General features: G+C 71.2%; 52 protein-coding genes (2 of these 52 running past the window's edge). 31 read left to right on the top strand and 21 right to left on the bottom strand.

The window, feature by feature from the left end; translation table 11 throughout:
• Positions 1-2,168: the 5' portion of an AfsR/SARP family transcriptional regulator gene (locus tag ACFSKW_RS15885; protein WP_379572995.1), read on the bottom strand. 973 nt of this gene lie to the left of the window's left edge; only the first 2,168 of its 3,141 coding nucleotides appear in the window; the start codon lies at positions 2,166-2,168; its stop codon lies beyond the left edge, outside the window.
• 72 nt (positions 2,169-2,240) lie between these two features.
• Positions 2,241-3,224, bottom strand: a complete 984-nt coding sequence (locus ACFSKW_RS15880) for a BtrH N-terminal domain-containing protein (RefSeq protein ID WP_379572994.1) — start codon at positions 3,222-3,224, stop codon at positions 2,241-2,243.
• Positions 3,225-3,988: 764 nt separating this feature from the next.
• Between ACFSKW_RS15880 and ACFSKW_RS15875 the strand changes: the two genes are divergently transcribed.
• From ACFSKW_RS15875 to ACFSKW_RS15865, 3 genes are all read left to right on the top strand, one after another.
• The gene (locus ACFSKW_RS15875) at positions 3,989-4,414 is read left to right on the top strand and encodes a hypothetical protein (protein ID WP_379572993.1); all 426 of its coding nucleotides are present in this window, start codon (positions 3,989-3,991) and stop codon (positions 4,412-4,414) included.
• A gap of 95 nt (positions 4,415-4,509) precedes the next feature.
• The gene (locus ACFSKW_RS15870) at positions 4,510-4,899 is read left to right on the top strand and encodes a hypothetical protein (protein ID WP_379572992.1); all 390 of its coding nucleotides are present in this window, start codon (positions 4,510-4,512) and stop codon (positions 4,897-4,899) included.
• A 157-nt stretch (positions 4,900-5,056) separates the two neighbouring features.
• Positions 5,057-5,296 (top strand): hypothetical protein, encoded by a 240-nt coding sequence (locus ACFSKW_RS15865; protein WP_379572991.1) that lies wholly within the window; start codon positions 5,057-5,059, stop codon positions 5,294-5,296.
• 74 nt (positions 5,297-5,370) lie between these two features.
• On the opposite strand, the gene ACFSKW_RS15860 is transcribed toward ACFSKW_RS15865, so the two are convergent.
• The 3 genes from ACFSKW_RS15860 to ACFSKW_RS15850 form a co-directional block, all read right to left on the bottom strand.
• The gene (locus tag ACFSKW_RS15860; protein WP_379572990.1) at positions 5,371-5,919 is read right to left on the bottom strand and encodes a Pycsar system effector family protein; all 549 of its coding nucleotides are present in this window, start codon (positions 5,917-5,919) and stop codon (positions 5,371-5,373) included.
• Positions 5,920-6,141: 222 nt separating this feature from the next.
• The gene (locus ACFSKW_RS15855; RefSeq protein ID WP_379572989.1) at positions 6,142-7,041 is read right to left on the bottom strand and encodes a zinc-binding dehydrogenase; all 900 of its coding nucleotides are present in this window, start codon (positions 7,039-7,041) and stop codon (positions 6,142-6,144) included.
• A 127-nt stretch (positions 7,042-7,168) separates the two neighbouring features.
• Positions 7,169-7,522 (bottom strand): hypothetical protein, encoded by a 354-nt coding sequence (locus tag ACFSKW_RS15850; protein ID WP_379572988.1) that lies wholly within the window; start codon positions 7,520-7,522, stop codon positions 7,169-7,171.
• 342 nt (positions 7,523-7,864) lie between these two features.
• Between ACFSKW_RS15850 and ACFSKW_RS15845 the strand changes: the two genes are divergently transcribed.
• The 5 genes from ACFSKW_RS15845 to ACFSKW_RS15825 all read left to right on the top strand — a co-directional run bounded on the left by ACFSKW_RS15845 (position 7,865) and on the right by ACFSKW_RS15825 (position 11,845).
• Positions 7,865-7,990: a hypothetical protein gene (locus tag ACFSKW_RS15845; RefSeq protein WP_379572987.1), complete on the top strand. Its 126-nt coding sequence runs from the start codon at positions 7,865-7,867 to the stop codon at positions 7,988-7,990.
• 32 nt (positions 7,991-8,022) lie between these two features.
• Positions 8,023-8,742, top strand: a complete 720-nt coding sequence (locus ACFSKW_RS15840) for a polysaccharide deacetylase family protein (RefSeq protein ID WP_379572986.1) — start codon at positions 8,023-8,025, stop codon at positions 8,740-8,742.
• A 152-nt stretch (positions 8,743-8,894) separates the two neighbouring features.
• Positions 8,895-10,274, top strand: a complete 1,380-nt coding sequence (locus tag ACFSKW_RS15835; protein ID WP_379572985.1) for a glycosyltransferase family 4 protein — start codon at positions 8,895-8,897, stop codon at positions 10,272-10,274.
• Between the two features lie 90 nt (positions 10,275-10,364).
• A complete protein-coding gene (locus ACFSKW_RS15830; protein ID WP_379572984.1) occupies positions 10,365-11,336 on the top strand; it encodes a DUF4331 family protein in 972 nt (323 codons plus the stop codon).
• The gene (locus tag ACFSKW_RS15825; RefSeq protein ID WP_379572983.1) at positions 11,333-11,845 is read left to right on the top strand and encodes a potassium channel family protein; all 513 of its coding nucleotides are present in this window, start codon (positions 11,333-11,335) and stop codon (positions 11,843-11,845) included. Before ACFSKW_RS15830 ends, ACFSKW_RS15825 begins: the two co-directional genes overlap by 4 nt.
• 18 nt (positions 11,846-11,863) lie before the next feature.
• Here ACFSKW_RS15825 and ACFSKW_RS15820 read toward each other — a convergent pair whose 3' ends face one another.
• Positions 11,864-12,154, bottom strand: a complete 291-nt coding sequence (locus tag ACFSKW_RS15820; RefSeq protein WP_379572982.1) for a hypothetical protein — start codon at positions 12,152-12,154, stop codon at positions 11,864-11,866.
• 60 nt (positions 12,155-12,214) lie between these two features.
• On the opposite strand from ACFSKW_RS15820, the gene ACFSKW_RS15815 reads away from it, so the two are divergent.
• On the top strand, positions 12,215-12,847 hold the full coding sequence (locus ACFSKW_RS15815; protein WP_379572981.1) for a TetR/AcrR family transcriptional regulator: 633 nt from the start codon (positions 12,215-12,217) through the stop codon (positions 12,845-12,847).
• Positions 12,848-12,942: 95 nt separating this feature from the next.
• Here ACFSKW_RS15815 and ACFSKW_RS15810 read toward each other — a convergent pair whose 3' ends face one another.
• Both ACFSKW_RS15810 and ACFSKW_RS15805 read right to left on the bottom strand, forming a co-directional pair.
• Positions 12,943-15,123, bottom strand: a complete 2,181-nt coding sequence (locus ACFSKW_RS15810) for a polysaccharide lyase 8 family protein (protein WP_379572980.1) — start codon at positions 15,121-15,123, stop codon at positions 12,943-12,945.
• Positions 15,124-15,150: 27 nt separating this feature from the next.
• A complete protein-coding gene (locus ACFSKW_RS15805) occupies positions 15,151-15,963 on the bottom strand; it encodes an alpha/beta fold hydrolase (protein ID WP_379572979.1) in 813 nt (270 codons plus the stop codon).
• A gap of 93 nt (positions 15,964-16,056) precedes the next feature.
• Between ACFSKW_RS15805 and ACFSKW_RS15800 the strand changes: the two genes are divergently transcribed.
• Positions 16,057-16,686 (top strand): TetR/AcrR family transcriptional regulator, encoded by a 630-nt coding sequence (locus ACFSKW_RS15800; RefSeq protein ID WP_379572978.1) that lies wholly within the window; start codon positions 16,057-16,059, stop codon positions 16,684-16,686.
• Here the strand turns inward: ACFSKW_RS15800 and ACFSKW_RS15795 are convergent.
• Entirely contained in the window at positions 16,642-17,781 is a 1,140-nt protein-coding gene (locus ACFSKW_RS15795; RefSeq protein ID WP_379572977.1) for an acyltransferase family protein, read from the bottom strand. The two genes, ACFSKW_RS15800 and ACFSKW_RS15795, sit on opposite strands and share 45 nt — an antisense overlap.
• An 18-nt stretch (positions 17,782-17,799) precedes the next feature.
• On the bottom strand, positions 17,800-20,301 hold the full coding sequence (locus ACFSKW_RS15790) for an AAA family ATPase (protein WP_379572976.1): 2,502 nt from the start codon (positions 20,299-20,301) through the stop codon (positions 17,800-17,802).
• A gap of 64 nt (positions 20,302-20,365) precedes the next feature.
• Between ACFSKW_RS15790 and ACFSKW_RS15785 the strand changes: the two genes are divergently transcribed.
• The 3 genes from ACFSKW_RS15785 to ACFSKW_RS15775 are packed head-to-tail and all read left to right on the top strand — an operon-like array spanning position 20,366 to position 23,544.
• Positions 20,366-21,082 carry a hypothetical protein gene (locus tag ACFSKW_RS15785; protein ID WP_379572975.1) on the top strand — a complete coding sequence of 239 codons (717 nt, stop codon included), beginning with the start codon at positions 20,366-20,368 and terminating at the stop codon, positions 21,080-21,082.
• 27 nt (positions 21,083-21,109) lie between these two features.
• A complete protein-coding gene (locus tag ACFSKW_RS15780) occupies positions 21,110-21,994 on the top strand; it encodes an ABC transporter ATP-binding protein (protein ID WP_379572974.1) in 885 nt (294 codons plus the stop codon).
• Positions 21,991-23,544 (top strand): ABC transporter permease, encoded by a 1,554-nt coding sequence (locus tag ACFSKW_RS15775; RefSeq protein WP_379572973.1) that lies wholly within the window; start codon positions 21,991-21,993, stop codon positions 23,542-23,544. Before ACFSKW_RS15780 ends, ACFSKW_RS15775 begins: the two co-directional genes overlap by 4 nt.
• A gap of 88 nt (positions 23,545-23,632) precedes the next feature.
• Here ACFSKW_RS15775 and ACFSKW_RS15770 read toward each other — a convergent pair whose 3' ends face one another.
• On the bottom strand, positions 23,633-24,556 hold the full coding sequence (locus ACFSKW_RS15770) for a DUF5996 family protein (protein ID WP_379572972.1): 924 nt from the start codon (positions 24,554-24,556) through the stop codon (positions 23,633-23,635).
• 186 nt (positions 24,557-24,742) lie between these two features.
• Here ACFSKW_RS15770 and ACFSKW_RS15765 point away from each other — a divergent pair, with 186 nt between their 5' ends.
• Positions 24,743-25,666 carry a DoxX family protein gene (locus ACFSKW_RS15765; protein ID WP_379572971.1) on the top strand — a complete coding sequence of 308 codons (924 nt, stop codon included), beginning with the start codon at positions 24,743-24,745 and terminating at the stop codon, positions 25,664-25,666.
• Between the two features lie 25 nt (positions 25,667-25,691).
• Here the strand turns inward: ACFSKW_RS15765 and ACFSKW_RS15760 are convergent, their stop codons facing one another.
• Complete coding sequence (locus tag ACFSKW_RS15760; RefSeq protein WP_379572970.1) at positions 25,692-26,261, bottom strand: TIGR03086 family metal-binding protein; 570 nt, start codon at positions 26,259-26,261, stop codon at positions 25,692-25,694.
• An 81-nt stretch (positions 26,262-26,342) separates the two neighbouring features.
• Here ACFSKW_RS15760 and ACFSKW_RS15755 point away from each other — a divergent pair, with 81 nt between their 5' ends.
• From ACFSKW_RS15755 to ACFSKW_RS15745, 3 genes are read left to right on the top strand one after another with little or no spacing between them, the layout of a single operon-like run.
• A complete protein-coding gene (locus tag ACFSKW_RS15755) occupies positions 26,343-28,979 on the top strand; it encodes an ATP-binding protein (protein ID WP_379572969.1) in 2,637 nt (878 codons plus the stop codon).
• 2 nt (positions 28,980-28,981) lie between these two features.
• Positions 28,982-29,869, top strand: coding sequence for an alpha/beta fold hydrolase (locus tag ACFSKW_RS15750; protein WP_379572968.1), 888 nt, complete (start codon positions 28,982-28,984; stop codon positions 29,867-29,869).
• Positions 29,866-31,281: an MFS transporter gene (locus tag ACFSKW_RS15745; protein ID WP_379572967.1), complete on the top strand. Its 1,416-nt coding sequence runs from the start codon at positions 29,866-29,868 to the stop codon at positions 31,279-31,281. Before ACFSKW_RS15750 ends, ACFSKW_RS15745 begins: the two co-directional genes overlap by 4 nt.
• Here ACFSKW_RS15745 and ACFSKW_RS15740 read toward each other — a convergent pair.
• Complete coding sequence (locus tag ACFSKW_RS15740; RefSeq protein ID WP_379572966.1) at positions 31,263-32,417, bottom strand: MFS transporter; 1,155 nt, start codon at positions 32,415-32,417, stop codon at positions 31,263-31,265. The two genes, ACFSKW_RS15745 and ACFSKW_RS15740, sit on opposite strands and share 19 nt — an antisense overlap.
• 45 nt (positions 32,418-32,462) lie before the next feature.
• A complete protein-coding gene (locus ACFSKW_RS15735; protein WP_379572965.1) occupies positions 32,463-32,633 on the bottom strand; it encodes a DUF3073 domain-containing protein in 171 nt (56 codons plus the stop codon).
• A 76-nt stretch (positions 32,634-32,709) separates the two neighbouring features.
• On the opposite strand from ACFSKW_RS15735, the gene ACFSKW_RS15730 reads away from it, so the two are divergent.
• Entirely contained in the window at positions 32,710-33,051 is a 342-nt protein-coding gene (locus ACFSKW_RS15730; RefSeq protein WP_379572964.1) for an ArsR/SmtB family transcription factor, read from the top strand.
• On the opposite strand, the gene ACFSKW_RS15725 is transcribed toward ACFSKW_RS15730, so the two are convergent.
• Positions 33,052-33,477, bottom strand: coding sequence for a carotenoid oxygenase family protein (locus ACFSKW_RS15725; RefSeq protein ID WP_379572963.1), 426 nt, complete (start codon positions 33,475-33,477; stop codon positions 33,052-33,054).
• Here ACFSKW_RS15725 and ACFSKW_RS15720 point away from each other — a divergent pair.
• From ACFSKW_RS15720 to ACFSKW_RS15705, 4 genes are read left to right on the top strand one after another with little or no spacing between them, the layout of a single operon-like run.
• Positions 33,445-33,690 carry a hypothetical protein gene (locus ACFSKW_RS15720; RefSeq protein WP_379572962.1) on the top strand — a complete coding sequence of 82 codons (246 nt, stop codon included), beginning with the start codon at positions 33,445-33,447 and terminating at the stop codon, positions 33,688-33,690. The genes ACFSKW_RS15725 and ACFSKW_RS15720 overlap by 33 nt on opposite strands.
• Before the next feature lie 11 nt (positions 33,691-33,701).
• Entirely contained in the window at positions 33,702-34,580 is an 879-nt protein-coding gene (locus tag ACFSKW_RS15715) for a 1,4-dihydroxy-2-naphthoyl-CoA synthase (RefSeq protein WP_379572961.1), read from the top strand.
• The gene (locus ACFSKW_RS15710; protein ID WP_379572960.1) at positions 34,580-35,497 is read left to right on the top strand and encodes an aminoglycoside phosphotransferase family protein; all 918 of its coding nucleotides are present in this window, start codon (positions 34,580-34,582) and stop codon (positions 35,495-35,497) included. Before ACFSKW_RS15715 ends, ACFSKW_RS15710 begins: the two co-directional genes overlap by 1 nt.
• Positions 35,498-35,537: 40 nt before the next feature.
• Positions 35,538-36,053, top strand: coding sequence for a CGNR zinc finger domain-containing protein (locus ACFSKW_RS15705; protein WP_379572959.1), 516 nt, complete (start codon positions 35,538-35,540; stop codon positions 36,051-36,053).
• An 83-nt stretch (positions 36,054-36,136) separates the two neighbouring features.
• Here the strand turns inward: ACFSKW_RS15705 and ACFSKW_RS15700 are convergent, their stop codons facing one another.
• Both ACFSKW_RS15700 and ACFSKW_RS15695 read right to left on the bottom strand, forming a co-directional pair.
• Positions 36,137-36,595: a rhodanese-like domain-containing protein gene (locus tag ACFSKW_RS15700; RefSeq protein ID WP_379572958.1), complete on the bottom strand. Its 459-nt coding sequence runs from the start codon at positions 36,593-36,595 to the stop codon at positions 36,137-36,139.
• Positions 36,596-36,910: 315 nt separating this feature from the next.
• Positions 36,911-37,825 (bottom strand): NADP-dependent oxidoreductase, encoded by a 915-nt coding sequence (locus ACFSKW_RS15695; RefSeq protein WP_379572957.1) that lies wholly within the window; start codon positions 37,823-37,825, stop codon positions 36,911-36,913.
• Between the two features lie 172 nt (positions 37,826-37,997).
• On the opposite strand from ACFSKW_RS15695, the gene ACFSKW_RS15690 reads away from it, so the two are divergent.
• The 5 genes from ACFSKW_RS15690 (at position 37,998) to ACFSKW_RS15670 (ending at position 47,473) form a co-directional block, all read left to right on the top strand.
• Positions 37,998-39,176, top strand: a complete 1,179-nt coding sequence (locus ACFSKW_RS15690) for a sensor histidine kinase (RefSeq protein ID WP_379573042.1) — start codon at positions 37,998-38,000, stop codon at positions 39,174-39,176.
• Positions 39,173-39,823, top strand: a complete 651-nt coding sequence (locus tag ACFSKW_RS15685) for a response regulator (protein WP_379572956.1) — start codon at positions 39,173-39,175, stop codon at positions 39,821-39,823. Before ACFSKW_RS15690 ends, ACFSKW_RS15685 begins: the two co-directional genes overlap by 4 nt.
• 75 nt (positions 39,824-39,898) lie before the next feature.
• Entirely contained in the window at positions 39,899-40,444 is a 546-nt protein-coding gene (locus ACFSKW_RS15680) for a hypothetical protein (protein WP_379572955.1), read from the top strand.
• A complete protein-coding gene (locus ACFSKW_RS15675) occupies positions 40,441-42,525 on the top strand; it encodes an SPFH domain-containing protein (protein ID WP_379572954.1) in 2,085 nt (694 codons plus the stop codon). The genes ACFSKW_RS15680 and ACFSKW_RS15675 overlap by 4 nt, the downstream gene beginning before the upstream one ends.
• A gap of 154 nt (positions 42,526-42,679) precedes the next feature.
• Complete coding sequence (locus ACFSKW_RS15670; protein WP_379573041.1) at positions 42,680-47,473, top strand: DNA repair ATPase; 4,794 nt, start codon at positions 42,680-42,682, stop codon at positions 47,471-47,473.
• A 612-nt stretch (positions 47,474-48,085) separates the two neighbouring features.
• Here the strand turns inward: ACFSKW_RS15670 and ACFSKW_RS15665 are convergent.
• The gene (locus ACFSKW_RS15665; protein WP_379572953.1) at positions 48,086-48,496 is read right to left on the bottom strand and encodes a winged helix-turn-helix transcriptional regulator; all 411 of its coding nucleotides are present in this window, start codon (positions 48,494-48,496) and stop codon (positions 48,086-48,088) included.
• 77 nt (positions 48,497-48,573) lie between these two features.
• Here ACFSKW_RS15665 and ACFSKW_RS15660 point away from each other — a divergent pair, with 77 nt between their 5' ends.
• Positions 48,574-49,383 (top strand): NAD(P)H-binding protein, encoded by an 810-nt coding sequence (locus ACFSKW_RS15660; RefSeq protein ID WP_379572952.1) that lies wholly within the window; start codon positions 48,574-48,576, stop codon positions 49,381-49,383.
• Positions 49,384-50,051: 668 nt separating this feature from the next.
• Here ACFSKW_RS15660 and ACFSKW_RS15655 read toward each other — a convergent pair.
• The 3 genes from ACFSKW_RS15655 to ACFSKW_RS15645 form a co-directional block, all read right to left on the bottom strand.
• Positions 50,052-52,292: an ATP-binding cassette domain-containing protein gene (locus ACFSKW_RS15655; RefSeq protein WP_379572951.1), complete on the bottom strand. Its 2,241-nt coding sequence runs from the start codon at positions 52,290-52,292 to the stop codon at positions 50,052-50,054.
• A gap of 112 nt (positions 52,293-52,404) precedes the next feature.
• Positions 52,405-52,848 carry a MarR family winged helix-turn-helix transcriptional regulator gene (locus ACFSKW_RS15650; protein WP_379572950.1) on the bottom strand — a complete coding sequence of 148 codons (444 nt, stop codon included), beginning with the start codon at positions 52,846-52,848 and terminating at the stop codon, positions 52,405-52,407.
• Positions 52,845-53,654, bottom strand: coding sequence for a dihydrodipicolinate synthase family protein (locus ACFSKW_RS15645; RefSeq protein ID WP_379572949.1), 810 nt, complete (start codon positions 53,652-53,654; stop codon positions 52,845-52,847). Before ACFSKW_RS15645 ends, ACFSKW_RS15650 begins: the two co-directional genes overlap by 4 nt.
• A gap of 72 nt (positions 53,655-53,726) precedes the next feature.
• Here ACFSKW_RS15645 and ACFSKW_RS15640 point away from each other — a divergent pair, with 72 nt between their 5' ends.
• From ACFSKW_RS15640 to ACFSKW_RS15630, 3 genes are all read left to right on the top strand, one after another.
• Entirely contained in the window at positions 53,727-54,611 is an 885-nt protein-coding gene (locus tag ACFSKW_RS15640) for a LysR family transcriptional regulator (RefSeq protein WP_379572948.1), read from the top strand.
• Entirely contained in the window at positions 54,604-55,566 is a 963-nt protein-coding gene (locus ACFSKW_RS15635; RefSeq protein ID WP_379572947.1) for a polyprenyl synthetase family protein, read from the top strand. The genes ACFSKW_RS15640 and ACFSKW_RS15635 overlap by 8 nt, the downstream gene beginning before the upstream one ends.
• Before the next feature lie 67 nt (positions 55,567-55,633).
• Positions 55,634-55,943, top strand: the 5' portion of a protein-coding gene (locus ACFSKW_RS15630; protein ID WP_379572946.1) for a hypothetical protein. 344 nt of this gene lie beyond the right edge of the window; 310 of the gene's 654 nt are visible here — the first part of the coding sequence; its start codon is at positions 55,634-55,636; the stop codon falls past the right edge of the window.

Here is a 55,943-nt window from a genome sequence, read left to right as displayed (position 1 = left end):
TGCGCCTGCAGGATCCACTCCCGCGCCTGGTACTGATCGCGCCCGGGCCCGGAGGTCACGAACATCGTCACGATGGCGCACGCCATCGCCCGCACCTCGTCGGTCACCTCACCGGGCAGCGAGGCCGCCGCGATGCTCAACTCGGTGCCCTCGGTCCTGTGCCCGCTGAGGAAGTAGTACCAGCCCACGGCCCCGGCCAGCCGCATCGCCTCCTGCGCCCATCCCTCGGTGATCGCCCCGCGCAGTGCCGCGCTGATGTTGTCGTGCTCGGCCTCGAGCGTGGCCAGCCATTCCAGCTGCTCGGCCCGACGCAGGTACGGCTCGGCCGTCTCGGCCAGCTCGGTGAAGTAGGCGAGGTGCGCCCGGCGCGCCGACTCGGTCTCCCCTGCCTCGGCGAGCCGGTGCGCGGCGTATTCCCTGATGGTGTTGAGCATCCGGTAGCGCGTGCCCTCGCCGTCGGCAAGCAGCAGCGACTTCTCGATCAACGCGGTCAGCAGGTCGAGTACCTGCTCCCCGGCGAACGCCTCATCTCCGCACACCCGTTCGGCCGCTTCCAGGCTCGCCCCGCCGGAGAACACCGAAAGCCGCCGCAGCACGCCACGTTCGGCCTCGCTCAACAGATCCCAGCTCCAGTCCACGACCGCGCGCAGCGTCTTGTGCCGGGAAAGCGCCGTACGGCTGCCGCCGGTCAACAGCCGGAATCGGTCGTCGAGCCGGCGGGCCAGCTGATCGATGGACATGGTGCGCAGCCGTGCCGCGGCCAGTTCGATCGCCAGCGGCATCCCGTCGAGCGCCCGGCAGATCCGCGCCATGGCCGACAAGGTGTGCGCGTCGGAGCCGATGTCCTTACGCACCAGATCCGCACGGTCCCGCAGCAGCCGCACCGCGGGCGAGGACCCGACCTCTGCGGGGTCCGCGCCCTTCGCGGGCAGCGCGAATGGCTCGACCTGCCACAGCACCTCCCCGGTGATACCGAGCGGTTCCCTGCTCGTGGCCAGAATCCGCAGCCTCCGGCACTCCCCCAGCAGCCGATCCGCGAAAGCCGCGGCCTCCTCGATCATGTGCTCGCAGTTGTCCAGGATGAGCAACATCGCGCGCTCCCGGACCGCGGCGATGAGCCGATCCATCGGGTCCCCTGCCCGCGCATCGCCGAGCAGCGCCTGGTCACGCAGGCCGATCGCGGTAAGGGCGGCCTGCGCCAGCTCACCGCCTGCCTGCACCGAGGCCAACTCGACCAGCCACGCCCCGTCCGGCAGCTCGGCGAGCATCGTCCGCGCGGTCTCCGTGGCCAGTCTTGTCTTGCCGGCGCCACCCGCGCCCGTCAAGGTGACCAGCCGGTGCCCTATGGCCACAACGGCGATCGCGGAGATGTCATCGTCCTTGCCGACGAAACTCGTCAGCTCGGCGCGCAGGTTCGTCCTGCGGTTCTCCGCCCGCTCGCCCAGTTCGCCGCGCAGCAACGCGGTGTGCAGCGCGGAGAGCTCAGCCGATGGATCGGCGCCCAACTCCTCAGCGAGCCGTTCGCGCGTCCGCTGGAACACGGTCAACGCCTCATTCGCACGCCCCGCCTCGGCGAGCGCTCGCATCAAGGCCGCCACGAACCCTTCCCGCAGCGGATACCTGGCAACCAGCTCGGTCAGCTCGGAGAGCAACTCCGAGCCACGGCCGAGGCGAATATCCGCATCCACCCGATCCCCGAGCGCGGCGACATAGAGATCGTCCAGACGCGCTACCGCGGCGTCGAACGCGTCGCTCTCTTGCAGCGCGATGTCGGCCATGGCCGTGCCGCGCCACAATGCCAAGGCCGAGCGCAGCAGATCCGCCCGCGCCGCAGGCTCGGCGGCACGGGCCTGGACGACCAGGTGCTCGAACCTGCACACGTCCACGGCATCAGGAGCCACGGCCAGCCGGTACCCGCCGGAATCCGCCTCGACCACACCGTCCGGCAACACCTTGCGCAGCCTGGACACCAACGCCTGCACGGCATTCACTTCGTCCGCGGGCGGCCGTTCCCCCCAGATCCAGTCCACCAGCCTCGCACGCGTGACGATCCGGCCAGGTTCGAGGGCGAGCACTGCCAGCAGTGCGCGCAGCCGAACCCCAGGGACCTCCACCACGGCCCCGTCACGGTTCCTGACCTCGAACGGTCCCAGCAATCCGACTCTCACATCGGCAATTGTGCCGAATTGTGACGACGACCGGCTACGCCGCCACCTGATCGGCCGAGGTATGACCTTGAGCTACACCTGACGCAGCATCTGCATGGCATTCCTCTCGATGCACGAAAGATCGCGGAGAATGACGCGGGCCTGCTCGAGATGCTCCACGTCGCCGCTCTCGCCGGCCTTCGTGATCAAGCCGGCCACGTCCGTCCACAGGGTGGCGGCCTCGGCGTACAACCTATGACCTGCGCGGAGGTTGCCGTCGTCGATCAGCTGGATGCACTCGCCGAGGAAGTCACGATAGAGGGCGCGAAACAAGGCACCGCCGGTGCCGCCCTTCTCCATGAGGAGGGCGGCCTGCGGTAGGTCCTGCTGCGGGTTGCCGGTGCGCAGCAGCCATGTGGGCACCTTTTCGGCGGCTTTCTCGATGCCGCGGTGGCCCAGGTTCGCGATGGGAGCGGCGAGGAAGGCGTCGGCGCAGTCCCTGATGGCGGGGATGATCTGGTCCTGCCAGCAAGGCGAGTGCTCCGGCAGGGTGATGGTGAATGATCGGTTCCTGGCGGTCATCGGGCCGCGTTCGGTCCGCGCCATGGCCAGGCTGCCCCTGCTGGTGCGCACCGCTCCTCCTTGCTGGTCGGTGTCCACGAGGTGGACGTCGTGCTCGTCGTAGCCGTACATGGCGACGACGTGGCCGCCGAAGTGCACCTTGGACCGGAAGTACTCCAGGTGATAGCAGTCGAGCTGGAGGCCGACCGGCTGACCTGCGTCGATGGGGGCGGCCACGTTCTCCCACGCCTTGCGCGGCGAGGTGGTCTCCTCGACCAGCAAGGTCAGCCCGAGCCTGGCGGTCAGGTTCCTGGTGAGCTCGAAGGGCTTGACGCGGCCTCCGAGAAAGGGGAACGCCATGCCCTTGCTGTCCCAATAGACGAAGGACAGGCCCGAGCCCAGTCCGAACAGCATGGGCTCGGACAGATCGAGTCCTTCATGCCGCAGCAGCACCCCCAGCGCCGTCGTCTCGCAGTGGTGCATGCCGCGGGCCTCGATGTCCTTCACGATGGTCATACGTCGCTCTCCTCAACAACTGGGCGATCAGCGTGCACGTGGCCACTGTCCGTGCCGACGCGCGCCGGCTCGCCGAGTTCCGGCTCCGGTCGCCCCGCTACTTCCTTGACCGGCTACCAGGATCGTCAGGAGTAGCATGCGGCCTCCCACAGGGGGAGAGTCCAGCCGAGATCAACGCACGCGGGATCACAGTCGGCGATCCGCCGCCGCGCCGCCACTGCCGCAAGGTCCTCTCGCAGGTGGTCGCCGAAGCGGATGGCGTACGCGGGTCGGGCGTGCCACTCGGGCCGCATGAAAGAAGGCAGCGGCGCCTCCAGCGAGGATCACTGCGGCGAGCGTTGCGTGAGCCACCATTCATCGAAAATGGTCGTCGAACCACAAGACATGCGAATGACATATTCACCACCGCGCACCCAATGAATTTCGTCGATGAGAATTCAATTGCGCGTATGCGAAGGCGGAAGAATTCCGCGGCCATCGAGCCCCTTCCAGCCTGTCGTCGCGGCCGGGGACGGATGAGCGGTCGAGCGCCGCCCGTCGATCGGCCGCGATGATCGAGCCGGATCCTCCCTGAGGCCGGAGCCGGCCGAGGTCGATCATGCTCGCGGACAAGCAAGAAGCAGATCGAACAGGTCTATTTAGATATTCGACCAGTTTTTCTTGGGTATTTCTTTATGAATATATATCGAAGGCGTCGGGTATCGGGACGATGTATCCCCATCACGAACCTGGTGTGCTTATCCCAGCGCTTGAAAGGACATGCCATGACCGCCACCGCAGAGGCCGCCGAGCGTACCGAGACCGCCGAGCGCGAGGGTGAAGGGCGATCCCTGGAAGCCCTCCTGCTTGCCGCGCTTGCGGCTCGCCGCGGCGAAGGTGAGGAGACCGGCATCGAGCACCCGCTCCTCATGGCCGCGCTGATGCGCCGCCGCAGGGGAGGCGAGGAAAGCGGCATCGACCACCCGCTCCTGCTCGCCATGCTCATGCGCCGCCGCGGAGAAGGCGGAGAGGAGAGCGGCATCGAGCACCCGCTGCTGCTCGCCGCGCTGATGCGCCGCCGCAGGGGAGGCGAGGAAAGCGGCATCGACCACCCGCTCCTGCTCAGCATGCTCATGCGCCGCCGCGGAGAAGGCGGAGAGGAGAGCGGCATCGAGCACCCGCTGCTGCTCGCCGCGCTCGCGAACCGGTAGTGGCGCTACTCCCGATCGCAGGCAGAAAGGAAGTCCCACAGCCGGCCTGAATCGGCAGCCAGGGACAGGACACATCGACCGCAGAGGAGCAACTCATGGCGTCAGAGGAAGCCGCCGAACCAACCGAGCATGACCCGGTGGATTCGCTGATCGACGACGTCATTCGCGACATCCTCAATGAGGCCAGCCAGTCCACCAAAGTTCTTGCCCGCGGTGGGGACTCCATGGCCGCCCTGATCGAAACAGCCCTCACAGCAGCGCCGCGCGCGATGCTGAAGGCATCGACAATCGAAAGGCTCCTGCTCGCACAGGTTCTGGCCGACGCCCTGGCCGAGGCTCTCGCGCCCGCGCTGGCAGAGGCTCTGACTCCCGAGATCATGAAGGTCCTGGAGCAGTACACCACCCCCACTACCAAGGTGGCCGGTGGCGCGAAGCCTACGAGGACCACCAGCACAACCAGGGGAACCACCAGAAAGAAGACGTGAGACCATCGGAGGCGCCTAGCCAGGCAGGTGACGGAACCGAGCCGCAGACCGTGCTGATCTGATCGTCAGCACTGTTGTCGTGGCCATGAGTCGGCTCCTTGCCTGCCAGCGCCCGAACGGAGCAGCCTGAGTCATGGGCGCCGGTCATCCGGCGCCCATGACGCGTGTCGCTTCGAGCGTTCGTGGCAGCGGCCAGGTCCTCTTCCTGTCCGGCCGGCGCCGGGCGCCGCGCGCGTCGGTGCGCAACGTGGGACCTCCGCTGGCCGCCCTCGGGATCGCCTTCGGCGACGAACAGGCCGTTCTGGGGGCGCTTGCCGCGGTGCTGGTCAGCGGTCTGGCGGCGGCCCTGCCGATCGCCGCTGTACTCGGCCGTGATCGAGACGGCGGCACCGGCTGAGATGCGCGGTGCCGCCGAGGTGACGACCGCGACGAGGCGAGCCGTTCGAGACGAGCAACCAATCCTGGACCGTGTCAGAGCAGGCGCTCCAGGAAGACCATGACCGTCATGACCGAGATGCCGGTGACGATCAGATTGACGGCCCAGCGCAGATTGCGGTGTTTGGTGCGCGCGATCCGCGCGATCCGCAGGGCGTCGGTGGCCAGGAACAGCTCGTAGTTCCTTGTGTCGGCGTTCATCCGCTCGATCAGGGCTTGGGGCGTGGGCTCCTCGGCGTAGACGAGGATTCTCTGCCCGCCCTGTTTGGGCGACGGAGGGCGGATGGTGATCAGGATCAGCAGGACCGCCGCGGACAGCAGGACCAGCGCCAGGATGACGCCGAAGCGCCCGACTCCCGGGAAGCGGGCCGGGCCGGTGAGGATGAGGGTGACCATCACGCCGTAGGCGACGCCCGCCCAGGACAGCAGGAGGCCGGCTCTCTTCTCGCTGGCGCTGATCAGCTCGGCACGGGCCGCGGCGGTGGCGGCATCGAGCCGATCCCTGAGGAACGGGGACATGGACGCGTGCTGCGTGCCGCCGTCTTCTCCGGAGTGGCCGCCGGATATAGCTGGATCGTGGTTCATGGTGGCGGGTCCTTTCCGTCGGGATCGTGGGCCGATGGAGCCGGTCGGCGGCGCGGTGGATGTGGAGGCAACCGACGCTTGAGACGTGCGTTCGATCACCTTCGACTGTAGGCGCGCAGCCAGGACAGGACCCTCCAGGACCAGCGTGCGCCGGCCTCGACCGGAGTCGCGGGCGGATCCACCCGGCCGGCCGGGAAGACGCGCCCGGTGACGCGCCGCGCGTCACAGGTCGAGGACCGCCTTTCCGTGGACGCGGCGGGCGAGCAGGGCGTCGGCCGCCTCCATCGCCTTGTCCCACGGCCCGCGCCACCCGACCTGCGCGTCCAGCTCGCCCTCCGCCAGCAGTCCGACGAGGTGGGCGAGGTCGTCGCCGAACGGCGTGCTCACGTTGAAGTTCTCGATCCGGCCCCGCGCCGAACGCGTGCCCGCCAGCTCGAAGTCGATGACCGTGGCCTCGCGGGCCGCCCGCCCGATGGCCATGACCACGCCGTCGTCCTCCAGCCGGTAGAACGCGTCGGCGAGTTGCCTCCCGCCCACGTTGTCCAGCACGCCGTACACCCGGCCCCGCAGGTTCTCGGGGCCGATGACGATCTCGGCGGCGCCCAGCTCGCGCAGGCCCTCCGCGCGGGTGAGGCCTCCGACGGAGGCGACGACGTGCGCGCCGGCGCGCGCGGCGAGCTGTACGGCGTAGCGGCCGACACCGCCGGACGCCCCGGTGACCAGGACCCGGCGGCCGGTCAGCGGGCCGAGCCGCCGTACCGCCTGCAGCGCGGCCACGCCGGCGACCGGGAGCGCACCGGCCAACCCCAGGTCGACGCTGTCGGGCACGACGGCCAGTTCGGCGGTGTCCACGGCGCGCAGCTCCGCCCATGCCCCCGACCAGCCGAAGGTGACCACGCGGGTGCCCACGGCGGGGCCGGAGCCGTCGGCGGCGGCCTGGACGACCACTCCGGCGGCGTCCCATCCGGGGACGTACCCGGGCCTGACGTCCGCGCTTCTGTAGGCGATCTCGCCGAAGTTGAGCGAGACGGCGGCCACCTCGACCAGCGCCTGGGAGGGTGCGGGCACCGGGTCGGGCACGACGCCGAAAGTGAGGTCGGAGTTGAAGATCAGGGCTCGCATCGTTACTCCTCGATGAGTGGTGACGAGGACGACCCTGACGGACCGCGCGCACGATCGGCTGACGGTCAACGCACGCTGCTCCAGGGTGATCGGCTGGATCGGTGCGGGCACAGCCACCTCCGCCGGGTCAGGCGGGTCGTTCACCGTCCGGGGCGGCGTGGCCGACGCGGCGGGGGTTGCTCGTACCGCAGGCCAGGCACACCACCCAGTCGCGCAGCTCACCGTCCTGCTCCCAGACGTCGGAGGCGACGTTGGTCTGCTCTTCGCCGCAGAAGAAGCAGTCCGCCTCGTCGCCCTCCATGCGCCGCATCGGTCTGGGGCGCTCGCCCTCACGGTTCTGGCAGCCCAGCCAGCCGCATCGTGTGCACGTCCACCACCGTTCGGGCCTCGGCCTTGGTCCCCGCCCGGCCCAGCCGTGCCGGCGCAGCATGACCTCGAAGGCTTTCAGCTCTCCCTGGCACTGTGGGCATGCGGGGGTCATGGGTCCTCCCTCGGCCGGCGGGCTTGGCGGGCACCTCACGGTAGACCCTGGAGAGCCGGTGGGGCGCGGGCCCTGGTCAGAGGTCGGACGCGATGTTCGAGAGGTTCACGCCCCGCTGATCGGGCGCGATCGCGTCGGCGGGCTCGGCCAGGCCTCTGACCGGCGAGAAGACGACCCAGAGCGGGGCGAGGGGCGAAGGCGGCCCGCCACTACCGCCGGAGCAGGCCGCGCGGCGAGGGATGACGCGACACCGGGCCGGGCTGGCATCCCTTGGGATTTCACGGACGCGGGGTTGACTCCGGGCTGCCCGCGCGCTGCCGATGCCTTCCTAGGCTGTGCCGCATGCGACTGGCCTGGGTGATGAGCATGCTGGGTGCGGCGGCCATGGCCGCGGTTTCTCGCGGCGCGCCGCCGGAGGTGACCGCCCGCGGGCGCTACTCCCTCGGGCGCACGGGGGCTTCCCGTTGATCGACCGCCGCGGCTTTCTGACGATCGGCGGGGTGGCCGCACTCTCCGCCTGCTCACCGTCCGCCGCCCTCCCGAAGGAGGACGGATGGGACATCGCGGGGCCGCAGACGGCCTCCGGAGCGTGGGACAGGACCGCTCTCTCACCGCTCCTGCCCGGCGAGGTGACGAACGGTCCACGGGACCGCCCGCTGGTCGCGCTCACCTTCCACGGGGCGGGGACACCCGCGCTCGCCGAGAAGGTCCTGGCGGCGATCGAGCGGGAGCACGCCCGTGCCACCGTCCTCGCCGTCGGCACCTGGCTGGACAGGGCGATCGCCGACCGGATCGTCGGCGCGGGCCACGACCTCGGCAACCACACCATGCACCACCTGGACATCTCCGCGCTCTCCGAGGACCAGGCCCGCAGGGAGATCGAGGAGTGCGCGGAACGGCTGCACGACCTGACCGGGTCCGTCGGCTCGTGGTTCCGCCAGTCCGCCACGCAGCACGCCACCCCTGTGATCCAGGACCTGGCCCGCCGAACCGGCTACCGGACATGCCTGTCCTACGACGTGGACGCGGGCGACAACCTGAACCCCGGCCGGGGGGCGATCACGAGCAACGTTTTGGACGCGGTGCGGCCCGGCAGCATCGTCAGCATGCATCTGGGCCATCCGCAGACGCTCGCCGCGCTCCCCCGCATCCTCGACGGGCTGCACCAACGCGACCTGCGGGCCGTCACCGTCACCGAACTGCTCGCCCGCGGCGGCTGAGCGGGAGGCCGCGCAGAGACCTTTGAGCCTTCGGCGCGTGCCCGGCCATGCGGCGGGCGTCTGCTTTCACGCGGGCGCGACCCGCTCGAAGGCAAACGCTCGCTTACCATTCGCTCAGCGGGCGCTGACCTGCCCTTTCCTACCGTGGAAGGGTGAGGCTACGGCCCGCCCCCGCGGCGATCGTGCGGTCGAGCCGGTCCGCCTGGGCCGGTGGCGCCCGCTCGATCATCACCACCTGCCTGAAGCCGGCCCTGCGACGCGTGCGGCCGCTGGGCCTGCTCGCGCTGCGGGCGGCCAACCGCCGCAGGGCGCGCAGGGCAGGCCCGCCCGACGCCCGGCAGGTGAAGATCCTCCTGCTGCACGCCTACGGCATGGGCGGCACCATCCGCACCGTCCTCGGCCTCGCGGGCCGGCTGGCCGCCGATCACGACGTCGAGATCGTGAGCGTCGTGAGGACCAGGCAGGAGCCGTTCTTCCCCGTGCCGCCGGGCGTTCGCGTCACCTTCCTGGACGACCGCGTGGGCCGCCGTCCTGCCCGCTTCCCCTCGCTCGCGCGGCTGCGCCGCAGCCGGCTCATCCCCTGTCAGGAGGCGGCCTACGCGACCTTCGACCTGCGCACCGACCTGCGGCTGGCGTGCTTCCTTCGCTCCCTGCGCACCGGCGTGCTGATCACCACCAGGCCCGGGCTCAACCTGGCCGCCGCCCTCCTGGCGCCACCCGGCGTGATCACCATCGGTCAGGAGCACGTCGGCCTGGGCACGCACAAGCCGGCCCTCCGAAAACTGATCATCCGCAGGTACGGCAGGCTCGGCGCGCTGGTCACCCTGACCGAGGCCGACCTGCGCGCCTACCGCGAGGCTCTGGGCGAGCGCGCCCCCCGCCACCTGCTGCGGATCCCCAACGCCGTCTCGCCCGTGCCCGGCGGCCCGTCCCCGCTGAACGCGAAGACCGTCCTCGCGATGGGCCGCCTCACCAGGGTCAAGGGCTTCGACCTGCTCCTGCGGTCGTGGGAGCAGGTCATCGCCGCCCACCCCGGCTGGACGCTGCGCATCGTCGGATCGGGACCGGAACGCGCCCGCCTCCTCGCCGCCGTGAAGGAGCGCGGCCTGACCGGTTCGGTCGACCTGCCGGGCGCCGCTCGCGACATCGGCGCCCAGTTCGACCAGGCCTCCGTCTTCGTGCTCAGCTCCCGCCACGAGGGGTTCCCCATGACCGTCCTGGAGGCGCTCGCCAAGGGGGTGCCGGTGGTCGCCTTCGACTGCCCCCACGGCCCGCGGGAGATGCTCACCCATGGGGGCGACGGGTTCCTCGTACCGCCCGGCGACACCGAAGCGCTGGCCGCGGCGATCGGCCGCCTCATCCGGGATGACGCGACGCGCCGGCGGATGGGCGCCCGCGCGCTGCGGACGGCCCTGCGCTACGACGGCGCGACGATCGCGGCCCGGTGGGCGAGGCTGCTGTCCGACCTGGCCGCGCCGGGTACAGAGGGCGCGATGTCCGGACACACCGAGGGGGTGCGCGCGCACTCTTAGCCCGTGCCGGGTTAGCCTCGACCTTGGGCATCCGGCGTCTCCCCCGGTCAGGTGGCCCTGACAGCGGAAACACCTCGATCGGAGACGGCCATGTCCCACCATCTCAGCGGCCCGAACCTGCGCCCGCCGTCCGGCGACGCGCGCCTCGACCTCACCGACGTGTTCGCCTTCGAGTCGCCGACCACCCCGCAGAGCACCGTGCTCATCATGAACGTGAACTCGTTCGCGTTCGACCCCACCCACGGCCCGCATCCGCATCCCGAAGCGGTGTACCGGCTCAACATCGACAACGACGGCGACGCGCGCGCCGACGTCGCGTTCAGCTTCGTCTTCTCCGCGCCCAGGGACGGCCGCCAGACGGTCACCGTCTTCCACGGCACCGACGACGAGGCCAGGTCGTGGGAGGCCGCGGGCGAGGAGGTCCTCACCGACGTCCCCGTGAGTTTCGGGCCCGAGCCCGAGATCGCCGAGACGGGCTGGCTCAGGTTCTCCGCGGGCCTGCGCAGCGACCCGTTCTTCGCCGATCTGGACGGCATCGGCAAGGGCTTCGAGTGGACCGGGATCGACACCATGGCGGACAAGAACGTCATCGGCATCGTCCTCGAGGTGCCCGACTGGGTTCTGGGCTCCGCGCCGCGGATCGGCGTGTGGGCCAGGGTCTGCCTGCGCGAGGGGGACGGGCTCGTCTCGGTGGATCGCGGCGCCCACCCGTCGCTGACGGCCTACTTCAACGCCGAGGACGCCAAGGACGCCTACAACCGCGGCGAACCGGCCGACGACGTGGCCACCTACCTGGACTCGTGGGTCGCGGCGCTGCGGCACTCGGGCGACTACGACGCCGAGGCCGCCAGGGACCGGCTGGCCGCCGTCCTGCCGGACATCCTGCGCTTCGACCGGTCCGAGCCCGCCGCCTACCCCAACGGCCGCAGGCTCGACGACGACGTCACCGACGTCCGCATCGGGATGGTCACCAACGGCAGGGTCCCGGACGACGGCATCGGCCCCCACGCCGACCTGCTGCCCTCCTTCCCCTATCTGGGCTCCCCGCATCCCACGACGTGAGACCGACATACGCGTGGGCGACGGCGAGGAACGCCGCCCTCATCGTGGGGCTCTACTACCTCCTGCCGGTGGAGGAGACCAGGGACGGCCGGCTCGCCTTGGTACGGCTGGGCGGGTTCGTCCTGGGTACCGCGCTGCTGGTCTGGGGCGTGGCGAGGGAGGCGAGGCGGCAGGCGGAGGCCGACCGGGGGACCCTTCCGCTGAGCGGCCTGATCCTGCTCACGATCTCGGGCGTGACGTTGTTCGCGCTGGCGGACTTCGCCGTCGCCACGTGGACGACGGGGCAGTTCGCCGACCTCAGGACCAAGACCGACGCCCTGTACTTCGCGGTGGCCACGCTCGCCACCGTCGGCTACGGCGACATCCATGCCGAGGGCCAGCTGGCCAGAGGACTGCTCATCGTCCAGATGGCGTTCAACCTGGTCGTGCTCGCCTCGGCCGCCTCGCTCATGTCCCTGCGCATCAAGGACAGGGTCATCAGGTCGAGGCACGAGAAGCCTGACGAGTGACGCGGCCGCACGAGAGGGTCATCGCTCGTCGACGATCTCCGCGTTGTCGGCGGTCGCGTCCACGGTGAGCGCGAACGCCGGTCCCGCCTCCGGCAGCGTCGGCGCGGCGGCGAGCGCCGTCCGCATGTTCTCGGCGCTGTCCCATCGCCATGCGTCGACGAAGGTACCGTCCTCCAGCCGGGCCAGCCTGGTCTCGGTGAGGCCCTGGTATCCGGCCCTCACCGCGGAGATGAGGGTGGCGCGCCTGGTGAGCAGCTCCTCGACGTTGGCCGGGTCGACCTGGAAGCGGGTGGTACGGACGACTGCCATGGCTAAACCTTCTCTCTAGAGTTGACGTCTAGTAACTGAATATAGAGATAGACTCTAGCCATGGGAGTTGTCAAGCCGGTGTCCAAGCGGGCGGCGAAAGCTCGGGAGACGCGCCGGCGCATCGTGGCCGCCGCCTACGACCTGTTCGTCGAGAACGGTTACGGGGCGACCAACCTGCAGGAGATCGCCGACCAGGCGGGCGTGGCCGTCCAGACCATCTATTTCGTCTTCGGCAACAAGCGCACCCTGCTGAAGGAGCTGGTCGACCTCACGATCGCGGGCGACGACGAGCCCGTGGCGACCATGGACAGGGCCTGGTTCCGCGACGCCATGGCCGCACCGACGGCGGGCGAGCACCTGCGCGCGCACGTCGAGGGGGTCCGGGCGATCCTGGAGCGGGTCGCGCCCATCACCAGGGTCATCGACACGGCCACGGCGATGGACCCCGAGGTCGCCGCCCTGTGGCCGCAGGGGCTCGACCCGCGCTACACCGTCCAGCTCACCGCCGCCAAGGCGCTGGTCGGCAAGGCGGGCGCGCGCGCGGACGTCACCGACGAGCAGGCCGCCGACCTGCTGTACGGCATGCTCAGCCCCGAGCTCTACCTGCTGATGGTCCGCGATCGCGGCTGGTCGCCCGAGCGCTGGCAACGGTGGGCCCTCGACACCCTGCACTCCCAGCTCTGCACGCCCTGAAAGTCCGCCGCACGAGAAGTCACGCACGGCTCGCACCCGGCCGCACGAGAAGTCACGCACGGCTCGCACCCGGCCGCACGAGAAACCACGCGCGATCAGCGGCCGAGCCGTACGGTCACCGTCTGCGAGCCGCCGCCCGCGCCTGCCAGCCGCCCCCAGACGAGCGTGAGCCTCGGGCCCGTGGTGGCGGCCGACAGCAGCGGGTGTCCGGCGAGCACCTCGGTCACCGGCCTGTCCCAGGTGACGGTCAGCTCGTCCAGATCCCTGCGCGGGTCCGCCACCGTCACCGTGGCGGTGCCGTCGCCCCTCTCCTTGACGAGGACCGCGCAGGGAGCGGAGGCGGACAGGGCGCCCGCGGCCCCCGCGTTCCAGAAGTTGACGGCGGTGATCCCCAGCGAGGGGACGTGGACGCCCTGCTGTCTGGAGGTGTTGGCCAGCACGCGCGCCCATGCGGGGTCGGCGGCGCGCGCCATGGTCGCGTCCGCGCCGGCTCCGGGCATGAGCAGGTAGAGGTACCCGGCCGAGCCGGGGTCGACGCCGTGGTCGATCCAGAGCGTCACGTAACCTCGCGTCGCCGCGCCGCCGGTGCGCCGCTCGCGCGAGGTGCGCAGCCGGGCGCAGGGCAGGACGTAGCCGCCATGCCCTTCCAGGTGCGCCCAGCCGGCCACGCGGTCGACGGTGAGGCGCGCGTCGGTCCTGCGGTTGTCCACGACGGTCTCGACGGGGACGCCGTCTCCGCCGCTGATGCCCGCGCCCATGCAGACCACCGCGTCGTCGAGGAAGACCCATGACTTGAAGGCCTCCATCGTGCTCTCGAGGCCGTTGAGGTGCTGGCCGACGATGGCGTACATGCTGTCGGTGGCGCCGCCGACCCAGCGGCCCTGCGGGCACGTGTCACCCCATGCGCCGCCCGCCCCGTCGGGCAGCCGCAGGGTGGAGACCGTCGTGCCGGGCAGGCGGTAGGGGTCGACGGTCTGCCAGAAGGAGTCGGAGTACTGCTCGCCGTGGCCGTCAGCCCACCAGTAGAGCAGACCGGAGCCGGTGTGCCAGCCGCGCAGGTTCTCGCCGTTGCCGTGCTCGTAGTGGCCGATCGTGGAGGAGGCCATGCTGAGCGCCGCGCACCAGCCGGGCCTGCGGTGGACGGCGCGGGCGCTCATCGCCTGCAGCCGGTGCCCGGCGGGTTCGGCGAGCGCGGGGATCGCGTCGTCGTCCATGATCGCGGACAGTCGGGCGCGCTCGGCCGGGTCGAGCGGGGGCCGGTGGGCGGCGCGCCGTACCCATCCCTTGACCATCCCCTGCCAGCGGGCGCGCTCGGCGGCGGAGGCCGACTCGCCTAACAGCAGGATCGCGGCGGCGAGCTCGTGTCCTCGCCGGTGGTCGCCGTACGGTCGCCTGCCGATCCCCCTGCCGCTGACGAGGTCCATGCAGAAGCCGTCGTGGACGAACGGCGCGAACGACCGCTCGACCGCGTCGAAGACGTTCTGGTCGGTGACCTCCCACGGCGTTCCGCGCAGCACCGCGAACAGCGTCGCCAGGCCCGACAGCAGCACCACTCCGTATCCGCCCTGGTAGGGCACCGTCGTGTGCTGGATGAAGGACCCGTCCCTGTAGATCCCGTCGCCTTCGTCGACGTAGGGGAAGACGGGCGCGAGCGCGGAGGCGGCCAGCGCGGCCTTGTCGCGGTCGGCGCCGAGGACGGCGCGCAGCAGCATGACCGTGCACTGGTCCACCCTGTTGGCGCCCGTGCTGGTGCCGCTGTAGTCACCGAGAACGCATGCCGGCAGGAAGTGGTCGACGGAGTCGCGCAGCGGAGCGCTCCGCCGTTCCGTGAGGTGCGGGCCGATCAGGACGGCCGCGTCGAGGAGCCGCCTGGGAGTGCCGATCCGCCAGTTCCACCAGTTGCCCGCCGGGGCCGCGCCCGCGGCGTACACGTGGCGCCGGTAGTGGTCGATGCCCGTCGCGACCGCCTCGGCCAGGCTCGCGTCGCCCTCCGCCGCGTAGGCGCGGGCCATGGCCTGCAGCCGCGCGGGCGTCTCGGTGAAGGAGGGGAACGCCAGATCCGGCCAGAGCGACCCGTCGCGCGGGGCCATGGTGTCGCGGTACCGGGCCGCCGTCGCAGCCCGTTCGGTCCTGTACGGCCCGCCCGCGCCTGGCTCGGGCCCCACGGTCACCTCGCGCCATCGGCGGCGCAGCAGGTCGAACGGGTCCTCTCCCTGGTAGGGGATCGCGGCCACCGCGCCGAGCCGCAGGAATGATCGCCGGGAGAGACCGCGCACGCCTCGATTATCGGGTCCGCCCGAACGCTAGGCGAAGAATCGACCGAGCGGGGGCGCGATCGCGGCGGCGGCGACCTGGTGGTCCTGGCCTTCGAGGGAGTCGAGGCGCGCGCCGGGGACGACCTCGGCCAGCGCCCGGGCGGCCGAAGCGATCCACGGCTCGGTGTTGCCGCCGTAGAGCACGAGCGTGGGCACCTGGACGGCGGCGAACCGCTCGAGCTCCTTCACCTCGCCCGACATGGTGGACCCCATCACGGCCGCGTCGTAGGCGAGGGTGTGGGCGATCTCCTCCATGGCCGCCCAGTGCGGGCCCTGGCGCATGCCGTCCACGTACTCGGAGGGGATGCCGACCGCGCGCGCGAGGAACATCGCGGCCGCGTCGCCGCGGCGTCCCTCCGCGAGAGCGGCCTGGAGCTGCGGGCGGTAGTCGGCGGGCAGCGGGGCTCGGTCGTCGGTCACGACGAACGGCGGCTCGTAGAGCGCGAGGTGCGAGATCGACGAGCCGGCGAGCGCCGCCTCCAGGGCGAGCACCGAGCCGGAGGAGAAACCGCACAGGGCGGCGCTGCCGCCGGCTTCGGCGATCAGCGCGTCGATGTCGGCGATCTCGGCGGCGACGGCGAGGGCCGCGGTGACGTCGGCGGCGGCGTCACCGCTCTGCCCGCGGCCTCTGCGGTCGTAGGTGTAGACGGTGAACGAGGGCGACAGCAGCGCGGCGAGCTCGCCCGCCGTGGGGTTGACGGCGCGATGGGCGGTGGCGCCGTCGACGAGGATCACCGCGGGGCCCGAGCCGACCCGGTCGTAGGAGATCGCGGTGCCGTCGGCGGAGTGAACGGTGGCCATGGGAGTGCCTGCTTTCTTCGAGAAGCGCTGCGGTACTAGACGGTACAGTACTCACTCAGTACGGTACTGTCTAGTACTGGGAGGAGAACTGAATTGACCGACTTGACCCCGCGGTCCGCCGCGAAACGTCAGCAGATCATGGATGCCGCCCTGACCGTGTTCCTGGAGAACGGATACGTGGGCGCGAGCATGGACCAGGTGGCCGCGATCGCCGCGGTCTCGAAGCAGACGGTCTACAAGCAGTTCAAGGACAAGGAGCATCTGTTTCGGTCGATCATCGAGGACATCGGCGACCGGGTGGGCGATCCCTTCGTCGAGATCTCGGAGCGGGTCGCGGAGACCGACGACGTGGAGCGGGCGATCCACACGCTCGCGGGCACGTTCGTCACGACGATCATGGATCCGCGCGTGCAGCAGACCAGGCGGCTGGTCATCGGCGAGGCGGCCCGCTTCCCCGCCCTCGGCACGGCCTACTGGGAAGGCGGCTTCGGCCGCGCCCTGACGACCGTCGCCGGGTGCTTCGCCCGGCTCCACGAGCGCGGGCTGCTGAAGGTCGAGGACCCGGCGACGGCCGCCAACCACTTCGCAGGGCTGCTGCTGTGGATCCCCAGCAACCGGGTGATGTTCCACGGCAGGACGGACGCCGTCTCGGCCGAGGAGCTCGCGGCCTTCGCCGCGTCAGGGGCGCGCGCCTTCCTCGCCGCGTACGGCACGCACCCCTGAGCCGGCCAGGGCCAGCCGCTTGGTCAGGCGCTGCGCGGGCAGCTCGACGAACCGCTGCGTCACGTACGCCGACGGCAGCAGCACGAGGACGTACAGCCACACGGACGGCAGCGCCCGCAGCAGCAGCGGATGCAGCAGGTAGGTCGAGTAGCTGATCACCCCGAGATGGGTCAGCCACCGAGGAAAGGACAGACGCCGCAGCGCGAAGAACGCCGCGAAGCAGGCCCCCGCCGCCAGGATCGCGGGGGCCCAGCCCGGGTCGTCCTTGGCGAAGAGCGCGCACACCGGCACGACCGTCAGCGCCGCCACCGCCGTGCTCCGGCGGATCTGGCCGCGCTCGGCCCTGTACACGGCCGTGCCCGCGAACATCACCGCGAGGATGATCAGGCCCTGCCATGCCCCGATCCTGCTGCCGAGGGCCACCAGCGTCAGCGCCAGCACGCCGCCCGCCACGGCCGCCGCGGTACGCGTCCTGCCTGTCCCCCACACGGTCAGGGCGATGGCCGCGAGCACCGGCAGCCCGAGGAGCGCGAGCCACCCGCCGATCACCGGTCCCGGCAGCACCAGCCCCGCCGGTACGGCGAGCAGCGCCAGACCGGCGGCGACAGGGGCGGATCTGTGGGCGTGGCCCGTGCGGAAGAGCGCGACGGCGATGAGGTAGAACGCCATCTCGTACGAGAGCGTCCACATCACGCCGATGACGGCGGGCACACCGAGCAGTTCCTGCAACATCGTCCCGTTCCCCAGGACGACGAGGAACAGGGGTTTGGCGGCCAGGCCCTGGTGGAGCTCGTAGACACCGCCATACGCGAGCAGCAGGGCGAGCGCGACGGCCACCAGCAGCAGCGGCAGCAGCCTCAGTCCCCTGCCGATCCAGAAGGACCGCACGTCGCCGTGGCGTTCCAGAGAGGCGGGGATGATGTAGCCGCTGACCAGGAAGAACACGAAGACGCCCCAGGTGCCGACGTCGATCCTGCGATCCACCTCCGCCCACAGGTCAGGGAAATAGGTCCAGCCCGCGTGATGCAGGACCACGGCCAGCGCGGCAGGCCCTCTGAGGGCGTCGAGCCAACCCAAACGGGAGGGGGAGGACATTCGCCCGACTATATGGGCTTATGTGAGATGCAGGCTGGCCAGTTCCGTCCTGTTGGAGACACCGAGCTTGGGGAAGGCCCGGTAGAGGTGGTGGCCGACGGTCTTCGGGCTGAGGAAGAGCTGGGCGCCGATCTCCTTGTTCGTCGCCCCAGTGGCCGCGAGCCTGACGATCTGGAGCTCCTGCGGGGTGAGCTCGGACAGCGAGCCGTCCGCCGGGCGCGCGACGACGGCCTCGCCGGCCGCCCTGAGCTCGGCCCTGCAGTGGTCGGCCCACAGGACGGCCCCCGCCTGTTCGAAGGCCTCCATGGCCGCCCTGAGCTGGATCCTCGCCTCGCTCTTCCGCCGGGACCTGCGCAGCCACTCGCCGTAGTGCAGTCTGCTCCTGGCCTGCTGGAGAGGGAGGTCGGGGCACGAGACGGCCTGCTCGTAGTGCTCCTCGGGCTCGTCGGCGAGCATGGCGAGACAGCGCTGCCGCACGGCCAGCGCCCACGGCAGGCCGGACGCCAGCGCCCAGCTCTCGTACCTGCCAAGCGCCCCTTCGGCAGGACGGCCCGCGCGGACGGCCGCCTCGACCTGGTCGGCGGCGAAGCACACGCCGTGCGGCCGATGGGCCAGGCGGCCGAGCCGGTCGAGCGCGGACTCCCACCTACCGGAGAGCAGGTCGTAGACGGCGCGGGCCCGCTCGGCCCAGTCGCCGTCCAGCTCGCCGCCCGGCTGTTCGCCGCGCAGCGCTGCGGCGTGGGCCAGCAGCCCGCGGGCAACGACCGCGTGCCTGCGCTGTCCGGTGTCCTCGGCGATGCGCACGGCCTCGCCCGCCGTCGCCTCGGCCGCCCTGGTGAAGCCCAGCAGCGTCTCGGTCTCCGCCAGGACGGCGAGCACGCCGGGCAGCCAGCCGATCGCGCCGCGGAAGCGCAGGTCGGCGGCCAGCGCCCGCAGGTGGTCGCGGGCGGTGGCGAAGTCGCCGGACAGCAGGGCGAAGGAGGTGGGGTTGAGGTCCAGGCCGTCCCTGCGTTCAGGCGCCTCGCCGAGGTGCCGCCTGATCAGGTCGAGGCCCGTTCCCGGGTCGGCCCCGAGCAGTTCCACGGCCCCGCCGACCAGGCCCGCACGGCCCTCGCCCATGCGGTCCCTGACGGCGCGCAGCCCCTCGACGTCGCCGACCGACCAGGCCACGCGGGCCGCCTCGACGAGCAGATCCTGTCCCGCGTCGAGGAGGAGCCGCCAGGCGGACTCGGGTGAGCCGTGCTCGAACTCGATGCGGGCGCGCAGCCGTACGAGTTCCTGCGAGGACCCCGCGAGGTGGGCCGACTGGTCGAGCAGGACGCGGGCCCGCTCGCCCTGCCCCGAGTCGGCGGCGAGCGCGGCGGCGGCGGTGAGCCTGCGGGCCCGCTCGCCGGTGTCGGGGGTGAGACGGGCGGCGCGTTCGAGCGCGGCGGCGGCCTCGCCGTAACCGGAGACCTCGCGGGCCGTCGCGGCCGCGGCCTCCAGCGCGGCGGCCACCTCCTCGTCCGGGCCGGTGGCAGCGGCGGCCAGGTGCCTGGCGCGGCGCTCGTCCGACGTGACGTCGGCCAGGGCGCGATGGACGGCGACGCGTTCGCCGAACGAGGCGCTCTGGTAGGCGGCGGCGCGCACGAGCGGATGCCGGAAGTCCGCGCCCGCGACCAGGCCCGCCGACTCGGCGGGGGCCAGCGCGGCGATGGACAGTCCCGTCGCCTGGAGCGCGGCGGAGAGCTCGCCCTCGGCCGCCAGAGCGAGCAGCAACGTGCGGGTGTCGGGCGGCAGGGCGGCGACGCGGTCCTGGTAGGCCTCCTGGAGGCGGTGCGGGATCGGCAGCGGCCCCGCGGCCAGCGAGTCGACGTCCATGCGGGGCAGCTCGATCAGGGCGAGCGGATTGCCGCCCGACTCGGCGACGACACGGTCCCTCGTGGCCGGCGGCAGCCCGGGGGCCCGCTCGGCCAGTACCTCCAGCGCGGCGGCCCGCTCCAGACCCTCCAGGCGCAGCTCAGGCAGCCCTGCCGTGGTGAAGAGGTCGCGCTCCACGCACCTGGTCGCGAAGACCAGCACGACACCATCGGCCTCCAGCCGCCTGGCGGCGAACAGCAGCGCGTCCAGCGAGGCGCGGTCGATCCAGTGGGCGTCGTCCAGCAGGCACAGCAGCGGGCCATGCTCGGCCAGCAGCGTCAGCGTGGCCAGTCCCGTCAGGAACCTGTCATGACCCCCGGGGCCCGCGGCCAGCCCCAGCACCCCGCGCAGCGCGTCGGCCTGCGGCTCCGGCAGCGCGTCGAGCCCCCCGAGCAGCGGGCGCAGGATGAGGTGGAGCGCCGCGAACGGCAGCTCCGCCTCCGTCTCCACTCCCTCCACGCGCAGCACGCGGATGCCCGCGTCGTGCGCGGCGGCGCCGAGCAGAGCGGTCTTACCCGTTCCCGGTTCGGCACGGATCACGAGGGCGGCGCTGTGCCCCTGCCTCGCGTCGGCGACGAGCCCGCGGAGACGGTCCAGCTCCTTCTGACGGCCATGCAACATGGCAGGCAACATATCGGGCGAATGCCTGATACCTGGATTCTCATCCGGTTCCTACCGTCGGCCCATGTTCTCCCTTGACGAGCGGGACCGCCGCTGGGCCCTCATGCGCGACCTCATGGACGGCGAGAACGTCGAGGCGGTGCTCGCCTACGACGGCTCCTACCTGACCGACGCCGCGGACACCACCGCGATCGTGCCCAGGCACGGCGCCCCCGTCTGCCTGGGAGCGCGCTCCCCGTGGATGGGCGGGGCGCGCGCCGCCAGGCACGCCTACGGCATCGCCGAGGCCGCGAAGGACCTGGGGCTCGACTACGCGCGGGTCGGGGTGGTGGGGCTGGACGGCGTGCCGTACCCGGTGTGGGACAGCGTGCTCCGCCAGCTCCCGCAGGTCACGTTCCTGTCGGTGTGGCCAGGCTTCCTCCGGCGCACGATGCCGCAGTCGGACGAGGAGCTCGCGGTGATCACGAAGGGCGCGGCCATGAGCGCGGCCATGGCCGCGGCCTCCGGCGCCGAGGTCTCCCTCCTGTACGGCTTCCGCGAGACCGTCCACCGGCCAGGTCCCGTCGAGTACCCCACGCTCCGGCCTGGGACGCTGTTCGGCGAGGTGAAGCTGGGTGAGGACCAGTCGCTGCACGGCCTCAACCCGCGCGGTGCGCTCCACACGGCGAGCGGCGAGATCGTCGGCTACGACCTGGAGCTCGTCGAGGGGATGACGTTCGCGCTGCGCACGCCCGGCGGGATCCGCACGCTCATCATTGGGCACCTGCCCGATACCGGCTGATCTCAGGATTTTCTAGGTTTTCGAGCCATGAACACCGCGATCTCCGTCCGCGAGCTCCGCAAGAGCTTCGGCAAGGCCCACGCGCTCGACGGCCTGAACCTTGAGGTGAACACGGGCGAGGTGCACGGCTTCCTCGGCCCGAACGGCGCAGGCAAGTCCACCACGATCCGCGTCCTGCTCGGCCTCATGCGAGCCGACTCAGGCACCGCCGTCCTGCTCGGCGGCGACCCGTGGAAGGACGCCACGGAGCTGCACAGGCGGCTCGCCTACGTGCCCGGCGACGTGAACCTGTGGCCTTCACTGACCGGCGGCGAGGTGATCGACCTGCTCGGCAGGCTGCGCGGCGGTCTCAACGCCGCCCGGCGCGCCGAGCTGATGGACCGCTTCGAGCTCGACCCGCGCAAGAGGGCCAAGACCTACTCCAAGGGCAACAGGCAGAAGGTCGCGCTGGTCGCGGCGTTCGCCTCCGAGGCGGACCTGCTCATCCTCGACGAGCCGACGTCGGGGCTCGACCCACTCATGGAGGCCGTCTTCCAGCAGTGCGTGCTGGAGGAGCGGCGGCGCGGCAGGACGGTGCTGCTGTCGAGCCACATCCTGTCGGAGGTCGAGACGCTCTGCGACCGGGTGAGCATCATCCGCGCCGGTCGCACTGTCGAGTCGGGCACCCTGGCCGAGCTGCGGCACCTCACCATGACGAGCATCACCGCCACGCTGTCGGGGCCGGTCCCCGACCTGCCGTGGGCGCGCGGCCTGGCGGTCGAGGGCGGGCGGATCACCTTCCAGGTGGACGACGAGGACCTCGACAAGGTGATGCGCCGGCTGGCCGAGGCGGGGATCACCGGCCTCGTCAGCCGGCCGCCGTCGCTCGAGGACCTGTTCATGCGGCACTACTCGGAGAAGAGCGACCGATGAAGACTCTCGTCAAGCTGATCCTGCGCCGCGAACGGCTGATCGCGCCGGCGTGGATGGCGCTGCCTGCCGTCCTGGCGGCGGGACAGGCCAACAGGTACGCGACCTCCATCCCCTCGATCGGCGACTTCGCCAGGGAGATGGCCGCCAACAAGGCGCTGACGGCGTTCGCGGGCGAGGTCCACTCGTCCACCGTGGCCGGGATGGCGGTGTGGAAGAACGCCGACGCGATCTACACGATCATCGCCCTGCTCGCGGTGCTCATGGTGGTCAGGCACACCCGCGCCGAGGAGGAGTCGGGCAGGGCCGAGCTGGTGGGCGCGGGCGTGGTCGGCAGGCTCGCGCCGCTCACCGCGGCGCTGACGGTGACCGCCGCCGCGACGACACTGTCGGGCCTGCTGGCCGGCCTGTCGATGGCCGCGATGGGCTACGACCTGGGGGGCTCACTGGCCTTCGGCGCCGCGATCGCCGCGGTCGGGCTCGTCTTCACCGGTGTCGGCGCGCTGGCCGCGCAGCTGACCGAGGGGGCGCGCACCGCGATCGGGCTCGCCGCCCTCGGGATCGGCGTCAGCTACCTGCTGCGATTCATCGCCGACGGCAGCGGCCTGACCGCGCTCAAGTGGCTGTCACCGCAGGGATGGAGCCATCTGGTCAGGCCGTACGGTGACGACAACTGGGCGGCCCTGCTCCCCAGCGTCGCGCTGACCGCGCTGACCGTGGCCGTCGCCTACCGGCTGGCGGCGCGCCGCGACGTCGGCCACGGCGTCATCCCGCAGCGGCCCGGCCCTGCCGGTTCCGCCTCGCTGCGGGGCCCGCTGGCCCTGGCATGGCGGCTGCAGCGGGGCCTGCTGGCCGGTTGGACCATCGGGTACACGATCGCGGGCCTGGTTCTGGGCGCGCTGGCGCTGTCGATTCCCGAGGTCTCCAGGCAGGGCGCCGCGGTCGAGGAGTTCCTGCGCCGCTACACCGCGGGCGAAGGGGTCGGCATGACGGACGCCTACCTGTGGCTGATCGCGCTCAGCCTCGGCTACGTCGCCGCGCTCTACCCGCTGCTCGCCCTGCTCCGCCTGCGCAACGAGGAGGTCGCGGGACGCGCCGAACTGGTCCTGGCCACCCCCGTCGGCCGTCTGCGCTGGGCGTGGAGCCATCTGGTGTTCGCCCTCGGCGGCAGCGTGGTGATCCTGGTGGCGTCCGGACTCGCGATGGGGCTGGCCGTCGGCGACCCGCTGGGCGTCCTTCCCGGCACGCTGGTCCAGGTGCCCGCCGTGTGGGTGCTGTCGGGGGTCGGCGTGCTCGCCTTCGGCCTGCTGCCCAAGGCCGCGGCGGGCATCAGCTGGGCGGCCTTCCTGTTCGTCAACCTCTTCGGCGAGGTGCTCGGCCCGATCATGGGCATCGACTACTGGATCGCCAAGTACGTCGTGCCCTTCCCCAACCTGCCGATGGTGCTCTCCGGCGAGGAGTTCGCCCTCGCGCCCGTGGCCGTCATGGGAGCGCTGACGCTGGCGCTCACCGCCGCGGGCCTGGCCGCGCTGAGGCGCAGGGCGCTCCTCTGAGCCCCCGGGATCGCCGGTCCCGCCGTGCTCGCAGCACTGCCGGCCCCGCCGTGTTCACGGCGGGGCCGGTCGTGTGCTCATCGCCTGGTCAGGTCGATTCCAGGTAGGGATCGGTGACGCCGTCCACGCTGGCCAGCCTGGCCGCGTCGCAGCCGGTCAGCTTGGCGCCCGCCTGGTAGGCGCTGGCCAGGAAGCCGAGCACGGTGGTGACCGGGTCGTCGCTCTGCCTGGCGTCGTCGTACTTCAGCACCGCCAGATGACTGCCTCTCGACGGGATCCAGGCCGCCCAGTCGGGCCACAGCGGCTGCTCGTGCAGGCCGTTCGGCTCGGGCGCGGTGTAGGAGTAGAAGGCGGGCCACGGCCGTTCCTCGTCGCCGAACCAGAAGCCCGCGCTGATCACCTCCCAGCTGTAGGCCTCCCTGGCCACGGCGTCGCTTCCGGGCGCCGCGCCGACGACCCTGCCGGTGAACCGGGTGACGGCGATGTCGAAGGTGTGCCAGAAGTGGTGCACGGGACTGGTCTTGCCGCAGAAGTCGGCGGCGAAGCGCTCGAGGACCTGGGCGACCTGCGACAGGACCGTCCAGTAGCGGTTGACGAGCACGGGATCGTAGGCCGCGTGCCTGGTGTCCTGGGCGAACGGGGTCCCGTCCGCCATGTCGTACGGCACCGCCTGGATCTCCACGTCGATCCCGAAGTCGTCGAGGATCTCGAAGAGCCTGGCGTAGAACCCGGCGACCGACTGGCCGACCAGCGAGAACTCCGCGCTGCGCCCGTCCACCCTGTCGACGATCAGGCGGTGGCCGACCAGGTCGAAGTCGATGCTGAACGGGTTGGGCAGGCCCATCGGCCTGGTGGTGAGGCCGCGGCCGGTCAGGTGGAAGGGCACGTTCCACCAGTGGTTGCGACGTGGGCTCGCGGCCAGCCGCACCTTCCCGACGATCTGCGCGAACCTGTGGAAGGTGTCCTTGGTCTCGAGCCATTCCTCGTACGGCATCGCGGGAAAGAGCTCCATCGACACATGCTGCCCGGCAGATAAGCCGACAGAACACCCATTCAGGCGATTTTCCGGTCACTCCTCGTTAATCGCCTCGCATGGGATCCCTGACATGCATAGCGCAGGTCAAACCTCTCCTCACAAATTCCGACATACAACGCTTTCGTCGTACAGGAGGGAAGAAAGGGAACTGGGGGGATCTTCATGACAAAGAGAATCGGCAGCGACCTCGCACTGCTCGTCGCCCGTGTGATGGTCGGCATCATCTTCATCGCCCACGGCCTGCAGAAGTGGCACGCGGGGATGGACAGCACCACCGCTGACTTCACCCAGCTCGGAGTGCCGAGCCCACAGCTCGCCGCCCTGTTCGCGACCGGTGCCGAGATCATCGGCGGGGCGATGCTCGTCGCCGGCCTCGGGGTGCGGATCGCGGCGTTCGCGCTGCTGATCGACATGGCCGGAGCGGGGATCTTCGTCGAGGCGCGCAACGGCATCTTCAACGGCGCACCGCGCTGGGAGCTCGTGGTGGCGCTCGCGGCCGCCTGCCTGATGCTGCTGACGCTCGGCGGAGGCCGTCTCGGTGTCGACGGCGTGCTCAGCCGGTGGACCGCCACGCGGGACGAACGCATCGACAACGAGGAGGCGCCCGTCTCGCCCCCGGTTCCGACAGGGGCGGTCATCCTCTCCAGGGCGTCCGAGGATCCTTCCACCGCCCGCGCCTTCATGATGGAGAGACCCCTTTCCCGGTACTCCCCCGCGGGCGCCACCCGCTCCCGCCCCACCCCTGGCCCCGACCCCGCCCACGACCTCCCCTCTGGCCCGGTCGCGCCGCCGCGTCCGGTCGCACCCTCCGGTCCCGCCACGCCCTCGGGTCCGGCCGTCGCCCCGGGGTCTGCCGCGCCTTCGGGCCCCGTCGCCGCCTCGGGTCCCGCAGCGCACGGGACCGCCAGCGGTCCCGCGGCCGCCCAGGACGCGGGCAGGCACGCGGTACCCCGGCAGGCGGGCGCGAGCGAGCCCCAGGGCGAGACGGAGAACACCGATCTGCACGACCTGCGCTCGGAGGTCGACAGGCTCAAGGGCGAGCTGGCCGCGGTCAGGCGCAGGCTCGGCGTCGGCGGGCAGGGGTGAGCGGCCCGCCGTTCCGAGGCGGGACTCAGGCGGTCCAGTGGGGATCGCGGCCGAGGTAGCGCAGCAGGACGGCCACGTCGTCGTCGCCCTCCGCGCGGTCGAGGACGGCGGCGTAGACGCCGTACGTCCTGAGCGGCTCGATGTGCTGCTCGGCGATCGAAAGCAGCTCGCGGGCCATGGCCGGGGTGAGCGGCGAGGGCTGACCCGTCGCCTTCGCGATGTCCCAGGCGTGGACGGCGGCGTCGAGCGCGCACGCCCCGATGCCGAGCGTGTAGGTCATCGTGTTCGGCGGCACGGGGACCGGGACCTCCTGGGCGTCGGGTGACACGGTCGCCCACGCGTCGGCCGAGGCCTTCATCGCCCGCTCCGCCACCTCTTCGGGTGCGTCGGCCAGCTTGCCCGAGGGGGCGAAGGGGTTCTCCTCGGGCATCGGCCCGCCGGTGATGAACGCGGCGTAGCCGATCTGGTCGCCGGCGGCGTGCTGGAGCACCTGGGTGACGTTCCACTCGGCGCAGGGGGTGGGCAGGTCCCAGCCGTCGGCGGGAACGTTGCGGATGACGGTGCGGAGGGCTTCGTGCGCCTCGGTGAGGATCATGTCTCCACTATAGCAGAACGGAACACTCCATTCCAATACCCTGTGCACGATTGACGGGCGGCGGCTCGTAGGCTCAAGCGGGTGCGTGAGAAAGACGTTCTGTACGGCAGAGCCGCCGAGCAAGCCGCCATCACCGCCGTCCTGGCCGCCGCGGACAAGGGCCACGGCCAGGCCCTCGTCGTCCGCGGCGACGCCGGGATCGGCAAGTCGGCCCTCGTCGAACACGCGGCCGGGCAGGCCGGCCCGCTGAGGGTGCTCAGGGCCACGGGCACCGAGAGCGAGGCGGGGCTGGCGTTCGCGGCGCTCCACCAGCTCCTCCGCCCCGTCACGGCCGAGCTCGACGCCCTCCCCGAGCCGCAGCGTGACGCGGTGGCCGGGGCGCTCGGCCTGGCCGCCGCCCGCAGCGACGACCGGTTCCTCGTCGCCGCGGGCGTCCTGTCCCTCCTGATCGAAGCCGCCGAGCCCGGGGGCCTGCTGGTCGTGGTCGACGACTTCCAGTGGATCGACCAGGCGTCGGCGGACGCTCTGCTGTTCGCGGCCAGGCGGCTGGGCAGCGAGCGGATCGCGATGCTGCTGGCCGTCCGCGGGGAGGCGCGCACGCCGGGGTTGCCCGAGTTGCCGCTCAGGGGGCTCGACCAGGACAGCGCCGTCACCCTCCTCGCCGAGCGGGCCGAACCCGCGCGAGAGGTAGTCGCGCGCCTGGTCGAGCTGACCGGGGGGAACCCGCTGGCCCTGCACGAGACGGTGGAGCTGCTGACCCCGGCGCAGCTGGCCGGCACGGCACCGCTGCCCGAGCCGCTGCCGGTGGGCGCGGGGATCTTCGGCGAGCAGGTGCGGCGCCTGCCCGAGGACACCCGGCACCTGCTCCTGGTGGCCGCGCTCGAAGGCAGGGGCGACCTCGACGTGGTGCTGAAGGCCGCGGACACAGCCGAGCCCGCGCTCAGGCCCGCGGAGTCGGCCGGCCTGATCAGCGTCGACTCGGCGATCAGGTTCAGGCACCCGCTGGTCAGGTCGGCCGTCTGCGCCGAGTCCAGCGCCATGCGACGGCGTGAGGTGCACCGGGCGCTCGCCGTACAGGTGGCAGACCCCGACCGGCGGGCGTGGCACAGGGCGGCGGCGACGGTGGGCCAGGACGAGGAGGTCGCGGCCGAGCTGGGCGCGTCCGCCGAGCGGGCGAAGGCGCGCGGCGGCTACGCCGACGCGGCCACCGCGCTCGTGCGGGCGGCGGAGCTGACGCCTGACAGGGAGCGGCGCGCGGTACGGCTGGCCGCGGCGGCCACCTCGGCCTGGCTCGGAGGGCGCCCGGGGCAGGCGGAGAGCTGCCTGGCCGAGGCCAGGTCGCTCGCCGACCGGCCGGAGTTCGCGCAGCTCAGAGGCAGGTTCGAGCTCAACTCCGGTGACGCGGCTGAGGCACTGCGCATCCTGTCCTCGGGCGACACGCTGGAGATGCTGGCCGACGCCTCGGAAGCGGCGTCCTACGTGGGCGACGTCGAGGCGCTCGTGGCGATCGGCCGCCGTGCCGAGGCCTTTCCCCCGAGCTTCCTGCGCGACGCGGTGGCGGGCATCGGGGCGATGCTCGGCGGCGAGCGGGACAAGGGAGCGCTGCTGCTGCGCGGGGCGCTGGGCCGTACCGGCGAGCTCCATGACGCCGCCCAGTTCCTGTGGGCCTCGGCCGCGGCCAGCTACCTGGGCGAGGCCGACGTCTCCGTCGAGCTGGTCGCCAGGGCGGGCCGCGCGGCCAGGGTCTCCGGCATGGTGGGGCAGCTACCCGTGGTGCTGGAGTTCGTGGCGACGGCCGAGCGGATCGAGGGAAGATTCGCCCACAGCGCGGCGATCGCCGAGGAGGGGCTCGAGCTGGCCCGCGAGGCCGGCTACACCAACTCGGTCGCCGCGCACCTGGCCAATCTGGCAGCGGTCGCGGCGCTCCAGGGGCGCGAGGACGACTGCGCCCGCTTCGCCAACGAGGCGCTGGCGATCGCGATCCCGCACCGTGTCGGACTGCGCGCCAGCACGGCACGCTACGCGCTGGGCCTGCTCGACCTGGGGATGGGACGCCACGCGGCGGCCCACGACCGGTTCACGGCGCTGGCCGCGACAGGGCATCCCACCGCCGTGTGGCGCTCGACGCCCGACCGGGTGGAGGCCGCGGTGCGCTGCGGCGAGCTGGACGCGGCCCGCGCCGCCTTCGCCGCCTACGAGCGCTGGTCGGCCGACGCCCGCACGCAGGAGGCGAGGGCGCTGCTGGCCAGGTGCAGGGCGCTGACCGGCGATGACGCCGCTTTCGACGAGGCCATGAACCTGCATCCCGAGGGCTTCGAGCGGGCCAGGACCGCCCTCCTGTACGGCGAGCGCCTGCGCAGGCTGCACCGTCCAGGCGACGCCCGCCCGCACCTGCGCTACGCGATGGAGACGTTCGAGCGGGCGGGCGCGGGCCCATGGGCGCGCAGGGCCGGCGACGAGCTGCGCGCGGCGGGAGAGGCGCGGGCCAGGCCGGAGCGTGACGTGCTCGGCGCGCTCACCCCGCAGGAGCTGCGCATCGCCAAGCTGGTGGCGGCGGGCGCGTCCAGCAAGGAGGTGGCCGCCCAGCTGTTCCTCAGCCCGCGCACGGTGGAGTACCACCTCTACAAGATCTATCCGAAACTCGGCGTCGGCTCCCGTACCGAACTGGCACTAGTAGTCCTACAGATGGCAGGCGACTCTCATCACGAGATGCTCTAGTCATGCAAAACACGATCTTCACCGAAGAGTTCGGCGACACCGCCCACCCGCCCGTCCTGCTCATCGCAGGCTCCATGTCACAGGGCCCCGCGAGCTGGCCCGACGCCTTCGTCGGCCGCCTCGCGGCGAGAGGACGCAGGGTGATCCGCTACGACCACCGCGACACCGGCCGTTCCAAGACGATCGACTTCGCGGCCGACCCGTACACCTGGCACGACATCAAGAACGACGCGCTGGCCGTGCTCGACGCCCACGGGATCGAGTCGGCGCACCTGGTCGGCCACTCGGCCGGCGGCGTGCTCGCCCAGTGGATCGCGGTCGAGCACCCCGAGCGGGTGTCGACGCTGACGGCCATCGGCTCCTCGCCCCTGGGCCGCCAGGAGGGGATGACCGTCATGCGCGCGCTCATGGGCGAGGAGCAGCCTGAGGGCAGCCTGCCCCCTCCCACGCCCGCGTTCGTGGACTTCTACCGCAAGATGATCACCTCTCCCCCGCCCGTGACCAGGCGGGAGCAGATCGACTTCCAGCTCGCCGAAGCGAGGGTGCTGGCAGGCGGCGGGTTCCCGTTCGACGAGGACGAGGAGCGCCGCCAGGCCGAGCGGCTGCACGAGCGGGCCCTCGACCTGTCCGCGTCGGCCAACCACCGGCTCGCGGCGGCGGCCGACATGGCGTTCGAACCCGTGGGCGTGCTGCACACGGTGAAGGCGCCCACGCTCGTCATCGAGGGCACGCACGAGCCCGCCAAGCCGGGGCACGGCGCGCTCATCGCCGAGGCCATCCCCGGGGCGGAGCTGCTGATGGTGGAGGGCATGGGCCACATGCTCGCGCCGCAGGTGCACGAGACCCTGGCCGCGGCCATCCTGAGGCACACGGTTACCGTACAAAGGTGACCTATCGCCGCAGGATACTGGTGCTGGCGATCTGCTGCATGAGCCTGCTGATCGTCAGCCTCGACAGTACGGTCCTCAACGTGGCGTTGCCGTCCATGCAACGGGAGTTCGACGCTCCCGTCTCCGCCCTGCAGTGGACGATCGACGCCTACACCCTCGTGCTGGCCTCACTGCTCATGCTGTCGGGCTCCACCGCCGACAGGTACGGCCGGCGCAGGGTGTTCCAGCTCGGGCTGCTGCTCTTCACACTCGGCTCGCTGCTGTGCAGCCTCGCTCCCGGCATGGGCTGGCTGGTCGTCTTCCGGATGATCCAGGCGGTGGGCGGGTCGATGCTCAACCCCGTCGCCATGTCGATCATCACCAACGTCTTCACCGACCCGCGCGAGAGGGCCAGGGCCATCGGCGTCTGGGGCGGCGTGGTGGGCATCAGCATGGCGGCGGGACCGCTGGCGGGCGGCCTGCTGGTGGACACGCTGGGCTGGCGCTCGATCTTCTGGCTCAACCTGCCGCTCGGCGTCGCCGCGCTGGTCCTGACCGCGCTGTTCGTGCCGGAGTCCAAGGCCCCGAGAGCGCGCAGGTTCGACCCCGTGGGACAGCTGCTGGTGATCACGCTGCTGGGCTCGCTGACGTTCGGCATCATCGAGGCGCCTGCGAAGGGCTGGTCCTCGCCGCTCATCCTCGGCTGCTTCGCCCTGGCGGCGCTCTCGCTGGCAGGGCTGCTGATCTACGAGCCGCGCAGGCCCGAACCGCTCATCGACATGCGCTTCTTCCGCAGCGTGCCGTTCAGCGGGGCGACCGCGCTGGCGGTCAGCGCGTTCGCGGCGCTGGGCGGCTTCCTGTTCATCAACACGCTGTACCTGCAGCAGGTGCGCGGCCTCGACGCGCTCCACGCGGGTCTCTACATGCTCCCCATGGCCTCGATGACGCTGCTCTTCGCGCCGCTGTCGGGGCGGATCGTCGGCGCCCGCGGTCCCAGGCTGCCGACGCTGCTGGCGGGCCTGGCCATGGCGGCCAGCGGCGTGCTGTTCGCCGCGTTCGGCGCCTGGCGGTCGGACGCGCTCATGTTCACCGCCTACGTCCTGTTCGGCGTCGGCTTCGGGATGGTCAACGCGCCGATCACGAACACCGCGGTGTCCGGCATGCCCCGCGAGCAGGCAGGGGTCGCCGCGAGCATCGCCTCCACCAGCCGCCAGATCGGCATCTCCCTCGGAGTCGCGGTCATCGGCTCGGTGATCGCCGCCACCGGACCCGCCTCACCCGCGGGCACTACCGCGTGGTGGATCATCGCGGGTTGCGGAGCCGCGGTACTGGCCGTCGGCGGCCTCACGACCGGCGCGTGGGCTGCGGCGACCGCCGACCGTACGGCGGAGCTCATGGCGGGCGAGAACCGGATTCACGCCGCCCGCTCGTAGCCGACCAGGCACGACGCGGCGGCCAGGCAGGCCGCGCACACTCCCGCCATCACCGCGGGATACCCGATGACCTGCGCGCCGGCGGCGGCCGCCAGCGGGGCCACCGCCTTCGAGACGGTGATGGGCAGGGCGAGCGCGCCGCTGAGCGTGGCGTAGACGGCCGTGTCGTAACGGTCGGCCAGCAGCGCGGGGCGGGCCAGGGTGCCGACGCCGAAGCCGAGGCCGAACAGGGTGACGGCGCCGATCGCGCCCGCCACCGTGTGACCGACCAGGGGAAGCAGCGCCGCGGCGAGACCCTGCAGCGCGAACACCGCGGCGGCGACGAGCGCGGTCGGCCGGCGGGCCTGCAGCCCCGTCGTGACCAGGCGGCCCGTGACCGACAGCACCCCGAGCAGTCCCGCGACGGTGGCGGCGAACAGCGGGGCATGTCCGAGCGCGATCAGGTACGTCACCAGCAGCACGCCGATGACCGCGACCGCGCCGGTCTGGCTCAGGAACGCGGCGGCCAGCAGCCAGAAGGGCCGTTCCCGCAGGGCGCTCCTGACGTAGCCGGGCTCCGGCGCGACCGAGGTCCTGTCACGCAAGGTCAGCCAGTGCAGGGGGACGGCGACCAGGCCGTAGCCGACGCCGAGCGCCACCAGGGCGGAGCGCCAGCCGTACCGGTCGACGAGCAGGCCCGTGAGCGGCATGAAGACGCTGGAGGCGAACCCCGCCACGATCGTGACCGCGAGCAGCGCCCGCGCCCTGCGGGCCGCGTCGTACCAGGCCACGACCACGGCGAAAGCGGCCTCGTAGAGGACCATCGCCGACGACAGGCCGACGGCCGCGAGCACCAGATAGAGCTGGGCCAGCGACCCGACCCGCGACCACGCCAGCAGTGCGAGCGCGCCCAGCAACGAGCCTGCCGTCATCAGGGTCCTGCCGCCCCTGGCGTCGAGCACCCGCCCGACCAGCGGCGCGACCAGGCCCGACACCAGGACGGCGAGCGTCAGCGCGCCCGCCACCTGGGTGATGCTCGCCCGCAGCTCCACCCGCATCGGCTGGAGAAAGACCGAGAAGGCGTAGTACAGCACGCCGTAGCCTGCGGTCTGGGTGACGGCCAGCGCGGCGACCATCTGCCCGTTTCGGGCGATCACGCCAGGTCAATGCCCAGCTGATCGCCCGTCATGCCGTGATAAAGGTCACCCGGAGGACGTCGCGGAGTCGCGCGACTGCTCCGTGGTCCCCGTGTCGTCCCTCGACGAGTCGGCGCCGAGCTCTTCGCGCAGGCGCTCGTAGTCGATGTGGTGGTTGGTGTACTTCAGCTCGCGAGCGACCTTCGTCTGCTTCGCCTTGGCTCTGCCTCGCCCCATGGCTCCACTCCCTCGATGCCCGCCATCATCCTATCAAGTTGAAGAATTGTGCAACTCGCTATATTACGATAGTTGCATGCCCGTTCCGCTGTACCAGGCCAAGGCAGATTTCTTCCGCACGCTCGGGCATCCCGTGCGCATCCAGGTGCTAGAACTCCTCAGGCAGGGTCCCAGACCGGTCCGCGATCTCCTCACCGAGATCGACGTCGAGGCCTCGAGCCTCTCCCAGCAGCTCGCGGTCCTTCGCAGAGCGGGAATCGTGAGCGCCACCCGTGACGGGGCGACCGTCGTCTACGAACTCTCCAGTCCAGACGTGGCCCATCTGCTCATCGACGCGCGGCGGATCCTGACGGACATGCTCGCCGACCAGGGCGAACTGCTCGCGGAGCTGAGGGCCGAAGGCCGCGCGGTGGGCTAGCTAGTCGGCGATCCAGCTGCCGTGGAATCCGGCGGGGACGCGGCGCGGCAGCCGTACGGAGGCGACCTCCCGCAGGTCGGTGGCCTCGTGCACGAGGAGCCTGTCGTCCACGATGGACATCAGCCGGCCCTCGTCCTCCGCGCCGGCGCCGGCCTTCGGCACGAAGACCGCCTCGCCCGCGTGCCCGTCGACCGGCGTCACCGTGCTGGTTCCGCGTTCGGTGTCGTACTTGACGACCTCGCCGCCGGTGACCGCGTAGAGGTAGCGGCCGGCGCGGCCGAGGCGGTCCTCGTTGAACGTGGGGAACTCCACGCCCCGGTCGTCCAGCTGCTCCTCCTTTACCGTGCCGAGGGAGAGGTCGAGTGTCCAGCGGTGCAGGACGGCCGCGCCCGCGTGCGGCGTCGGGTCGCTCGTGCCGCCGATCACCTTCCACGTCCTGTCGAAGAAGTCGCGCGAGGCCTGCGCGACCAGGCCACCGTCGCCGCCTCCCGGCACGAGGCGCTGGAGGGGATCAGGGCGGCGGTCGAGGAGGGCGACGACAACCTGTCGGTCTACGGCAGGATCGTGCTGGAATGGGGCCTGCGCTTCACCACGGCCCAGCGGGAATGGGCCGAATGGGCCGAGGAGCAGATCCGTTAGGCTCTTGAACCATGGTCTCCGAGCTGTTCGATCCCAAGGCCTGGCAGGTCGTCGAGGGTTTCGACTTCACCGACATCACCTACCACCGCGCCGTCGACCAGGGCACGGTCCGCATCGCCTTCAACCGGCCCGAGGTGCGCAACGCCTTCAGGCCGCAGACGGTCGACGAGCTCTACCGCGCGTTCGATCACGCCAGGCAGGCCACCGACGTCGGCTGCGTGCTGCTCACCGGCAACGGCCCCTCACCCAAGGACGGCGGCTGGGCCTTCTGCTCGGGCGGCGATCAGCGGATCAGGGGCAAGGACGGCTACCAGTACGCCGACGGCACCCCCTCGACCGGCCGCCTGCACATCCTTGAGGTGCAGCGGCTCATCCGCTTCATGCCGAAGATCGTCATCTGCGTGGTCCCCGGCTGGGCGGCCGGTGGCGGCCACAGCCTCCACGTCGTGTCCGACCTGACGCTCGCCAGCGCCGAGCACGCGCGCTTCAAGCAGACCGACGCCGACGTGGCCAGCTTCGACGGCGGCTTCGGCTCGGCCTACCTGGCCCGCCAGGTAGGCCAGAAGTTCGCCCGCGAGATCTTCTTCCTCGGCGACACCTACACCGCGGCCGACGCCCACAGGATGGGCATGGTCAACGCCGTCGTCCCGCACGAGGAGCTGGAGTCCACCGCGCTCGAATGGGCTCGGAAGGTCAACGGCAAGTCGCCCACCGCGCAGCGGATGCTGAAGTACTCCTTCAACCTCATCGACGACGGCCTGGTCGGCCAGCAGCTCTTCGCCGGCGAGGCCACCCGCCTCGCCTACATGACCGACGAGGCCGCCGAGGGCCGCGACTCCTTCCTGCAGAAGCGCGACCCCGACTGGTCGCCGTTCCCCTGGCACTTCTGATGATCGAAGTCCCCGAGGAGCTCGCGGCACACCACCTGGTGTACGCCGACGACGCGGGCCCCTCGTGGACGGCCGACCTGCCAGGCCTGGCCGAGCACTTCCTCGACCGCTGGGACCTGCGCCCCGACGGCGCGGTGCTGCACGGGATGGTGTCGCTCGTCATCCCCGTACGGCGGGCCGACGGCACCCTCGCCGCGCTCAAGCTCCAGCCCGCGACCGGCGAGAACATCGGCGAGGGCCCCGGCCTTCGCGCGTGGGCGGGTGACGGGATCGTCCACCTCCTCGACGAGGCGACCGTCCCGTCGCCGACCTCGCCGCACCGGGCCAACGCCCTCCTGCTCGAACGCCTCGACGGCGACCGCTCGCTCGAGGCCATGCCCGACTGCGAGCGAGCGCTCGAGATCCTCACCGACCTGCTCGCCCGCCTGGTCACGCACCCGGGGCCCGAGGGCATGCGGACCCTCGGCGACATCGCCTCCGGCATGCTGGAGGAGGCGCCCGAGCTGCTGCCCCAGGCCCACCCCGACGACAGGGTGTGGCTGGAGCGAAGCGCGGCCGCCGTACGCGAGTTGGCCGGCGAGGCAGGAGACCGGCTGCTCCACTGGGACCTGCACTACAGCAACGTGCTGGCAGGGGCGCGCGAACCATGGCTCGCCATCGACCCCAAGCCGCTGGTGGGCGACCCCGGGTTCGAGCTGATGCCCGCGCTGCGCAACCGCCGGCCGTCCACGGACGTGCGCGGGACGGTGCTCAGGCGGTTCGACCTGATGGTCGAAAGGCTGGGGCTGGATCGGGAGCGGGCCGTCGGATGGACGCTGGGCCGCCTGCTGCAGGACGGGCTGTGGGACCTGGAGGACGGCGAAGCCAGGATCAACCAGGACGAGATCGCCATCGCCGAGGCCCTGCTGAGCCGCTGACCACGCCCATCCATTAACCGGTCAAGCTAAGATTGATGGTGTGAACAGGCCATTGCTGGGTGAGCCCCTTCCGCTCGACCTCGTCGACACCCACTGGGTCGAGCGGGACGCGTGGGTCGACTTCCTCGACGATCCCGCCGACGTGCGACGCTGGCTGGAGGGGCACGGCCTGCCTGCCGAGGACGAGACGGCGCGGGAACGGCTCGTGGAGGTGCGGGCGGCGATGCGGGCCGTCCTCGAAGAGAGCGACGCGTCGCGGCTCAACGCCGTCCTCGACCACGGCGCGCGGCGGCCCAGGTTGCGCGGGGCGGAGCCGTACGAGGAACTGGTGCTCGACGACCCCTCGTTTCACGCGGCGTGGGTGGTCGCCGAGTCCTTCGTGAACCTGCTGCGCGAGCGGCCCGAACGGGTGCGCAAGTGCGCCAATCCCGCGTGCGTCCTGTGGTTCGCCGACGTGAGCAAGAACGGCAGGCGGCGGTGGTGCTCGATGGAGGGCTGCGGCAATCGCGCCAAGGTCGGGCGCTTCAACCAGCGGGCACGTGATCTCCGTGATTGACGCACGCTGGACGGGGTAGAACATGATCGCCCCCGGCCGCCGCGTTACAGCCGGGGGCGCCAACCGGCCCCTGTCCGCGGGCGTCAGCAGGCGCAGGCGATGCCGGACACGGGGGCGGTGAGCGGGTCGACCGGGTTCCTGGTCACACCGCCCGCGGTCTCGACGGGGAAGCCCTCGCGCGCCCAGTACTCGAAGCCGCCGAGCATCTCCTTGACGCGGTAGCCGAGCTTGGCGAACTCCAGCGCGGCCCTGGTGGCGCCGTTGCACCCCGGGCCCCAGCAGTAGGTCACCACGGTCACGTCCGCGGGCACCAGATCGGCCGCCCTGGCGGCGATCTCGGCGGTGGGCAGGTGGATGGCGCCCTCGATGTGGCCCTGGTTCCAGCTCTCCAGGCTCCGCGAGTCGATCACCACGACGCCGGGGACCTTGCCGGCCAGGTCCGACGCGACATCGGACACATCGGTCTCGAACGCGAGCCGCGCCGCGAAGTGGGCGAGCGCGGCGGTGTTGTCGGCGGCCGGCGTGGAGGTGACAGCGGACATCGGGGCTTCCCTTCTCTGACCCGTTGGTACGCCCCCCATGGTGGCCGGGAGGGGGGCGCCCGAGACAGTGGCGGAAAAGCCGCCTATCGCTAAGATCCCGCCAACCGACCTCCATCCCGGCCCGCGAGCGCGGACGAACATCACCGCACCCCCAGGCCACCGAAGAACCCCGACCTGCGCCACCGCGAGCGAGGGCTGGGGTCTTCGGCCGGACCGGCGCACCGATCCGAAGGCCCGACCCGCACCCCATGCCGTCAGTCCGAGATCAGCGGTGGGGGCGGGTCCTCGTTCAGGCCCAGGTGACCGGGCGGCGGGTCAGGGGATCTCGATGACCAGCTTGCCCCGTCCGTGGCCCGTCTCGATCTCCCTGTGCGCGTCGGCGGCGCGGTCGAGGGGGAACGTGCGGCGGACCAGCCACGTGAACCCGCCCTTCGCGATCAGGTCCGCGTACCTGCCGAGCCGCTCTGCCGTACGGCCCGCCTGCACCAGCCGCACTCCCAGCTCGGCCGCCCTGCCGTGCTCCACCAGCGTGACGATCTTCGCCGGGTCCTTCACCAGCTCCAGCGACACCTCGAGCGCCTGCCCTCCCGCGCCGTCGAGCGCCGCGTCCACCTGGCCGAGCGCCCTGACCCTCTCGGCCAGCCCGTCCCCGTAGGCGACGGGGATCGCGCCGAGCGATCGGAGATAGTCGTGGTTCTCCTTCCTGGCGGTCCCGATCACCGTGGCGCCGAGCCTGCGGGCGATCTGCACCGCCGCCGTCCCCACGGAGCCCGACGCCCCGTGCACCAGCAGCGTCTCGCCCTCCCTCAGGCCGATCGTCGTCAAGGCGAGCTCCGCCGTCTGCACCCCGGCGGTCAGGCCGCCCGCCACCGCCCACGGCACCTCCGGGGGCTTGGGTGCCACCTGGTCGGCGCCGACCACGATGTACTCGGCATAGGCGTTCAACTGGCTGAAACCGAGCACCTCGTCGCCCTCGGCGAATCCGGTGACGCCTGCGCCCACCTGGTCGACCACGCCGGCGAACTCGTTGCCGGGGATACGCGGCAGCCCGCCCGTCACGCCGGGCGGGGTCCATCCGGCCCGCACCGCCGCGTCGTACGGCTGCACCCCGGCCGCCTTGACCCGCACTCTCACCTGGCCGGGACCCGCCTGCGGGGTCTCGATCTCCATCACCTGAAGCACGTCGGGCCCACCGGGGGTCGCGAACGCCGCAGCCTTCATCTCGATCATCTCCTCGTGTCAGTCACCCCACTCTGCAACCTCAACCAAACCTGAGGTCAACCTCGCGTGCCGGATCCCTCTTGAGAGCGAGCACAGACCGCTCCCACCGGCGATCCGCGAACCCCGTCCGGTCGCCGACCATGGCATGGAGCGCCCTGAGAAAGGAGGAAGATTGGACGCTGTGTCGGATCTGCCGCAAATCGCCCGCCTCAAGGAGCGCTTCCGCGCGCTCCCGCCGCTGCAGGTGGACCTCGCGCTGACCGCTCTGGTGCTGGTCGTCCAGATCTGGCCGTTCGTCGGCGAGAGTTCCTCGGGCGAGCCATGGCACTGGTGGGGCTACGCGGTCGTGGTCGCGTCCGCGCTTCCCCTGATCTGGCGGCGTAAGGCTCCCGTGCGCAGCATGCTGGCGACGGCCTGCGCGCTCTCCCTCTATGACCTGGCCGACTCGGTGCCCGCTCAGCCGGTCTGGTACGCCAGCCTGATCAGCATGTACACCGTCGCCGCCTACTCGCGCGGGTGGCAGAGGGTGGCGGTGCTGATCGTCACGGTGGGCGGCGGCCTGCTGCTGGTCGGCTCGTCGGAGACCGCCGTGCGCGGCACCGTGGGCGCCGTCGCCGCCTACGCCGTCGGCATGGCCACCGCCACCTCACGCGCGTACGCCGCCGCGCTGGAGGAGCGTGCCGTACAGCTGGAGAAGGAGCGGGAAGTGGAAGCCGAGCGCGCCGCCGAGCGCGAAAGGGCGAGGATCGCCCGTGACATGCACGACATCCTCGCGCACGCGGTCAGCCTGATGGTCGTGCAGGCCGAGGCGGGACCCGTGGTCGTCAGGAGCAACCCCGCCCGCGCCGAGGCGGCCTTCGACGCCATCGCCGCCGCGGGCCGCGACGCGATGGTCCAGCTGCGCCACATGCTCGGCGTGCTCAAGGAGGAGCAGGGGCCGCGCGCGCCGCAGCCCACGGTCGCCGACCTGCCGGCGCTGACGTCCCAGCTGCCGCTGCCGGTCGCCTTCCAGGTGCACGGAACGGCCCGCCCCCTGCGGCCCGACGTCGAGGTGGCGGTGTACCGGATCGCGCAGGAGTCGCTGACCAACGTCGTCAAGCACGCCGGAGCCTCCCGCGCCGACCTGGTCCTCCGCTGGAGCGACGAGGCCCTGTCGATCGACGTCACCGACGACGGCGCAGGCTCGGGCATCGCGCTGCCCTCGGGCGGCAACGGCCTCATCGGCATCCGCGAACGCGCCGCCGCCTGCGGTGGCACCGCGACCGCCGGTCCCCGACCCGACGGCCAGGGCTTCCAGGTCTCGGTACGGCTGCCGCTCACCCCCGAGCGGGACCACGTGGAACAAGGAGCGAATCGATGAGCATCAGGGTGGTCGTCGCCGACGACCAGGAGCTCGTGCGCGGCGGGTTCAGCATGATCCTCGACGCGCAGCCCGACATCGACGTGGTCGCCGAGGCGGGCGACGGCATCGAGGCCGTCGCGCTGGTCCGGGAGCACCGGCCCGACGTCCTGCTGCTCGACATCCGCATGCCCAGGATGGACGGCATCGAGGCGGCCAGGCTGGTGGGGCGGGAGACCAAGGTCCTCATGCTCACCACGTTCGACCTCGACGACTACGTCTACGACGCCCTGCGGGCGGGGGCCAGCGGGTTCCTGCTGAAGGACGTGCGCAGGGACGAGCTGGTCAACGCGGTCCGGGTGGTCGCCGCGGGGGAATCCCTCCTCGCGCCCACCGTCACCAGCCGGCTGATCGCCGAGTTCACCTCCCGCCCTGCGGCGGCGTCGGTGTCGGCGGAGCGGCTGTCGGTCCTCACGGCGAGGGAGCAGGAGACGCTCGCGCTGATCGCCCGCGGGCTGTCGAACGCCGAGATCGCCACGGAGATGGTCGTCAGCGAGCACACCGTGAAGACGCACGTGAGCAACGTGCTCGCCAAACTCGGCCTGCGCGACAGGGTGCAGGCGGTCATCGTCGCCTACGAGACGGGGCTGGCCGTACCGGGGCATTAAGCGTTTTTCAAGCGGGCTGCAACCCGCCCACGGAAATATTCACCTCATATCGGGGGCTTTTATCCGAGGGAGCCGATGCCCGCATTCGTTGACGCCGCGCTGGCCTTCCCAGCTGCGCTCTTCAGCTTCCTACTCGTCGTGGTCGTCGGCTACTGGCTCGTGGTCATGTTCGTGGGCGGCGACATCGACCTGGACGGCGCACAGCTCCCGCTCGGCCTCGGCGGCATCCCCGCGGCCGTCGCCTTCTCGCTGTTCGTCGCCCTTTCGTGGTTCGTGAGCCTGGCAGGCGTGGTGCTCCTCGGCGGCGGGCCGCTGGTGCTCGCCGCGGCGCTCGCCGCCGGATGGACGGGCACGAAACTGCTGATCATCCCCATGCGCAGGCTCTTTCCCGACAAGAAGGAGCCCTCCCGCCACGACTTCGTCGGCCGGCGGTGCGTGGTGCGCACCGGCCGAGCCGACGCGACCTTCGGCCAGGCCGAGGTCACCGCCTCCGACGGCTCGTCTGCCGTCGTCCAGGTCAGGACGACAGGCGGCGACCTGCTCTCCCGCGGCCAGACCGCGTTGATCTTCGACTACGACGCAGAGGGCGAGTTCTTCTACGTCATGGAGGACCGCATATGAGTGTGATCTCAACCGGTTTCGGCATTCTGCTGGCCGTCATACTGATCGTCGTCATCGGCCTGCTCTTCGCGATCAGCCGGCTGTTCAGAAAGGTCGAACAGGGCAAGGCGCTCATCGTCTCCAAGGTTCGCAGGGTGGACGTGACCTTCACCGGCGCCGTCGTGTTGCCCGTCCTGCACAAGGCCGAGGTCATGGACATCTCGGTGAAGACCATCGAGATCGCCCGAACCGGAGCCGAAGGGCTGATCTGCCGCGACAACATCAGGGCCGACATCCGCATCACGTTCTTCGTGAGGGTGAACAAGACCATCGAGGACGTCATCAAGGTGGCCCAGGCCATCGGCACCGAGCGAGCCAGCGACGAGACCACGCTGCAGGCGCTGTTCAACGCGAAGTTCTCCGAGGCGCTCAAGACCGTCGGCAAGCAGCTCGACTTCGTCGACCTCTACACCAAGCGTGACGAGTTCCGCGACCAGATCATCCAGGTCATCGGCACCGACCTCAACGGCTACAGCCTCGAGGACGCGGCGATCGACTACCTGGAGCAGACGCCGATGGCCAAACTCGACCCGGCCAACATCCTCGACGCCCAGGGCATCCGCAAGATCACCGAGCTGACCGCCAACGAGAACGTTCGCACCAACGAGTTCAGGCGCAGCGAGGAGAAGGAGATCACCCGCCAGAACGTCGACGCCGCCGAGGCCATCCTCGAGCTGAAGCGCCGCCAGGCGGACGCGGAGATCAAGCAGAAGCGCGAGATCGAGACGATGAAGGCGCGCGAGGAGGCGGAGATCGCCCGCGTGCAGGCCGAGGAGCGGCTCAAGGCGCAGGCCGCGCACATCAAGACCGACGAGCAGCTCGGCGTCCAGACCGAGAACCGCAACCGCGAGATCGCCGTCGCCGAGAAGAACCGCGAGCGGGTCATCGCCATCGAGAGCGAGCGGATCGAGAAGGACCGCATGCTGGAGGTCATCTCCCGCGAGCGGGAGACCGAGCTGTCGCGCATCGCCAAGGACAAGGAGGTCGAGACCGAGAAGCGGTCGATCGCCGAGGTCGTGCGCGAGCGGATCGCGGTGGAGAAGACGGTCGCCGAGCAGGAAGAGAACATCAAGAAGCTGCGCGCCATCGAGGAGGCCGAGCGGCTGCGCCAGACCACGATCATCCAGGCCGAGGCGGAGGCCCAGGAGAGCCTGGTCAAGGACATCAAGGCGGCGGAGGCGGCCGAGGCGGCGGCCAAGCACAAGGCGCGCGAGGAACTCACGCTGGCCGAGGCCAGGCAGCAGGCGGCTGAGCTGGACGCGCGGGCCAAGATCAGGCTCGCCGAGGGACTTCAGGCGGAGGCCGCCGCCAAGGGCCTGGCCGACGTCCAGGTGCAGGAACGCGGCGCCGACGCCATCGAGAAGGTCGGCCGCGCCGAGGCGATGGCGACCGCGGAGAAGCTGAAGGCCGAGGCCGAAGGCGCGAAGGCGATGGCGCTGGTCGAGGGCGAGCGGCTCAAGGCGCAGGCCGAGGGCGAGCAGGCGATGGCGCTGGTCACGGGCGACAGGCTCAAGGCGGAGGCCGAGGGTCTGATCGAGAAGGCCAAGGCCATGGCCGCCATGGACGAGGCGACCAGGACGCACGAGGAGTACCGCCTGCGTCTCGAAGCCGACAAGGAGATCAGGCTCAAGCACATCGACGTGCAGCGGCAGGTCGCCGAGTCGCAGGCGAGCGTCGTGGCGGCGGGCCTGTCCAAGGCCAACATCGACATCGTCGGCGGCGACAGCATGTTCTTCGACAAGGTCGTCGGCTCGATCACCGCGGCGAAGGCCGTCGACGGATTCGTCGAGCACTCGTCGGTCACGCGGACGCTGGCCGAGCCGTACCTCAACGGGTCGGCGAACCTGACCGAGGACCTCGCGAGGCTGGTCGGCGGGATCGGCACCGAGGACGTGAAGAACCTGTCGGTGTCGGCGCTGCTCATGCAGCTCATCTCGCACGGCGGGCCCGAGACGGCGAAGCTGCACGAGCTCCTGGAGAGCGCGCGCAGGCTCGGCGTGGCCGAGTCGTCGGTGGCGGCGCTCACGGCGGTGAAGGGCTGACGTGACGACCGCCCACGAGGGGGCCGCCGGTTCCGGCGGCCCCGGTCCGCTTTCCCCCGGTACGGCCTCGCCTTCGCCGGGCGCTCCCGCCTCTTCGCCCGGCACGCCCTCCCCCTCGTCGGGTGCGGGGTCTCTTTCGTCGGGGGCGGGCGCGTTGGAGGCCGGCACCTACGAGGTGTTGCGCAACCGGCTGTCCGGCCAGGTCAAGGAGCTGGCGAGGGCCGCGGAGGCGCTCAACGAGGAGCGGCTGAAGGTCTTCGGCGGCGCCGAACTCCGCCTGATCGGCACCGAGCGGATCCGCACGGAGAACAACTGCGTCCCCCGCGACATCGTCTCGGTCGGCGACCTGATGCTCTTCGGCTACAACGTCTTCATCGGCCTGAAGCCGGAGACGGCTGTGGATGACGTGTTCTCCGTCCACAGGTTCAGCCGCGACGGCGACGCGTTCAGGTTCGATGCGGAACAGTTGGGCGCGCTCAGCGACCCGGCGTTCCGGAAGGACTTCGCGGAGTTGTACCGCTACTACAAGGAGACCAGGCTTCTCCAGCTTCGGCGCCTCGAAGGCAAGCTGCTGGCCGTCTTCCAGACGGGGCCGACCGACCTGCGGGTCCTGCGGTGGGCCGTCGACATCCACGGGGAGACGACCTACCAGGACAACCGGGGGGAGCGCGACCACGTCTTCCCTCCCTCGCACGACTTCGAGTGGACGCCGACCACACGCGACGACCACGTCCTCGGCAGGCACCCCCACATCTCGATCTACGACGAGGTGTTCGTCGAGACGGTCGGCGGCGACCTCACCATCAAGATCGAGAACAACACGGAGTCCGGCGAGGGCATCTACCAGGAGCCCGTCGCCGAACCGCTGCAGTCGCTGGCCGACGCCGAGGTCGACCACGCCAGGATCGGGCCGCTCATCCTGCTGCGCGTCAAGCCGTACAAGGAGACCGAGTGGCGGCACCTGGTCTTCAACACCCGCACCAAGTCCGTCACCAGGCTCGACGGCATCGCGCTCGCCTGCCAGCGGCTTCCCGAGGACCAGGGCATCATCTTCCCCGGCGGCTACTACCTGTCCACCGGGGTGTCCAAGACCTTCGACACCCAGGTGGCCGACCTGGAGTTCGAGCGGGTGATCCGCTCGCCCAACGGCGAGGACGTCCTCTACGTCTTCCACGCGCGGGCCGACGGCCGGTCGCTGCTGCTGCCGTACAACGTGATCAGGAAGGAGGTCGCCAACCCGCTTCCGTGCCACGGCTACTCCCTGTTCGACGACGGCACGCTGGTGGTCTTCAGGGCGACCTCGGAGGAGCCGACCCGCGTCCATCCGATGCAGGTGTGGCAGACGCCGTACGTCTCCGACACCTACGCCGCCGGTCAGCCCACCGGCACCGGGCCGCTGGAGCGCATCGGCAACGCCGAGCTGGTCCGCGGCATCTCCGACTGCCTGTCGGTGGCGCGCATGGTCGAGGAGATGGCGCCCTCCGAGGCGACCTTCGAGGCGCTGATCGCCGCCTGCACCAGGGCCTTCGACCACTACCACTGGCTGGGCGACCAGGGGCTCCGCGGCCCGCTCGGCGACGTCCGCGCCACCGCCGAGCAGGTCCTCGACGAGTACGAGAACGTCGCCCAGCTCACCCTCCAGGCCGTCGCCACGTTGGAGAGCGCCGCCGCCGACACCACGACCCTGGTACGGCAGGCCCGCGGCGAGACGCTGACCTCCGCCGACGCCTGGGTCTCCCGCCTGGCCGAGCTGCGCCGCGCCCAGGGGCGGCTGGTGACGCTGCGCGAGGTCCGCTACATCGACCTGGCCGCTCTCGACGCCCTCGTCGCCACGCTGGCCGACGAGCTGACGTCGGTGGGCAGGAGGGCGGTGTCGTTCCTCGAGGGCGCCGACGCGTTCACCGGCTACCACGCCGCGGTCTCGCGACTGGAGGCCGACGCGGCCGCCATCGCCACCGTCGCCGCCGCGGCCCCCGTCGCCGAACGGCTCGTCGCCCAGGCCGAGGGGCTCGAGGTCGTCACCGAGGTGGTCGGCTCGCTCGACATCGCCGACGCGACCGTCCGCACCTCCATCCTCGAACGCATCGGCGAGGTCCTCGGCGGCGTCAACCGCGCCCGCGCCGTCCTCGAAGGCCGCCGCAGGCAGTTGCTCGCCAGCGAGGGAAGGGCCGCGTTCGCCGCCGAGTTCGCCCTGCTCGGCCAGGCCGTCACGGGCGCGCTGGCGATGGCCGACACCCCCGAACGCTGCGACGAGCAGCTCGGCCGCCTCATGCTCCAGCTCGAAACGCTGGAGTCCCGCTTCGGCGAGTTCGACGACTTCGCCGCCCAGCTCACGGCCAAGCGCGAAGACGTCTACGAGGCCTTCTCCGCGCGCAAGCAGACCCAGCTCGACGACAGGGCCAGGCGCGCCGACCGCGTCGCCGCCTCCACCGACCGCATCCTCGCGAGCGTGACCCGGCGCGTGTCGACGCTGGCCTCCCTCGACGAGATCAACACCTACTTCGCGACCGATCCCATGGTCGCCAAGCTCCGCTCGTCCGCGGGCGAGCTGCGCGACCTCGGCGCCTCCGTGCGCGCCGAGGAGCTCGAAGGCCGGGTCAAGGCCGCCCAGCAGGAGGCCGGCAGAGCGCTACGCGACCGCCTCGACCTGTTCTCCGCCGACGGCGAGACGCTCAGGCTCGGCCGCCACGCCTTCGCCGTCAACACCCAGCCGATCGACCTGACCCTGGTGCCGCACGACGGCGCCATGCACTTCGCGATCACCGGCACCGACTACCGCTCCCCCGTGCCCGACTCCTTCGCCGAGAGCCGGCCCTTCTGGTCCCAGCTGCTGGTCTCCGAAACGCCGGACGTCTACCGCGCCGAGCACCTGGCCGCCTCGCTGCTGCCTGCCGTCCCCGCCGGCGCCGACCTCGCGGCCCTGGTACGGCTGGCCGCGGAGGAACGCTACGACGAGGGTTACGAGCGCGGCGTCCACGACCACGACGCGACCGCGATCCTCGCTGCGCTGCAGCGGCTCCAGGACGGCGCGGGCCTGCTCCGCTACCCTCCGGCGGCTCGCGCGGCGGCGCAGCTCTATTGGACATTCGGTCTCCAGGATGTTTCACGTAAAACATTGACCACACGGGCCGCATCGCTGGTGCGGGCTCGGGACGCCTTCGGCCAGGTCGAGGCGCTCGACACGCTCGCGGCCGAGCTGTCCGCCGCCGTCTCCGTCTTCCTCGCTCCGCACGCCTTCGGCGCGGACCCCGCCGTGGTCGCGCTCGCCGGCGAATACCTCGTCGAGGAGCTCGCGGGCAAGCCCGAGGGCTTCGTCACCAGCGCCGCGGCCAGGAACATCCTCGACAGGTTCCGGCAGGCGCTCGGCCCCACCCGCACCCGCGAGTTCGAGGAGGACCTGCGCGCGCTCGCCCTGCCCGACCGCATCCAGCTCGCCAAGGCGTGGCTGAGCGCCTTCGACCGGTCGGACGAGCTTCCCGAGGCGCTGGCCGTACAGCTGTGCGAGCTGCCGCGGCACGACTCCAGCGCCGCGCTCACCGCCACCGTCGACGGCCTGCTCGGCACCCACGCGCGCATCACCGAGCGGAGCCTCACGCTGCGCCTCGACGAGACGCTGGCCAGGACGCGCGCGTTCCGCGCCGAACGTGTCCCCGCCTACCGCGCCTACCAGAAGCGCCGCGGCGAACTCGTCGCCCAGGAGCGGGACCGGCTCAGGCTGGAGGAGTACAAGCCCAAGGTCATGAGCGCCTTCGTCCGCAACCGGCTCCTCGACGAGGTCTACCTGCCGCTGATCGGCGACAACCTCGCCAAACAGCTCGGCGCTGCGGGCGCGGGCAAGCGCACCGACCAGATGGGCCTGCTGCTGCTCATCTCCCCTCCCGGGTACGGCAAGACGACGCTCATGGAGTACGTCGCCAGCCGCCTCGGGCTGCTCTTCGTCAAGGTCAACGGGCCCGCGCTCGGCCACGAGGTCACCTCGCTCGACCCCGCCGACGCGCCCGACGCCACCGCCAGGCAGGAGGTCGAGAAGATCTCCTTCGCCCTGGAGTCGGGCAACAACACCCTGCTCTACCTCGACGACATCCAGCACACCTCGCCCGAACTGCTGCAGAAGTTCATCTCGCTGTGCGACGCCCAGCGGCGCATCGAAGGCGTCTGGAACGGCCGTACCCGCACCTACGACCTGCGCGGCAAGCGGTTCGCCGTGTGCATGGCGGGCAACCCGTACACCGAGTCGGGGCAGCGCTTCCGCATCCCCGACATGCTGGCCAACCGTGCCGACGTCTGGAACCTCGGCGACGTGCTCTCCGGCAAGGACGACCTGTTCGCGCTCAGCTACATCGACAACGCCCTCACCTCCAACCCGGTCCTCGCCCCGCTGTCCACCCGCGACAGAGGCGACGTCGAACTGCTGGTGCGCATCGCGCGCGGCGAGGAGGGCGTGCGCACCGACCAGCTCAGCCACCCGTACACCAAGGTCGAGCTCGACCAGATCCTCAGCGTGCTGCGCAAACTGATCAGGGTGCAGGAGGTGGTGCTGGCCAACAACCAGGCCTACATCGCCTCGGCCGCCCAGTCCGACGACTCGCGGACCGAGCCGCCGTTCCGGCTCCAGGGCTCCTACCGCAACATGAACAAGCTGGCCGAACGCATCGTGCCCGTGATGAACGAGGTGGAGCTGGAGCAGGTCATCGACGACCACTATCTGGGCGAGGCGCAGACCCTCACCACCGGAGCGGAGGCGAACCTGCTGAAGCTGGCCGAGCTGCGCGGGCGGCTCAGCCCTGAGCAGGCGGCGAGGTGGAACGACATCAAGGCGGCGTACCTGCGGACCAAGGCGCTGGGCGGGGCGGAAGACGACCCGATGACCCGCGCCGTCGGCGCCATCGGCCTCCTGGCGGACCGCGTCGGCGACATCGGCCAAGCCCTCCGCCACCCCGACCACTGACCCTCAATCGTCAACGCACCCGTCCCCGCCCCGGAAGACCACCACCTCCAACCACCGCCCCGCCCCCACCGCTCCACACTCCCTCCGACCACCGCCCCACACTCTTTCCGACCAGCGCCCCACCGCCCCACACTCTTTCCGACCAGCGCCCCTCCGACCACGAGTCACTGACCCATCGTCTCCGCCGAGTCACTGCCCCACCGCCTCCCCGAGTCACCGTCTCCTCCGAGTGACCGCCCCGCCGCCTCCTCCGACTGCCGACTCATTCCCTCACGGTCAACCCCGAGCGCCGACTCACCGTCGCCTACGGATACCCGACCGCCGATCCGCGGGCCGGAACCCATCGGCTCATCGGCTCACCGAGGGCCGTCCATCCACCGATCTCCCGAACCCGGGGGCTCACCGCTCCTCTCGGAGCAACCACCCGTCCACCCCATCCACCAGCCGATCCCGAACCCGAGGCGGCAGTCTCATCGGGTTCACTGCACCCCCAGGGCACCCGCACTGGCCACTGTCCTCGAGCCCCGGAACCTGAACCCCACCCGCTCCATCAGCCCTCCGATCACCCTGGCGCCCCAGGCCAGCCCCCGGCGAAGCCCCCAACCCGCCAGGTCAGCGGATGTCGGAGTCCGGGTGTTCGGCGTCCCAGCGGCGGCGGGACTCGGCGATGGCCTCGCGGTGCGCTGCCGACCATTCGGTCATCGCCTGGAGCAGGTGGGTGAGGCTGTGGCCCAGCTCGGTCAGCTTGTACTCCACCTGCGGCGGCACGGTCGGATACACCGTTCGGGATACCAGCCCGTCCCGCTCCAGCCGTCGCACGGTGAGCGTGAGCATGCGCTGGGAGATCCCGTCCACCGCGCGCTGCAGTTCCCTGAAACGCCGCACGCCGTGCGCCAGCTCCACCACGACCAGCACCGACCACTTGTCCCCGATCCTGTCGAGCACCTCCCTGATCCCGCAGTCGTCGGCGCAGGAGACGATCGGCTCCCCTGGAGTGGTTACCCCGGTGTGCGTGGCTGACATGAATGTGCCTCCTTATGGGCGACGGCCGTCCTCACCATAGTGGTTACCCAAGAGAACCACCTGTGAGGGGATTTTTCATGATTCTGGTTACCGGCGCTTCAGGAGCACTCGGCCGGCTGATCGTCAAGGGCCTGGCCGACCGGGACGACGTGGTCATCGGCAGCCGCACCCCCGAGCACGGCCGGCGACGCATCGACTTCGACGACCCTGCCACGCTCGTGGAGGGCTTCCGCGGTATCGACATCCTGCTGCTGATCTCCGCCGGATATGGCGAGGACGACGTCGTCATCGCCCGTCACGAGGCCGCCATCAGCGCCGCGGAGAAGGCCGGCGTCGGCCACATCGTCTACACGAGCCTGAGCGGGGACGGCGACCACCTGACCTACGCGCTGCCCCACCGCTGGACCGAACGCAGGCTCCAGCGCGGCACCACCGCGTGGACGATCCTGCGCAACGGCCTGTACGCCGAGTTCTTCGGCGGCCTGACCATCCCCGACGCCGACGGCACGATCACCGCCCCGCTCGGTGACGGCCGCCTGTCGGCCGTCTGCAGGGAGGACCTCGCCGACGTCGCGGTGAAGGTCACGCTCGAGGCGGCCGCGCATGCCGGCCGTACGTATGAGCTGGTGGGCGAGGAGGCGATCGGCGGCGCCGACGTGGCGGCGGCCCTGGGCGCGACCTACGAGCCCGTCACCCTCGCGGAGGCGCGGGCGGCGATCGCGGGCCTGGGGCTGGAGCCGTTCCAGGCGCCGATGATCATGAGCACGTACTCGTCGATCGCCGGGGGTTTCATGTCGGGTACGGCCGGCGACCTGCGCACCCTTCTCGGTGGCGAACCGCGCAACGCCCTGGACGTGATCGCCCCGAACCGGCCGACCCGCTCCTGACCGAGCCGCGCGATCCTGGCGCACCGACAGAGGCAGGCATGAGCCCGCGAGCATGAGCCCGGTACGTGAGATACCGCACGTGGGACCGAAGCGCGGGCTCCCGATCGCGGAGTCCGGGGCGGGCGGGGTCCCACCCTGATGAGGATTCCGGGCGTTGAAGTCCCGGGCAGGGTGGGGGTCCCGCCCGAGGCGTTGGGCCACGCCGAGGGGGTCCCGCCGGAACGTTGAGCCCCGAGCGGGCAGGGGCCCACCCCGATGAGGATCCCGGGCATCGAAGTCCCGGGCAGGATGTGGGGCCCGCTCGGACATCAGGTCACGCCAAGATGCGGGTCCCGCCGGAGCATTGAGCCCCGAGCGGGCAGGGGCCCACCCCGATGAGGATTCCGAGCATCGAGCCCCAGACAGGAGGGTGGCCCCACCCAGACGTCGGGTCACGCCGAAATGCGGGTCCCGCCGGAGTCGAGCCCCGGACGGACGGGGGCCCACCCCGATGAGGATTCCGAGCATCGAGCCCCAGACAGGAGGGTGGACCCCGCCCGGACATCGGGTCACGCCGAAATGCGGGTCCCGCAGGAGCATTGAGCCCCGGGCGGGCGAAAGTCCCGCTCAGGCGTTGGGGTCTGGGCGGTGTGGGATCCGAGCGGTGTGGGATCCGGGCGGGGGTGGTGTCAGAGGGATGGGGGTGCGGTGATGATGCCGTTGTCCAGGGCCAGGTGGGTGCCGGTGTGCGAGGCGCGGAGGCGGCGGTCGTGGGTGACGAGGACCACGGAGCCCGCGTACCCCGCCAGTGCCTCCTCCAGTTCCTCGACGAGCATCGGGGACAGGTGGTTGGTGGGTTCGTCGAGGAGCAGCAGGTCGGCGGGGTCGCTGACCAGGCGGGCCAGTTCGACCCGCCTACGCTGGCCGACCGACAGCTCGCCCACCTTCGTGCGCAGGTCGGCGGGATGGAACAGGCCGAGGGCGAGCAGCGCGTCGGCGTGCTCGTCGAGGGTGCCCGGTCGTCCTGCCGCGTAGGCCCTGAGCAGGCTGAAGCGTGGGTTGGCGGTGGTCTCCTCCTGACGGAGGTGGCCGATCCTGGCGGGGCGCCGTACCGAACCTGAATCCGGGGTGACCAGACCTGCCAGCACGCGCAGGAGGGTGGTCTTGCCCGCGCCGTTCGGGCCGGTGACGAGGAGCCGCTCGCCTGGCTGGATGCGCAGGGAGGGGATCCGGAGCCGCTCGCCGACGCGGACGTCGATGAGCTCCGCCAGCGCCTCGACCCGCCCCTCGGCCGCGAGCGGTTCCGAGGTAGACGGTTCGCCGACCGCCAGGTTGACGGCAGGTGGGTTGAGGGCCGACGGATTGACGGTCGGCGGGTTGACGGTCGGCGGGTTGACGGCCGGCGGGTTGACGGCCGACGGGTTGACGGCCGACGGGTTGACGGCCGACGGGTTGACGGTCGGCGGGTTGAGGGCCGACGGGTTGACGGCCGACGGGTTGGCGGAGGGCTCGGCGGCCGCCACGGGTGAGGCGGCAGTGGCCGACCCTATGGTGGGAGCCGCTCCCGCGACGGTGATCGATTCCGCGGCGGGTGCCGAGCCCGTCGCCGACACCGCTCCCGAGGCAGGAACGGGTCCTGTGACGGAAGCCGAATCCGTCGCCGCCACCGATCCTGAGGCGGAGGCCAATCCCGTGGTGGGAGCCGGACCCATCGCCGACACCGCTCCCGAGGCAGGGGCCGATCCCGGGGCGGAAGTCGAACCCGTCGCCGACACCGCTCCCGAGGCAGGGACGGGCCCCATGGCGGAAACCGAATCCGACACCGTTCCTGGGGCGGAGGCCGAACCCGACGCCGATCCCAGGGCGGAGGCCGATCCCGGGGTGGGGGGTGCTGTTGTGGTGGGGGGTGCTGTTGTGGTGGTGGTGGTGGGTGGGGTGGTGGCGAAGCGGAGCGGTTCGGGCGGCGGGGGGACGGGGTTGGCCCGCAGCCACTCCATCCGCTGCAGTGACTGCCGGATCCGGCCGGCCGCTCCATGCGTGCGGGATCGGGCTCGCCACTGGCCGGTCCCCATCCCCGCCTTCACCATTTTGCGGGGGATGGCGGCCATCCGGCCGGCGTTCGCCTCCACCAGCCCGGCGTGCCGGGCCAGCTCTTCCTTCCATTCCTCGTGCGCCAGCGCCCACGCCGCCCGTTCGGCCGCCTTGGCCGCGAGGTAGCCGGCGTACCCGTTGCCGTACCTGCGCACCTGGTTCAGGTCGACCTCCAGGATCGTCGAGGTGATCCGGTCGAGGAACACCCTGTCGTGGGTGATGGCGACGACCGTGCCCCGGTGCGCGCGCAGGTGGTCTTCGAGCCAGGCGACCGCCGAGTCGTCGAGGTCGTTGGTCGGCTCGTCGAGCAGCAGCAGTTCGGGAGAGGACGCCAGCGTCGCCGCCAGCGCGAGCCGCGACCGTTCGCCGCCCGACAGCGAGCCGAGCGTGCGCGACCGGGGCAGGGACGGCAGCCCGAGCCCGTGCAGCGCGACGTCGACTCTGGCGTCTGCGGTGTATCCGCCGCGCGCCTCGTAGCGGGCGATCAGCGCCGCGTACTCGTCGAACTGGGAGGGTGTGAGGGTGTCCTCCATCGCGCGCATCTCGGCGGCGAGTGCGCGGATGTCGGCCAGCGCCAGGTCGATCGCGTCCTGGACGGTGGCGGTCGGCGGCAGTTCGAGCGTCTGCGGCAGGTATCCGACCCCGCCGGGCGCCGACACGGTGATGCTGCCGTTGGTGGGGGTCGCGCGTCCTGCGAGCAGCTTGAGCAGCGTCGACTTGCCCGAGCCGTTGTCGCCGATGACCCCGACCTTCTCGCCGGGCTTGACGGTGAACGAGACCTGGTCGAGGACGACCCGGTCGGCGTAACGCATGGAAACGTGAGATAGGGCTAGTTGCATGAAAGAACCTGGATTCTCGGGAGGCGGGCATGACGGCGCTCAACGCGTCGCGAGAATCACAGGGAACCCATGCCGGGGACGTTAGTGGATCAAAGTCCGATATGTCCATCCATTATTCGAGTCTCGCCAGGACCGTCCTCGAGACCTGGGCGAGCGTTCGCAGCTCCTCTTCGGTGAGCAGGTCGATGAAGTGCCTGCGTACCGAGGCCACGTGCCCGGGCGCGGCCTCCTTGATCGTGCTCAGCCCCTTGGACGTGAGCACGATGGACGCGCCCCGGGCGTCGTGGGCGACCTCTTCCCTGCAGACCAGCCCGCGCTCGGACATGCGGGTGATGTGGTGGGAGAGCCTGCTCTTCGACCACCGCATGTGTACGGCCAGCTCGGTCAGCCGCATCCGGTGCCCTGAGGCCTCCGACAGGTTCGACAGCACGTCGTAGTCGGGCTCGGACAGCCCCGACTCGCGCATCAGGTCGCGCTGGATCTCCAGGTCCAGGAGCAGCCGCATCCGCCGATAGCCGATCCAGGCGGCGTACTCCGTCTCGCTCAGCCAGTTCACGCGCCCCAATCTAGGGCTCGGGCGACCGATTCCGCCGTCGCGGGTACCAGCGGAAGCCGTACGTCAGGCGTCGGGATGAGGCCGTGCGCGTGCAGCACCCCCTTGATCACGGTCGGGTTCGGCTCGGCGAACAGCAGCGCCGACATGGCGGCGAGCCGGTGTCCGAGCGCCCTGTCCCACGAGGCGGCCATGGACACGAAGGAGTGGGTGTGCAGGTGCGCGGAGGCGAGGATGCCGCCGGTGGCACCGAGCGCGAGCATGGGCGACAGGTAGGTGTCGTCTCCCGCCAGCACGGAGAAGTCCTGTGGCAGGTCGCCGAGCAGCTCGATCGCGTCCTGGTCGACGGCGCCCGTGGCGTACTTGACTCCGGCGATCATGGGATGTTCGCCGAGCCGCCGGAGGGTGGCGGCGGTCAGCGCCTGCCCTGTCCTGTAGGGGATGTGGTAGATCACCAGCGGCACCGGCGTCCGCCCGGCGAGCTGCTCGAAGTGCGCGATGACGCCGCGTTCGCCCGGCCTGACGAACGCGGGAACGGTCACGAGCGCGGCCGTGGCCCCGTCGGTGAGCTCCAGGTCGCCGACGATCAGCTGCGTGCCGTACGAGGCGGTCACGTCGCGGCAGATCCTGACCACCTCTCGCCGTTCGGCGGGCGTGAGCGTGGAAGGCTCGCCCGTCGTCCCCAGGGCGACCAGCCCCGCCGCGCCCTGGTCGAGCGCGCGGGCGGCCAGCTTCTCCAGCGCGTCGAACGCCACCTCTCCCGAGGCGGCGAAGGGCGTGATCAACGGCACGTAGATTCCGGAAAGCATGCTTCTCACCCTGACGGACACCCGACCATCAACACCAGTTCACGTTTCTGCGGTGCACCGTAAGCTCGCCTTATGCTCGATCCGAGGAAGCTCCGCCTCCTGCGCGAACTGTCGAGAAGGGGCACGATCGCCGCCGTCGCCGACGCGCTGACTTTCACGGCCTCGGCCGTCTCCCAGCAGCTCAGCGCGCTCGAACGGGAGGCGGGCCTGCCGCTGCTGGAGAGGACGGGCCGCACGGTCGTCCTCACGCCTGCGGGGCGCGTGCTCGTCGAGCACGCGGAAGCCGTACTCGAAAGTCTGGAGCGGGCCGAGGCCGCGCTGGCCGCCACGCGCACGGGCCCGACGGGACCGCTGCGGATCGGCGCGTTCCCGACGGCGGCCCGCGCCCTGCTGCCGCGCACGCTGGCGGCCCTGCGGCGCGACCACCCTGGCCTCGAGCCGATGATCTCCGAGATCGATCCCGCCGACGTCTCCGCCGCCCTGCGCGCCGGCGAGCTGGACGTCGCGCTGGTCCACGAGTACGACTTCGTGCCGCCCGTCGTCGACGAGGGCGTCGAGACCGTGCCGCTGCTCACCGAACCGATGTACCTGACCACCAGGAGGACGCTCGACGAGGCTCGTGACGACCCGTGGATCGTCAGCACGCCCGGCACGCTCTGCCACACCATGGCCGTCCGCGCCTGCCACGCCGCCGGGTTCGAACCGCGTGTCGTTCATCACATCGACGACTTCGACACCGTCCTGTTGATGGCCGCCGCGGGCCACGGCGTGGCCCTGGTCCCGCTGCTCGCGGCCGCGAACCCGCCGGTAGGGGTCACGCTGACCGCGCTGCCGATCGAGCGCCGCACATTGATCGCCTTCAGAAGGGGGTACGGCGCGCACCCCGCGCTGAGCCCGCTCACAGCCGCTCTCAGGGAATCCACAGCGGCGGCGACCCAGGCTGGAGGGCATGGATGAGTTGCTCAACACCCCCGCGATCGCCCACGGCCTGCGCAAGGTGGAGACCAGGATCCGACGGCTCGCCGGCTCCTCCGCCCTTCCTGGCATCAACGCGGGCGCCGACCGGATCATCACCGCGGGCGGCAAGCGCCTGCGTCCCGCGCTGACCCTCGCCACGTCGCTGGCGTTCGGCAGGACGCCCGACCGGCGGGTGATCACCGCGGCGGCGTGCGTGGAGCTGATCCACGCAGGCTCACTCGTCCACGACGACCTCATGGACCACGCGATGCAGCGCAGGGGCGCCCGCACGCTCAACGCCGAGCTGGGCGAGGGCAAGGCGCTGGTGATCGGCGACTTCATGCTCGCCAGAGCCGGTCTCGCCGCGATCACCGCGGTGTCCCGCCCGGTCGCCGAGGTGCTGGCCGCGACAGTGGTGGAGCTGGCCGAGGGCCAGTTCATGGAGACGGCCGACCAGTTCGACAGGGGGCGGACCGTCGAGAGCGCGCTGCGCTCGATCACCGGCAAGACCGCCGCGCTGTTTCGCGCCTCCTGCCTGGTCGCGGCCATCTGCGCGCACGCCTCCGCCGAGGACAGGACCAGGATGGCGCTGTACGGCGAGCGGTTCGGCCTGATCTTCCAGATCCTCGACGACCTGCTCGACCTCACCGCGCCCGCCGAGCGGCTGGGCAAACCCGCGGGCAACGATCTCCGCCAGGGCGTCTACACGCTTCCCGTGCTGTGGGCCGCCGCCAAGGACCCCTCGGTGCTGCACGACGACGTGGACGCCACCCTCGCGGCGCTCAGGGAGACCACGATGGTGCGCGACACGCTCGAGCACTGCCGCGGTCTGGCCTCCGACGCGCTGTCCGCGCTCCCCGTCGTCCACGACAGGGACATGGCCGCGATCTTGTACGCCCTGCCCACCGCCTACATCGACCACGTGGAGCGCCAAACTTTGACCAGAGCAAGTTGAGATTTGTTGGTACAAAACTCAGAGCGCCGCTCATACTGGGGGTAGCTGGCATTCCAGGAGCACGCTCATGCGGAAACCCCCGACGCAGCTCGAAGCGACGCAGTTCCTCCAACTGGCCGCTGTTGACTTCAGCGGCATCTACGCGGTCCACCTGGCCGCCAAGGACGAGCGGCTGAAGATGACGCGGCTCGCGATGAGCCTGCTCTCCGCGCCCTTCGCCGCCGCGATCGCGCTGACCAGCACCAAGGTGGTCAATCCGGCCAGCCTGACCAGGTGGGACACCGTGCCGTGGTACCTCTACGCCCTGGTGGCCGCCTTCGGCCTGCTGAGCGTGCTGCCGTTCCTGCGCCTCATCGAGGCCGTCAACGCGCACGCCA

It is taken from the genome of Nonomuraea mangrovi (assembly GCF_042681425.1).
GTDB classification, from domain to species: domain Bacteria; phylum Actinomycetota; class Actinomycetes; order Streptosporangiales; family Streptosporangiaceae; genus Nonomuraea; species Nonomuraea mangrovi.
Note: the sequence above shows the minus strand (reverse complement) of the source record. Positions and strands in the feature narration are given on the sequence as shown.

Excerpts from the sequence above, each read along its gene's own strand:
- ACFSKW_RS15880 (WP_379572994.1), bottom strand. The coding sequence starts at position 3,224 with ATGACCATCGTGAAGGACATCGAGGCCCGCGGCATGCACCACTGCGAG.
- ACFSKW_RS15875 (WP_379572993.1), top strand. The coding sequence starts at position 3,989 with ATGACCGCCACCGCAGAGGCCGCCGAGCGTACCGAGACCGCCGAGCGC.
- ACFSKW_RS15870 (WP_379572992.1), top strand. The coding sequence starts at position 4,510 with ATGGCGTCAGAGGAAGCCGCCGAACCAACCGAGCATGACCCGGTGGAT.
- ACFSKW_RS15865 (WP_379572991.1), top strand. The coding sequence starts at position 5,057 with ATGACGCGTGTCGCTTCGAGCGTTCGTGGCAGCGGCCAGGTCCTCTTC.
- ACFSKW_RS15860 (WP_379572990.1), bottom strand. The coding sequence starts at position 5,919 with ATGAACCACGATCCAGCTATATCCGGCGGCCACTCCGGAGAAGACGGC.
- ACFSKW_RS15855 (WP_379572989.1), bottom strand. The coding sequence starts at position 7,041 with ATGCGAGCCCTGATCTTCAACTCCGACCTCACTTTCGGCGTCGTGCCC.
- ACFSKW_RS15850 (WP_379572988.1), bottom strand. The coding sequence starts at position 7,522 with ATGACCCCCGCATGCCCACAGTGCCAGGGAGAGCTGAAAGCCTTCGAG.
- ACFSKW_RS15845 (WP_379572987.1), top strand. The coding sequence starts at position 7,865 with ATGCGACTGGCCTGGGTGATGAGCATGCTGGGTGCGGCGGCCATGGCC.
- ACFSKW_RS15830 (WP_379572984.1), top strand. The coding sequence starts at position 10,365 with ATGTCCCACCATCTCAGCGGCCCGAACCTGCGCCCGCCGTCCGGCGAC.
- ACFSKW_RS15820 (WP_379572982.1), bottom strand. The coding sequence starts at position 12,154 with ATGGCAGTCGTCCGTACCACCCGCTTCCAGGTCGACCCGGCCAACGTC.
- ACFSKW_RS15815 (WP_379572981.1), top strand. The coding sequence starts at position 12,215 with ATGGGAGTTGTCAAGCCGGTGTCCAAGCGGGCGGCGAAAGCTCGGGAG.
- ACFSKW_RS15805 (WP_379572979.1), bottom strand. The coding sequence starts at position 15,963 with ATGGCCACCGTTCACTCCGCCGACGGCACCGCGATCTCCTACGACCGG.
- ACFSKW_RS15795 (WP_379572977.1), bottom strand. The coding sequence starts at position 17,781 with ATGTCCTCCCCCTCCCGTTTGGGTTGGCTCGACGCCCTCAGAGGGCCT.
- ACFSKW_RS15790 (WP_379572976.1), bottom strand. The coding sequence starts at position 20,301 with ATGTTGCATGGCCGTCAGAAGGAGCTGGACCGTCTCCGCGGGCTCGTC.
- ACFSKW_RS15785 (WP_379572975.1), top strand. The coding sequence starts at position 20,366 with ATGTTCTCCCTTGACGAGCGGGACCGCCGCTGGGCCCTCATGCGCGAC.
- ACFSKW_RS15780 (WP_379572974.1), top strand. The coding sequence starts at position 21,110 with ATGAACACCGCGATCTCCGTCCGCGAGCTCCGCAAGAGCTTCGGCAAG.
- ACFSKW_RS15775 (WP_379572973.1), top strand. The coding sequence starts at position 21,991 with ATGAAGACTCTCGTCAAGCTGATCCTGCGCCGCGAACGGCTGATCGCG.
- ACFSKW_RS15770 (WP_379572972.1), bottom strand. The coding sequence starts at position 24,556 with ATGGAGCTCTTTCCCGCGATGCCGTACGAGGAATGGCTCGAGACCAAG.
- ACFSKW_RS15765 (WP_379572971.1), top strand. The coding sequence starts at position 24,743 with ATGACAAAGAGAATCGGCAGCGACCTCGCACTGCTCGTCGCCCGTGTG.
- ACFSKW_RS15760 (WP_379572970.1), bottom strand. The coding sequence starts at position 26,261 with ATGATCCTCACCGAGGCGCACGAAGCCCTCCGCACCGTCATCCGCAAC.
- ACFSKW_RS15750 (WP_379572968.1), top strand. The coding sequence starts at position 28,982 with ATGCAAAACACGATCTTCACCGAAGAGTTCGGCGACACCGCCCACCCG.
- ACFSKW_RS15735 (WP_379572965.1), bottom strand. The coding sequence starts at position 32,633 with ATGGGGCGAGGCAGAGCCAAGGCGAAGCAGACGAAGGTCGCTCGCGAG.
- ACFSKW_RS15730 (WP_379572964.1), top strand. The coding sequence starts at position 32,710 with ATGCCCGTTCCGCTGTACCAGGCCAAGGCAGATTTCTTCCGCACGCTC.
- ACFSKW_RS15715 (WP_379572961.1), top strand. The coding sequence starts at position 33,702 with ATGGTCTCCGAGCTGTTCGATCCCAAGGCCTGGCAGGTCGTCGAGGGT.
- ACFSKW_RS15710 (WP_379572960.1), top strand. The coding sequence starts at position 34,580 with ATGATCGAAGTCCCCGAGGAGCTCGCGGCACACCACCTGGTGTACGCC.
- ACFSKW_RS15700 (WP_379572958.1), bottom strand. The coding sequence starts at position 36,595 with ATGTCCGCTGTCACCTCCACGCCGGCCGCCGACAACACCGCCGCGCTC.
- ACFSKW_RS15695 (WP_379572957.1), bottom strand. The coding sequence starts at position 37,825 with ATGATCGAGATGAAGGCTGCGGCGTTCGCGACCCCCGGTGGGCCCGAC.
- ACFSKW_RS15685 (WP_379572956.1), top strand. The coding sequence starts at position 39,173 with ATGAGCATCAGGGTGGTCGTCGCCGACGACCAGGAGCTCGTGCGCGGC.
- ACFSKW_RS15680 (WP_379572955.1), top strand. The coding sequence starts at position 39,899 with ATGCCCGCATTCGTTGACGCCGCGCTGGCCTTCCCAGCTGCGCTCTTC.
- ACFSKW_RS15675 (WP_379572954.1), top strand. The coding sequence starts at position 40,441 with ATGAGTGTGATCTCAACCGGTTTCGGCATTCTGCTGGCCGTCATACTG.
- ACFSKW_RS15665 (WP_379572953.1), bottom strand. The coding sequence starts at position 48,496 with ATGTCAGCCACGCACACCGGGGTAACCACTCCAGGGGAGCCGATCGTC.
- ACFSKW_RS15660 (WP_379572952.1), top strand. The coding sequence starts at position 48,574 with ATGATTCTGGTTACCGGCGCTTCAGGAGCACTCGGCCGGCTGATCGTC.
- ACFSKW_RS15655 (WP_379572951.1), bottom strand. The coding sequence starts at position 52,292 with ATGCAACTAGCCCTATCTCACGTTTCCATGCGTTACGCCGACCGGGTC.
- ACFSKW_RS15645 (WP_379572949.1), bottom strand. The coding sequence starts at position 53,654 with ATGCTTTCCGGAATCTACGTGCCGTTGATCACGCCCTTCGCCGCCTCG.
- ACFSKW_RS15640 (WP_379572948.1), top strand. The coding sequence starts at position 53,727 with ATGCTCGATCCGAGGAAGCTCCGCCTCCTGCGCGAACTGTCGAGAAGG.
- ACFSKW_RS15635 (WP_379572947.1), top strand. The coding sequence starts at position 54,604 with ATGGATGAGTTGCTCAACACCCCCGCGATCGCCCACGGCCTGCGCAAG.